The organism is Mitsuaria sp. BK037, from assembly GCF_014193045.1.
Taxonomy (GTDB): Bacteria; Pseudomonadota; Gammaproteobacteria; order Burkholderiales; family Burkholderiaceae_C; genus Roseateles.
On record NZ_JACHYS010000001.1, the window covers coordinates 57,672 to 113,416 of the forward strand.

Consider the following 55,745-nt stretch of genomic DNA (forward strand, 5'->3'; position numbering starts at 1 on the left):
GTCGAACATGAACGGGCTCCGTGTCTCGTCGGCGCCGGGCGTGTGCCGCTCTCTGGCGCGTGCCTCCACGATTCGCTCTCTCGGTCTTTTTTCCTGCTCCGGCACCCCTCAGGGCAGGGCGCGCGCCCGGCAGGAGAAACGCCCGGACGGTGCCGGGCGTTGCGCGCGATCAGGCCGTGGTCATCGCATCCATCAGGCCCATGTCCGCGCTGGACATCAGGCCCTCGATGTCGATCAGGATCAGCATGCGCTCGGCGACCGCGCCGATGCCCATGATGAAGCTGGTGTTGACGGCGCTGGAGCTCAGCTCGGGCGCCGGACGGATCACGTCGCGGTTCAGCTCCAGCACGTCGGACACCGAATCCACCACCGCGCCCACGACGCGGTTCTTGACGTTCAGCACGATCACGACGGTGAAGCTGTTGTATTCGGCCGTGGCGCAGCCCAGCTTCAGGCGCAGGTCCACGATCGGGACGATCACGCCGCGCAGGTTCACCACGCCCTTGATGAAGTCGGGCGCGTTGGCGATGCGGGTCGGCTGCTCGTAGGAGCGGATCTCCTGCACCTTCAGGATGTCGATGCCGTACTCCTCCTGACCCAGGCGGAAGGTCAGGTACTCGCCGCTGGCGGGCGCGGCGCTGGCGCCTTGCGGGACCAGTGCGCCGGAGTTCGCTTGCATCACTTGCGTGCCGGTTTGTTGAACGATTTCCATGTGTTGACCTCGTGCGGCGGATTAGAAGGTTTCCCAGTCGCCGTCGGCGGCGGTGGTGGCCGGCACAGCCGGCGGCGGAGTGAACGGGGCGGGCGCGGCCTTCGGGGCCGCGGGCTTGGGAGCAGCGGGCTTGAGCGCGGCCCGGGCCGGTTTGGAGGCTGTCTTTGCGGCCGTCTTTGCGACGCCATGGGCCGGCGACGCCAGCGGCTTCGCGGCAGCCACCGGCTTGGCGGCTGGCGCCGTGGCGGCGCTGAACGACGCGGCCGGCCTGGCGCTGAAGGTCGTCGACGCGGATGTGACGCCCGACGACAACGAAGACGAAGAAGACGGCGAGGACGAAGAAGACGACGACGACTTCGCGGTGAACGCGGTCGCCGACAGTGCGCCGGCGCTGCCCGACACGCGGAAGCGGTCGACCACGGCGCCCAGGCGCTCGGCCTGGTCCTTCAGGCTCTCGGCGGCGGCGGCGGACTGCTCCACCAGCGCGGCGTTCTGCTGCGTCATCTGGTCCAGGTTGCTCACGCCCTGGTTGACCTGGCTGATGCCGTCGCTCTGCTCGCTGGAGGCGGCGGTGATCTCGCCGATGATGTCCGTCACCCGCTGCACGCTGGAGACGATGTCGCTCATCGTCGAGCCCGCTTCCTGCACCAGGCGCGAGCCGGTCTCCACCCGCTCGACGCTGGCGCCGATCAGGGTCTTGATCTCGCGCGCGGCCTCGGCGCTGCGCTGGGCCAGCGAGCGGACCTCGCCGGCCACCACCGCGAAGCCGCGGCCCTGCTCGCCGGCGCGGGCGGCTTCCACCGCCGCGTTCAGCGCCAGGATGTTGGTCTGGAAGGCGATGCCGTCGATCGTGCCGATGATGTCGCTGATGCGCTTGGAGCTGGCGTTGATCTCGTCCATCGTCGAGACCACCTGGCTCACCACCTCGCCGCCCTTGGCCGCCGCGCCCGAGGCGGAGGAGGCCAGCTGGTTGGCGGTGCGCGCCGAATCGGCGGTCTGCTTGACCGTGCCGGTCAGCTGCACCAGCGAGGAGGCGGCCTCCTGCAGGTTGGACGCGGTCTGCTCGGTGCGGCTGGACAGGTCCTGGTTGCCGGTGGCGATCTCCACCGAGGCGGTGCGGATCGAATCGGCCGCGGTGCGCAGCTGGCCGACCATCGCCTGCAGCGCTTCCTGCATGTGGTGCAGCGAGCGCATCAGCTTGGAGGCCTCGTCCACGCCCTCGACCGGCTTCATCTCGCGGGACAGGTCGCCCCCGGCGATGGCTTCGGCGAGCGCCTCGGCCTCGGCCAGCGGCGCGCAGATGGTCTGCATGTTCAGCAGCGTCAGCGGCACCACGACGATCGCGGCGAACACCAGCACCAGGCCGAAGGTCCAGAGCACGCCGCCCTGCGTCTTCTCGATGCCGGCGCGCATGTCCTCGGCCTGGGCCTGCATGCGCTTCTCGACTTCGTCGAGCTGCTTCTCGGCCTGCGCGACCTGCTCCTTGGCGGGACCGAGCAGCCGGTCCGCCACGGCGGCGTGGTCATAGGCGCCGGCCTCCAGCTGCGACACCACGTTGGCCGCCTTCTGCGCGTAGGTCTCCAGCGAGGCCTTGATCTGCATCAGCACGGCCTTGTCGTCTTCCGGGCTGAGCGCGGCGACGGCCTCGAGGTGCTCGGCCGCGGCCTTGCGCGACTTGTCCCAGGCCGCGTGGGCCTGCTTCACGGCCTCGGGCTTCTCGTAGTTGATGATCATGTCCTTCTCGTAGCGACGGATCTCTCCCATCGCGCCGTGAAGGGCGCCCACGCGCTGGCCGCGGGTCGCGGATTTCTCCAGGAACTCCTGGGTCTGGCCCCGCATCGACTGCATGCCGAACAGGCCCACACTGCCGACCACCATCAGCAGCGCCAGCACGATGCCGATCGCGCCGATCATGCGGGTCCGGATGCTGAATTGACGCATCAACGCGCTGAAATTCATGTCTACCTCTTATGCGTTGCGCACCGGCCGCCCGGCCGATGCCCACGTGACTTCAATGGCGCTCAATGACGTTCAATGGCGCGAGCGGCGCACCAGGCTGCCCACGTCCAGGATCAGCGCGACGCGGCCGTCGCCCATGATGGTGGCGCCGGAGACGTCGGTGACCTTGCGGTAGTTCGCCTCCAGGTTCTTGACCACGACCTGCTGCTGGCCGAGCAACTCGTCCACCAGCAGCGCGACGCGGCCGCCCTCGGCCTCGACCACGACCATGATCGAGCTGACATGCTCGAAGTCGAAGCGCGGCACGTTGAAGACCTGCTCGAGCTCGACCACCGGCATGTACTCGTCGCGGACCTCGACCACGCGGCCGGAGCCGCCGACGGTCTTGATCGTGTCGGCCTGCACCTGGAAGGACTCGACCACCGACGACAGCGGCAGGATGTAGACCTCTTCGCCGACGCCCACGCTCATGCCGTCCATGATGGCCAGCGTCAGCGGCAGCCGCACCGAGACCTTCATGCCGTAGCCCTCGGCGGAGTCGATCTCCACCGTGCCGCCCAGCGAGGTGATGTTCTTCTTCACCACGTCCATGCCGACGCCGCGGCCGGAGACATCGGTGACCTGGTCCGCGGTCGAGAAGCCCGGCGCGAAGATCAGGCCCCAGACTTCCTGGTCGGTCATCGAGTCGGGCGCGTCGATGCCTTTCTCGCGGGCCTTGCGGATCAGCTTCTCGCGGTTCAGGCCGCGGCCGTCGTCGCGGACCTCGATGACGATGGAGCCGCCCTGGTGGGAGGCGACCAGCGTGATCGTGCCCTGCTCGGGCTTGCCCTTGGCCAGGCGATCGGCCGGCGATTCGATGCCGTGGTCGCAGCTGTTGCGCACCAGGTGGGTCAGCGGGTCGGTGATCTTCTCGACCAGGCCCTTGTCCAGTTCGGTGGCTTCGCCCTGCGTGACCAGCTCGACCTTCTTGCCCAGCTTGGCCGCCAGGTCGCGCAGCATGCGCGGGAAGCGGTTGAACACCACCGACATCGGGATCATGCGGATCGACATGACCGATTCCTGGAGGTCGCGCGTGTTGCGCTCCAGGTCGGCCAGGCCGGAAGCCAGCTGCTGGTACAGGCCCGGATCCAGGTTGCGGCTGTTCTGCGCCAGCATGGCCTGGGTGATGACGAGCTCGCCCACCAGGTTGATCAGCTGGTCGACCTTCTCGACCGACACGCGCAGCGTGGACTGGTCCGGGCTGGCGCCGCCGCCGGCGCGCGGGGCGACGTCGGTGCGGGCCGGGGCCGCCGGCTTGGCGGCCGGGACCGGCACGCTGGCCTTGGCGGCCTCGGCCGCCTTCGCCTCGGCGGCGGTGGCCTCGGGCACGCCCGGGGCGTCGTCGAAGAAGCCGTAGCCGGGGTCCTCGTCCTTCTTGGTCTCCAGCGGCGCGCCGGGCGCGCCTTCATGGAAGCCGAAGCCCTCGGTCAGCGGCATCAGCTTGACCTGCTCGCGCGAGACGTGGAAGGTGAACAGGTCCAGCAGGTCGTTGTCGGTGCTGCTGGTCAGGACCTTGAACCGGCGCATGCCGTCGGCCGGGATGCCGCCGTCCAGCGGCTCGATCGTGCCCAGGTCGGTGATTTCCTTGAACAGCTCGACCAGGTTGTCCGCCTGCGCCGTGTTGCTCAGCGGGCCGACCAGCAGCTCGAGCTGGCGCACGGTGGACTTCAGCGGCGCGGGGGCCGCGGCCGCGGGCGCCGGGGCGGGCGCGGCGACCGGGGCCGGCGCGGCCGCGGGGGCGCGGGTGCCGTCCAGCGTGCCGCCTTCCACCAGCGTGCGGATGCTGCTGAGCAGGGCCGAGGTGTCCACCGCGTCGGCGCCCGAGCCCTGGTGACGGGCCAGCTGCGCCTTGAGCGCGTCGCCCGACTGCAGCAGCACGTCCACCATCGGCGAGGTCGGGGCCAGTTCATGACGACGCAGCTTGTCCAGCAGCGTCTCCATCTGATGCGTCAGCTCGGCCACGTCGTTGAAGCCGAACGTCGCCGCGCCACCCTTGATCGAGTGGGCGCAGCGGAAGATGGCATTCATCTGCTCATCGTCCGGGTTCTCGATGTCCAGGTTGAGCAGCAGCTGCTCCATGTTGTCGAGGTTCTCGCCGGCCTCTTCGAAGAAGACCTGGTAGAACTGGCTCAGGTCGATGCCTGCGCCGAGATTTGCGCCTTCGGAGGTCATATCTCCCATGAATCTCTCCAGCTCGCCTTCAGCGGATCACCTTGCCGATCACCTCGATCAGCTTGGCCGGGTCGAAAGGCTTGACCAGCCAGCCCGTGGCGCCGGCGGCGCGGCCGGCCTGCTTCATCTGGTCGCTGGACTCGGTGGTCAGGATCAGGATCGGCGTGGTCTTGAACTTGGGGTTGTCGCGCAGCTTCTTGGTGAGGCTGATCCCGTCCATCCGGGGCATGTTCTGGTCGGTCAGCACCAGGTCGAAATCGCGTTGCGACGACTTCTCCCAGGCGTCCTGCCCGTCCACCGCCTCCACGACGTTGAAACCCGCATTCTTGAGGGTGAACGAGACCATCTGGCGCATGGAGGCCGAATCGTCTACGGCGAGGATCGAGGGCATTTTTGGTTCTCCGGATGACAAGCGGTTTTCGGGTGGACCTGAAGATTCTTGAGGGCCTTGACGGCGATCTGCCGACAGCGGCCGGTGTTTTCGTGACCTAACGGACGGAACGACGGAACATCGTCAGAACAACTCGATCGATCCCGCGTCCATCTCGTCCTGGGTGACGGGATTGGGACGCAGCGGGGCGGTCTCGACGACGGCCAGGCCGTCCTCGTCCTCCCCGAAGGTGTCGCGGGCCAACTGGTCCGAGCAATTGCGCAGCCGCTGGCTCGTGTGCGCGATCAGCTGCGTGGACATGTCCTGGAACTGCAGCGCCGTGATCGCACCGGCCAGATGCAGCATCAACTGCTGCAGCGCGTCCTGGTCACGGGCGTCGGGCAGGCGCTCGCGCATCTGGTCGACTAGGCCCGACGCGCCGAAGAAATGCGTCGACAGGGCTTCGCAGGCATCGTCCAGCAGACGCTGCAGGCGCTCCAGGTCGTTGTTGACCGTCATCAAGTGGTCCTGCAGCTCGGCAGCGGCCAGCAGCGGCATCAGTCCGCTGCCTTCCGGCTCGACCGACGTCTCATCGATATGCATCTTGGCTCCACATAGGGCGTCCTGGTGCGTCGTCATGTCTGCCCAACTCAAACATGCGCCCGGACTTGTCGGCTGGCAAGAATCTTCGGCTTTTGCCACGCATCTGTCGACGGGACTAACCGTGCAAAGTAGTCCCATTAGCTTGGATCGACTGGACGCTGACAAATCTCGATAAGGGTAAACCCAAGACTCTACGGTTTCCAGATCAATAAAACCCAGGGGTCTCCTGCGCAGATGAGGGATGCGCGACAAACTTGGCATACTCGCGCCCATGCCGACTCTCCCCCTGGCCGAGCGCTGTCTGCGCCTGCTGCATATCGAGGATTCCGACCTGGATCACCAACTGATCCTGGCCCAGCTGCAACGGGCCGGATTGCGTTTCGAAATCACGCGGCTGGACACGCTGCCCGATATCGAGGCCGCCCTCGACCGGACCTGGGATGCGGTGATTTCCGACTACAACCTGCCGGGGTTTTCGGGGCTCGTCGTGCTGGACATGATCAAGCAGCGGCAACTGGTGCTCCCGTTCGTGCTGGTGTCCGGCGAGATTGGCGAGGACACGGCCGTCGCGGCGATGCGCACCGGCGCCTCGGACTACCTGCTCAAGAACAACCTGGCGCGGCTGGCGCCGGCGCTGCTGCATGCGATCGAGTCCTGCGAGGCCCAGCTCGCCCGCCAGGAGGCCGACCGCGAACTGCTCAAGTCCAAGCAGCAGCTGCACGAACTGGCGGGGCACCTGCAGACCAGCGTCGAGATGGAGCGAGCGGCGATCGCGCGCGAAATCCACGACGACGTCGGGGGCTCGCTGACGGCGCTCAAGTTCGACCTGGCGTGGATCGCGCGCCACAGCAAGGACGAGGACGTGCAGCAGCGGGTGCAGTCGGCGCTGGAGACGGTCACCAGCGCCATTGAATCGAGCCAGCGCATCATGCACAACCTGCGTCCCGCGATCCTGGAACAAGGATTGCTGGCAGCGGTGCAGTGGCTGGCGGCGCGCTTCGAGCGCCGCACCGGCATCGCGACCTCGGTGCGGCACGTGGGTGACCAGTTCCAGCTACCGGCCGGCGTGCCGCTGGTGGCTTACCGCTGCGCGCAGGAGGCCTTGACCAACGTGTCCAAGCATGCCGGCGCGACCCGGGTCGAGGTGGAGTTGAGCATGGAGGGCGGCGTGCTGACGCTGGAGATCAAGGACAACGGCCACGGCATCGCGCCGGGCGATCTGAGCAAGGCCCGCAGCTTCGGCATCCGCGGCCTGCGCGAGCGCGCCGCGACGGTGGGCGGCTGGGTCGACCTGAGCAGCGGTCTGCATGGCACGGCGCTGATCCTGTCGGTGCCGCTGCGCGGCGTCATCGGCGACTTCGAGTTCGACGAGGACGGCGAGCCGCTCTCCGTCGGAGCCGGCCATGACCCCTCCTCGTGGGGCGCTCTATGATCAAAGTCATCCTCTGCGACGACCACGCGCTGATCCGCCGCGGCATCCGCGACACGCTCTCCGACGCGCCCGACATCGAGGTCGTCGGCGAGGCCGGGGACTACGGCGAGCTGCGCAGCCTGATGCGCAGCCTGCCGGTCGACAAGCAGTGCGACGTGCTGGTGCTGGACATCAACATGCCGGGCCGCAGCGGCCTGGACGTCCTGCATGTGCTCAAGGACGAGGGCACGACGACGCGGGTGCTGATCGTGTCGATGTATCCCGAGGACCAGTACGCGATCCGCGCGCTGCGCGCCGGGGCCTTCGGCTACGTGAACAAGGGCGGCGACCCGCAGCTGCTGGTGCAGGCGGTGCGCACGGTGGCGCAGGGCCGCAAGTACGTCACGCCGGAAATCGCGCAGATGCTGGTCGAGAGCCTGACGGCGCCGGCGCCGGAGCAGGCCCACCAGAAGCTGTCGGACCGCGAGCTGCAGACGCTGGTGATGATTGCCTCCGGCAAGCGCCTGTCCGACATCGCCGAGGAGCTGATGCTCAGCCCCAAGACCGTCAGCGTGTATCGCGCCCGTGTCCTGGAGAAGCTGGCGCTGTCCAACAATTCCGAGTTGACCGTCTACGCCATCCGCAACGGACTGGTCGAAAGCTGAGCAGCCCCCGCACTGCTCGCCGTTCCAAAGGGGGAAGTCAGCGAGCCCAAAGGGTGGGCAGGCAGCGAGTGAGAGTGGGGCCGGAATGGGGCTTGGGGGTCCAGGAGGGATCCCCCATGCCCCGTGGAGAGCCCGCGCTTGGCGACCCGAAGTCCAAACAAGCGCGCCCCGGTCGAAACCGCCCCCTCCCGTTCGTCGTCTTCAGGGGACATTCGCGCCTGCCAGCCGCCATTCATCGCAAGCGAGTCTTGACGAGGCGGGGGCGCCTCGGAGAATGCGCCCCGGATTGAACACAGGGGGCCGTCATCGATACCGCATTGTTGAAAGAGCTGCGCATCCAGGGCGATGAGCGCGAGGACCATGGCGGCGGGCCGCCGCGGTGGGTCTGGATCCTGGGGGTGGTGCTGATCGTGCTGGCGCTGCTGGGCGCGGGCGGCTGGTGGTGGTGGACGCAGTCCCAGGTGCCGGAGGTGCAGACCGCGAACGCGCAGGCGCGCGGCGGCGCGGGCGGCAACGCGGTGCTCCAGGCTACCGGCTATGTGACCGCGCGGCGCGCGGCCACGGTCTCGACGCAGATCACCGGCACCTTGACCGAGGTGCTGTTCGAGGAGGGGGACAAGGTCCAAAAGGGCCAGGTGCTGGCCCGGCTCGAGGACCATGCGCTGCGGGCGGCGCTGGACATGGCGCGGGCCAACGTCAAGAGCGCCCAGGCCAACATCGAGGCGACGAGGGCGCAACTGGCGCAGGCGCAGTCCGACCTCCGGCGCCAGGACGAGCTGGCCCTGAGCGGCATGACGACCCGGCAACTGGCCGAGCAGGCCCGCACGGCGGTGACCGCGACCGCGGCGCAGCTGGAGGCGCGGCGCCGCGAGGCCGACGCCGCCGCGGCGCAGGCGGCGCAGGCGCAGGTCAACTTCGACTACACGGTGGTCAAGGCGCCGTTCTCCGGCGTCATCACCGCCAAGGCGGCGCAGGTCGGCGAGATCGTCTCGCCGCTGTCCGCCGGCGGCGGCTTCACCCGCACCGGGGTCGGCACCATCGTCGACATGGACTCGCTGGAGGTGGACGTCGACGTCAACGAGGCCTACATCGGCCAGGTCAAGTCCGACATGCCGGCCGAGGCGGTGCTGGACGCCTATCCCGACTGGCGCATCCCCGCGCATGTGATCGCGGTGGTGCCGTCGGCCGACCGCGGCAAGGCGACCGTCAAGGTGCGGGTGGCGCTGGAGCAGAAGGACCAGCGCGTCGTGCCCGACATGGGCGTGCGGGTGTCCTTCCTCGCCGGCAAGGCGCAGGCGCAGGCCGCGCCGCCGCCGGGCGTGCTGGTGCCGCGGTCCGCGGTCGTCACGCGCGACGGCGCGGACGTGGTGTTCGTCGTCGTCGGCCAGAAGGCCGCGGCGCGCAAGGTCAAGCAGGGAACGCCGGTGGGCGACCAGGCGGTGGTGCTCGAGGGCCTGAAGGCCGGCGAGCCCCTGGTGCTGAATCCGCCGGAGCAGTTGCGGGATGGTGGCGCGATCAAGCTGACCGCCGCCAAGTGAACGAAGTGCATGAACCGTTGAAGCGAGGAGTCACCGTGAGCAACCTGATCGAGATCCGTGACCTGTCCAAGGTCTACACCCGCGGCAAGCAGAAGGTGGAGGTGCTGCACCACATCGACCTGGACGTCGCCCAGGGCGAGTTCCTGGCCTTGATGGGCCCGTCGGGCTCCGGCAAGACGACGCTGCTGAACCTGATCGGCGGGCTGGACCAGCCCAGCGGCGGCAGCATCGCCATCGGGGGCGAACGCATCGACCAGCTCAGTGCCGCGAAGCTGTCCAAGTGGCGCGCGGCCAAGGTCGGCTTCGTGTTCCAGTTCTACAACCTGATGCCGACGCTCTCGGCGCAGCGCAACGTCGAGCTGCCGCTGCTGCTGACCAAGCTGTCGGCCGCGGAGCGCAAGAAGCGCGCCGCGATCGCGCTGGCGCTGGTGGGCCTGTCGGACCGCGCCAGCCACAAGCCGACCGAGCTCTCGGGCGGCCAGCAGCAGCGCGTGTCGATCGCCCGGGCGATCGTGTCCGACCCGACGCTGCTGGTCTGCGACGAACCGACCGGTGACCTGGACCGCCAGTCCGCCGAGGACGTGCTGGCGCTGCTGCAGGCGCTCAACCGCGACCACGGCAAGACCATCGTGATGGTCACCCACGACCCGAAGGCCGCCGAGCGCGCGCGCCAGACGCTGCACCTGGACAAGGGCACGCTGGTCGAGCAGGTCGCCCACGCGGTGGCCTGAGGCCGCGGCGGCACGGCAACGACAAGGGGTCGTCATGAAATACCTTCATCTCATCTGGGCGGCGCTGTTCCGGCGCAAGCTGCGGACGGTGCTGACGCTGGTGTCCATCATCACCGCGTTCCTGCTGTTCGGGCTGCTGGACGCGGTCCGCACCTCGTTCGACCAGGCCGGCCAGTCGGCCAATGGCGCATCGCGGCTGCAGACCGGCTCGCGGCTGTCCTTCATCCAGACGCTGCCGATGGCGCTGACCCAGCGCATCCAGGCGGTGGACGGCGTCAAGATGGTGACCTACGCGAACTGGTTCGGCGGCGCCTACCAGGACCCGCACAACCAGGTCTTCAGTTTCGCGGTGGCGCCGAACTACCTGGACGCCTATCCGGAGATGGTCGTCACCGACCAGGCGAAGCAGGCCTTCGCCTCGACCCGCATCGGCGCGCTGGTCGGCGAGGGCCTGGCCAGGCGCTTCAACTGGAAGGTCGGGGACAAGATCCCGCTGCAGTCGACGATCTTCCCGGACCGCAGCGGCAGCAAGAACTGGCAGTTCGAGATCGTCGGCCTGATCCACGCGGCGGACAAGAAGTCCGGCGGCTGGTACGACCAGATGTTCCTGCTGAACTGGAAGTACTTCGACGACACGACGCCCTACAACCAGGGCGCCGTCGGCTGGTACGTGACGCGGGTGAACGACGCCAACCAGGCGGACCGCGTGGCCAAGGCGATCGATGCGATCTCGGCCAACTCGGACCATGAGACCCGCACGCAGACCGAGCAGGCGGCGATGGCCTCGTGGATGAAGCAGGTGGCGGACATCGGGCTGATCGTCAGCTCCATCATGGGCGCGGTGTTCTTCACGCTGCTGCTGCTGTCGGGCAACACGATGATGCAGGCGGTGCGCGAGCGCACCAGCGAGATCGCGGTGCTCAAGACGATCGGCTTCTCGGGGCACAGCGTGCTGGCGATGGTGCTGGCGGAGTCCATCCTGCTGCTGGTCATCGGCGGCGTGATCGGACTGGGCCTGGCCAGCGTGCTGGGTCCGATCATCAGCGCGGGCAGCGGCGGGTCCCTGAACCTGCCGGCGGCCGGCTTGAACAGCTGGGCCATGGGTGTGGGCTTCATGGTGCTGTTCGGGGTGATCGTCGGCGCGCTGCCGGCGCTCAACGCGATGCGGCTGAACATCACCGACGCGCTGGCGGGGAGGGCCTGAACATGAAATTCCTGAAGAACCTGGGACTGGTGCTGCTGCTGGCGCTGGTGCTGGCCGCGTGGGTGATGCTGCCGTGGTTCGGTGCCCTGGCGCTGGCCGTGCTGCTGGCGCTGTGGATGCTGCTGACGCGGCGGGGGGCGCAGGCGCGGTCGGTGACCAGCGTCGGCGTCAGCACGCTGCCGCAGCGGCTGGGCTCGTCGGCGGTGATCGTCGTGGGCATCGCCGGCGTCGTCGGCGTGCTGGTGGCGCTGCTGGCGATGGCCGAGGGGTATGCCGAGACCTTGCGCAAGTCCGGCAGCGAGGACACGGCGATCGTGCTGCGCGGCGCGTCGGCGGCCGAGGTGGCGTCGGTGATGTCGCGCGAGGACATCACGCAGATCGCGCAGGCGCCGGGCGTGGCCAAGAGCGCCAAGGGCGAGCCGCTGGTGTCGGCCGAGACGGTGGTCGCGGCCAACCTGCCGGTCAAGGGCACGACCACCGACGAGGAAGGCAGCGTGCAGATGCGCGGCGTGGGCGATGAAGCCTTCGCGGTGCGGCCGCAGGTCAAGATCATCAGCGGGCGCAAGTTCCAGCCCGGGCTCAAGGAGTTGATCGTCGGCCAGGGCGCGGCGCGGCAGTTCGAGGGCCTGGAGCCCGGCAAGCAACTGCGGCTGGGCAGCCAGATGTGGACGGTGACCGGCGTGTTCGCGTCGGGCGACTCGATGGAATCGGAGCTGTGGGCCGACGCGCCGGTGGTGGCCGAGACCTATCGCCGCGGCGCGAGCCGCAATTCGGTGACGGTGAAGCTGACCGATGCGGCGGCGTTCAAGGACTTCAAGGCCGCGCTGGAGGCCAATCCGCAGCTCAAGGTGGACGCCACGACGACGCTGGCCTTCTTCGCCAAGCAGTCGGAGCAGATGACCAAGATCCTGCGGATCATCGGCATCGTGGTGGGCAGCATCATGGCGGTGGGGGCGGTGTTCGGCGCGCTGAACACCATGTTCGCGGCGGTCGCCACACGCGCCCGGGAGATCGCCACGCTGCGCGCGATCGGCTTCCCCGGCCTGCCGGTGGTGGTGGCGGTGATGCTGGAGACCATGCTGCTGGCGGCGCTGGGCGGATTGATCGGCGGTGGCATCGCCTACCTGCTGTTCAACGGCCACGCGGCGTCGACGATGGCGGCCGGGTCGGTGGGCAAGCTGAGCTTCGAGCTCCGGGTGTCGGGGCAACTGCTGTGGGAAGGCCTGAAGTGGGCCCTGGCCATCGGATTCATCGGCGGTCTGTTCCCGGCGGTGCGGGCGGCCAGCGTGCCGGTGACGACGGCGCTGCGGGAGCTTTGATGATATGAAGAGCCGCGACCCTCAGGAGATGGTCGCGGCTCGTTTTGCTCAAGGGCGCGCAGCTGCACACGTCTGCGGAGCGGCGCGCTGTCGCCTCGCCGAGCCCTTCAAACGCAGCAGCTTGCGATGCAGGTCCCACGCAATGCTCAAGGCATCGGCGGCGCACTTCATGTCGACGCGCTGGTCAAGCACGTAGTCCGCCTTCTTGCGCAGACCGTGAAGCAGCGACAGCCTGAACGCCAGCTGCTTTCCGTGGGTCATGAGCCGCTCGCGGGTCAGGCGATGAGCCCGGCCGTCGCGAACCGTCACCTTCATCGCATCCCGCGCGACCAGGAAGACGCCGTAGTAGGCGCGCGAAATGGCCGAGCGCAGCCAGGCCTCTCGCTCGTCCTCGGCCAGTTCCTCGGCCAGGCAAAGGAACTCACTGGGATTGAATGCGGTCATCAGCCGGTCCTCCGAGGTTCCTGGCACCCTCGTCAAGGGGCCTGGCGGCATGGCGCCCCGTCCGGGGAAAGAGGGTGACCGGCCCCGCGACATGAGCCAGGTGCAGGGGAAATTGATCGTAGAAGGCGTCTTCCTCGGGGTGGTTCAACTGCTCGCGCTCGGAAAAGCCGTAGACGCTGAAGATGAGGATGCCTGCCGATTCGTCGTCGGGGCAGATTTGCGTGGTGATCTCGCGATCAGGGAAGCTGCTCACCAGATGGGCGCAGAAGGCATCGAGGTCTTCCTCGCTGATCTCGTCGTGACATCGCAGGAAATCCTTCCTCATCTGTTCATGCTGCTCGGAGCCGATCAGCGCTTCACCGTCGTCACCAACGCGTTGCGGAGGCGCGGTCGTCGAGCGATGGGTGGATGCCAGGGTGGCGTTGACCTGCTCGGTCTCGGCCTGGGTCATGGGTCGCATGGATGTTCTCCGTCGTCAGGTGAATCGGAATTCGCCGCAGCGCTGCGATGCATGTCGCGGCGATCGAGTTCCGTGATTGTTCAAACCTGACCCTCGTTCGGCCATGACCCAAACTGGTTGGCGAAGGGGGATAAAAAGACCAGGAAGAGAATCCCCGAAAGAGGGCTTCGGTGCGGCGGGGCGTCAGCGTCGAGCCAGGTCTCGATTCGCAGGCGTCAGTTGAACGCCGCCAGCATCCGCTCCAGCGCGACCATGAAGGGCTGATGCATCAGCGGCAGCGTCGCCACCAGCCCCACGAGCCCGATGCTGACCGTCAGCGGGAAGCCCACCGAGAACACGTTCAGTTGCGGCGCCACCCGCGAGATGATGCCCAGCACCAGGTTCACGAACATCAGCATCGTGATCAGCGGCAGCGCGATCCACAGGCCCATGCGGAAGATCTCCGCGCCCCACACCTGGGGCTGCGCCACGCGCAGGAAGCGGAAGGGTTCCTCGCCGACCGGGAAGGCCTGGAAGCTCTCCACCAGCGAGTTGATCAGCATCAGGTGTCCGTTGATCGCGACGAACAGGAAGGCGACCATCGAGCCCAGGAAGCGCGACGAGGACGTGCCCTGCGAGCCGGTCGACGGATCGAAGAAGCCGGCGAAGTTCAAGCCCATCTGCAGGCCGATCAGTTCGCCGGCGAATTCCAGCGCGGCGAACACCACCCGCACCGCGAAGCCCATCGCCAGGCCGATCAGCAACTGTTGCGCGACCGCCGTCAGCAGCTGCGGCAGGGAGTCCAGCGGGATCACCGGCATGGCCGGCAGCGACGGCTGCGCCGCCACCGCGATGAACAGCGCCAGGCCGATGCGCACCCGCGTCGGCACCTGGCGCTGGCTGAACACCGGCATGCCGGCGAACAGCGCCAGCGTGCGGATGAACGGCCACAGGATCGGATTGATCCAGGCCAGCAGCTGCGCTTCGCTGAAGGAGATCATCGGAGCGGCCGGAGGGACGGCGGGCAGGGCGGCGGGCTCAGCCCAGCGCCTGCGGAATGCTCTGCAGCGTGCGCTGGATGTATTCGACCAGCGTCGTGATCATCCAGGGCCCGGCGATGGCCAGCACCAGCACGGCGGCGACGATCTTGGGCACGAAGGACAGCGTCGATTCGTTGATCTGCGTCGCCGCCTGGAACACCGACACCAGCACGCCGACGGCCAGCACCGTCAGCAGGATGGGCGCCGCCACCATCAGCAGCACGTACAGGCCCTGCTGGCCGATCGTGAAGACCTGTTGAGCATCCATGGACTTCTCCTTGCGGACCGCGCCGCTACTGCGCGAACGAGGCCGCCAGCGACCCCAGCAGCAGGTTCCAGCCGTCCGCCAGCACGAACAGCATCAGCTTGAAGGGCAGCGACACCAGCACCGGCGACAGCATCATCATGCCCAGGCTCATCAGCACGCTGGAGACGATCATGTCGATCACCAGGAAGGGGATGAAGATCAGGAACGCGATCTGGAAGGCCGATTTCAGCTCGCTGGTCACGAAGGCCGGCACCAGCACGCGGAAGGGCACGTTCTCGGGCGCGACGTTGGGCTCGAGCTTGGCGAGCCGGGCGAACAGCGCGACGTCGGACTGGCGCGTCTGCTTCAGCATGAAGGACCGCATCGGCACCTGCGCGCGGTCCAGCGCCACGTCGAAGCCGATCTGGCCGCTCTGGTAAGGCTGCCAGGCCTCGGCGTAGACGCGGTCCAGCGTCGGGCTCATCACGAAGAAAGTGAGGAACAGCGACAGGCCCACGATCACCTGGTTGGGCGGCGCCGCCTGCGTGCCCAGCGCCTGGCGCAGCAGCGACAGCACGATCACGATCCGGGTGAAGCCGGTCATCATCAGCAGCACCGCCGGCAGGAAGCCCAGCGCGGTGAAGAACAGCAGCGTCTGGATCGGTACGGAGTAGCTGTTGCCGCCGGCGCCCTGGCCGATGATCAGCGGCACGCTGGCCGGCGCGCCGCCGCCCTGCTGGGCCCAGGCCGCGGCGCCCAGGCCGCCGAGCGCGGCGAGCACCGCCAGTGCGCGCAGTGGGCGACGCGGCGGGAAAGGGAGGTGGGGGACCGTCATGCGCCGTGCCCGATCAGGTCGAGGTGGGAGAGCCGGGGCCATCGGCGTGCCTGCCGCCGAGGTTGCGCTTGAGCAGCGAGGAGAACGAGGGCTGCGCGGACTGCAGCGCCGCGCCGGCATCGGCCTGCGGCGGCATCACGTGCAGGGTGCGGATCTGCTGGCCGGTGATGCCCAGCACCAGCCATTGGCGGTCTTCGTCCTGGCCCACCTCGACGATCACGATGCGCTGGCTCGGCGCGATCACGAGCTGCGCGACGGTGCGCAACTGCCCGCCCAGCGCCGCGCCGCCCAGCGGCGTGCGTTTCAGCAGCCACAGCACGACGGGGATCAAGGCCAAAATGGCCAGGAACCAAAGGAGTGGGACGAGGCTGTTGTTCATGGCCGGCGACTATAGCCGCCGAAGGGTCTCAGGCCTTGCTGAGGCGGCGCATGCGTTCGGAAGGGGTCACGATGTCGGTCAAGCGGATGCCGAACTTGTCGTTGACCACCACGACCTCGCCTTGCGCGATCAGGTAGCCGTTGACCAGCACGTCCATCGGCTCGCCGGCCAGCGCGTCCAGCTCGACCACCGAGCCCTGCGCCAGCTGCAGGATGTTCTTGATCGGGATGCGCGTGCGGCCCAGCTCCACCGTCAACTGGACCGGGATGTCCAGGATCATGTTGATGTCGCTGCCCGGCAGGTTGCCCGGCGTCGGCGCGAAGTTGGTGAAGGCCGCCGGCGCGACCTGCTCGGCCACCGGCTGCACCTCGGCCGCGACCTCGCTGCCGCCGCCTCCGCCAGCCTCCGCCAGCGCCGCCGCCCATTCGGCGGCCATCGCGTCCTGTTCGTCCATCGGGGTGTTGTCAGCCATTGCGGGCTCCCAGCCAGCCGGCATCCGGGCCGGTCAGCATCTTTTCAATCTTGATCGAATACTTGCCGTTCGAAGTGCCGTAATGGCAGTCGAACACCGGCACGCCGTCCACCTTGGCCTGGATGATCTGCTCCAGGTCCAGCTCGATGAAGTCGCCCGGCTTGAAGGCCAGCAGCTGTTCCACCGTCGCGGGCGCCTTGGCCAGCTCGGCCACCAGTTCCACCTCGGCCGACTGGATCTGGTGCTTGAGCAGGTTGACCCAGCGCCGGTCGGGTTCGCTCGAGTCGCCCTGCGTGGTGCTGTACAGCACGTCGCGGATCGGCTCCAGCGTCGAGTAGGGAATGCAGAAATACACCGTGCCGCTGGTCTCGCCGATCTCCAGCGTGAACGAGGTCGACACGACGATCTCGCTGGGCGTGGCGATGTTGGCGAACTGCGGCTGCATCTCCGAGCGCTGGTACTCGAGCTCCAGCGGATAGATGCCTTTCCAGGCCTTGAGGTACTCCTGGATGATCACTTCGACCAGGCGCAGGATGACCCGCTGCTCGGTGGCGGAGAAATCGCGGCCCTCGATGCGGGTGTGGAACTTGCCGATGCCGCCGAACAGCGAGTCGATCACCGCGAACACCAGCGTCGGGTCGCAGACGATCAGCCCGCTGCCGCGCAGCGGCTTGACCGACACGATGTTGAAGTTGGTCGGCACCACGATCTCGCGCAGGAAGGCGCTGTACTTCTGCACCTTGATGCCGCCGATGGCGACTTCCGGGCTCTTGCGGATGAAGTTGAACAGCCCGATGCGGATGTTGCGCGCGAAACGCTCGTTGATGATCTCCATCGTGGGCATGCGCCCACGGACGATCCGTTCCTGGCTGGCGAGGTTGTACTCGCGGATGCCGCCGGTCTGGACCTCCTCGGCCTCGAGCTTCTGGCTCTCGCCGGTGATGCCCTGGAGCAGGGCATCGACTTCGTCTTGCGACAGGATTTGCTGATTCATCGCCTGATCCCTTCGGGAGGTCCGCTCACTGCACGATGAAGGTGGAGAAGAGCACCTGCGTTACCGGGCTCTCGACCGGGCGCTTCTTTTTCTTCTTTTTCTTCGGCGCGGCGTCTTCGTCCTCTTCCTCGTCGTCGAGCTCGATGCCCATCGGACGCACCGACTCGCGGCGGATCTCGCGGGCCAGCTTCTCCTTGCCTTCGCCGCTGAGCAGCTCGGCCGAGGTCTTGTGCGACAGCACGATCAGCACGTTGTTGCGGATCGCCGGCATGTAGGCCTTGAGCTGGTCGGCGAACTTGGGATCGGCCACCTCCAGCGTGATGCCGATCTGCGCGAAGCGGTCGACTTCCTTGTCGGCCAGGTTCACGGTGAACGGATCCAGCGGAACGAAGGTCGGCGGCGTGCCGGGCTTGGCGTGGGCGGTGGCCGCGGGCTTTTCCTCGGCGGCGCCTTCCTCGTCCTCGGCATGGGACTTCTTCTTCATCATCAGCAACGCGGCGACGCCCACCAGCACCACCACCAGGACGATGGCGATGATGATGATCAGCTTCTTCTTGCCGCCACCCTTGACGGCGGCGTCGTTGCCTGCGGCGGCTGTGGCCATGGGCGCTCCGATGATGAAAAAATGGATCTGGCGGGGAACCGGACCTGACGATCCGGCAATGGCTCCCATTGTGGAGCGCCGCCCCCGCGCTCAACGCGCGAAAAGGCGGCGGATTCCGGTCAGACTCGCGGACCGTCAGGCGTACAGGTCGACCAGCCCGCGCGGCGCGGTGCGCCGTTCGCCGCGACCGGTGGCCGCGATGGCACCGTCGTCGTCACCGCGGCCGCCGCGGCGACCGTTGCCGTTCGACGCGCCGTCCGGGCGGCCGTCACCGCGATTCTGTCCGCCTTGGGAGGAGGTCTGGGCGAACACCCCGCCACCGCTCAGGGTCAGCCCCTGGGCCTGCAGGGCGGCCGCCAGGTCGGGCAGGGTGCGTTCCAGGACTTCCCGGGTGGCCGCCTGCTGCGCATGGAAATTCACCTGCGCCTGCTGGCCGTCCAGCTGGATGTTGATCGACACCGGGCCCATCTCGACCGGGTTCAGCTGGAGCTGGGCCTCATGGATGCCGTCCTGGATCAGCAGGCTGACGCTGGCCGAGAGCTCCGGCGCGAAGTCGGGGCTGTCCATCGGCTGGCTCAGCGGCACGCTGGGCGCCTGGGTCGGCGCGGCGCTGTCGGCACCGGTGGTGCCGGCGGCCGGGGCGGCCTGCTGCGCCGCGGCAAGCAGCGCCTCGAAGCTCGGCGTCGGGCCCTTGGCGGCGCCGTCGGCCATGGCGATCTCATGCGCGCCGCCGGCGGCAGCCTGCAGGGTGTCAGTCCGGGTCGACGCGTCCGCGCCGTCCACGGCGCCCGACTCGCCGGCCGCGGCCTGGCTCAGCTCGCGCTGGAGCTGCTGGCGTTCGCGCATCGCGTCACCGGTGGTGAGCAGCTTGCCGTGGGCGTGGGCGCCGCCAGGCAGGGCCTCGCTGCCGGCGTCGTCGGCGGAGGCGCCGCCGCGTGCCGGCTTCGGCTCGGCCGGGGCTTCGCCGCGCAGCATCGCCAGGATCTGCTCGGCGGAGGTGGCGCCACTGTCCTTGGCTTCCTTGGCGACCTTGCGGTCCTGGCCTTCGGCATCCTGGCCGTCAACGCGCTCGGAACCCGGGGCGTCGGCCGCGCCGGTCGCCGTGGCGTCCGGCGCATCGCTGGCATCGGCCGCATCGGCCTGATCCGCAGCGGCGGCCGTGTCGGCACGGTTCGCCGCGCTCGCGCGGGCCGGCGCCTTCGCGTCCTCGGCCTTGTTGGCGCTCTGGCGAGCCGCCGCATTGCGGGCGGCCAGCTTGTTCTCTTCCTTCGCGGCGGTGTTCTCCGACGACCGGGCGGACGGGGTGGCCGGCTTGGGCGCGGGCGCCGATTCCTGGCGCTGGGCCTGCTGGCGGGCGTCGAGCTGCTGGGCTTCCAACTGGCGGGCCTGCTGCTGCGACTGGGCCTGCTGGGTCGCCAGCTGTTGCGATTGCAACTGCGCCATCGTCGAGCGGGCCGACTGCGCCGACTGCTGCTGCAGCTGCTGGTTGCTCTGGTTCAGCAGGCGCGAGAAGTCGGCCGAGCCGCCGTCCTTGCGGCCGGCGGGGGCGGACGGCATCGCGCCGAGGCCGCCCGGCAACGCGGGGGTGTTCTGGATCTGCGTCATGACGGGAAAAAAAGGGTTCCGGCGACCGGATCGCGCTCAGGCGACCAGGCGCGACATCGGGTGGCCGCCGCGCGAAGCCGCGCGGGCGGCCTGCTCGTCGGTGGCGCGTTGTTCCTGGCGCATCTGGGTGCGCAGCGTCTCGGCGCGACGGCGCTCGATCAGCTTGCGGACCGAGGCGACGCGCAGTTCGCGCTCGCGCAGCAGGTCGCGGGCGGCGCTCAGGCGCTGGTCGGCGTAGTCGGCGATGCCGCTCTGCTGGCCGATCGCCTGGTCCAGCCGTTGGCCGAAGTTCTGGTAGCAGCCCAGCAGCTGGACCGTGGTCCGCTGCGCGAATTCCTGCGACCAGCGGCTGCGGTAGTCCGTGCGGTATTGCGCCAGTTGGTCATGCTGGTTGCGGGCGGCGTTGGCACGCGCCTGCGCATCCTGCAGATGACGCAACGCTTCATCGCGCTCGGCCTCGGCGCGTTCGAGGAGAACGGTCAGGGCCTGCAAGTTGGAACTACTCATGTCGATGACCTCGCTTCACGGATGTCGGCAGCTATCACGCAAAGTTGAGTGTGGCGGTCAACTGGTTGAGGCAATCGTTCAAAGAAGCGGGGGAATGCATGTCTTGTTGGAGCAATCGGTCCATGTCGCCATGCAGGCGCACCGCCAGGTCGAGTTCGGGATCGTGCCCCGGCTGGTAGGCGCCGAGCTGGATCAAGTCGCGCGCCTTGTTGTATTTCGCGAGCAATTGCCGGAATCGGCGCGCCAGTTCGACGTGCCGCTTGTCGGCGACGCTGGTCATGACGCGCGAGATCGAGCGCTCGACGTCGATCGCGGGGTAGTGCCCGCTCTCGGCCAGTTCGCGGCTCAGCACGATGTGGCCGTCCAGGATGCCTCGGGCGGCGTCGGCGATCGGGTCCTGCTGGTCGTCGCCCTCGGACAGCACGGTGTAGAACGCGGTGATCGATCCCTCGCCCGCCAGGCCGTTGCCGCTGCGTTCGACCAGTTGCGGCAATTTGGCGAAACAAGACGGCGGATAGCCCTTGGTTGCCGGCGGTTCGCCGATGGCGAGCGCGATTTCCCGCTGCGCCATCGCATAGCGGGTCAGCGAGTCCATCAGCAGCAGTACATGCTGGCCGCGGTCGCGGAAATGCTCGGCGACGGCGGTCGCGTAGGTCGCGCCCTGCATGCGCAGCAGCGGCGGCGCATCGGCCGGCGCGGCGACGACCACGCTGCGGCGCAGGCCTTCCTCGCCCAGGATGTCCTCGATGAATTCCTTCACTTCGCGGCCGCGCTCGCCGATCAGGCCGACGACGATGACGTCCGCCTGCGTGTAGCGGGCCATCATGCCCAGCAGCACCGACTTGCCGACGCCGGTGCCGGCGAACAGGCCCAGGCGCTGGCCGCGGCCCACGGTCAGCAGCGAGTTGATCGCGCGCACGCCGGTGTCCAGCGGGCGGCGGACCGGGTCGCGGTCCATCGCGTTGATGGGGCGGCGCACCATCGGTTCGTCGCGCACGTCCACCAGCGGACCGCCGCGGTCCAGCGGATGGCCCTGCGGGTCGACGACACGCCCCAGCAGGCCGTCGCCCATGGGCAGGTGCAGGCCGCGGTCCTCGTCGCGGCGCCAGGGATGGCGCTCCTCGCCGAGCACCGGCCCGTGCAGCGCGGCGGGCCGCGGCAGCACCATCGCGCCGCTGGCCAGGCCCTGGATCTCGTCGGTGGGCATCAGGTAGGCACGGTCGCCGGAGAAACCGACCACCTCGGCCGTGACCGGGCGCTGGCCGCGACGCGGCGCGGCGGCGGTGGAGGGCATGTGGATCTCGCACACCGAGCCCACCGGCACCTTCACGCCGGTGGCCTCCAGCACCAGGCCGGCGACGCGCACCAGCTTGCCCTGCGGCTCCAGCGCCGGCGCGTTGCCGGCGAAGGCCTGCAGGTCGTCGAAGTACTGGGCCCAGCGGTCGGTGCGGCTGCTCATGGCTCGCGGTCCCCGCTGTTCTGGTAGCCGTGCGGCAGGCCGCCGTACTGGCTGGGGGTCGGATCGTTGCGGAAGTCCAGGCGCGCTTCCTGGGCCACCTCGGCGGCGCTGCGGCGGTCCTCCCAGACGGAGGCCTGGCCCAGCGCGCCGACGGCGGACTGCCAGCGCGCCGGCAGCGAGGCGTCGACGCTGCAGATGTCGGCGTCGACCTTGACGCCGCCCCGGGCGATGGATGGGTCGGGAATGACCTGCGCCTCGCGGGCGCGCAGCTCCTGGCCGGCGCCGTCCAGCACCAGCGGCAGGTCGTCCGGATGCACGCGCACGCGGACGTGGCGGGCGTTGATCAGCAGCGCCTCGACGGCGTCGTGCGCCACCCTGGAGACCAGCTCCGGCGCGGTCGACAGCTCGTTGCGCACGACCTGGCGGGCGAGCTCGACGGCAGTGCGGGCCAGCGCCTCGGCCATGCCCTGCTCGATCGCGCTCAGGTCCTGGTCGAAGCTGGCGACCAGCTGCCCGACCTGCGCGCTGATCTGCTTGGCGAAGCTCTGCTTGAACGCGTCCAGCGCCGCCATGCCGTCGCGGTAGCCGTCCTGGTAGCCGGCCTGGCGGGCCTGCTGCATCAGTTCGTCGATGCTCGGACCGGGGGGCGGCGGCGGGGGCGGGGGCTCGACCGGCGCGGGCGCGCTGACGGAGGGCTTGCGCGGCGGCGCGGCGCCGTCCAGCGTGCCCGGGTTCCAGGCGGCGAAGCCGGACAGTTCCTCGCGCGGAATGATGCGGCTGTAGGTGTTGCCACGCGGCGCGTCGCCCTCGGGGCGGGGCGGCGGCGGGACCTGGCGGGGCGGGCGGGTGACCATCGGTTCGGGTGTCGGTCGCTATCGAGGGCGTCGAGGGGGCGTCGGGTTTACAGGAACTGGTCGTCGCCGCCGCCGGCCAGCACGATCTGGCCTTCGTCGACGAGGCGGCGCACCACCTTGAGGATTTCCTTCTGCTCGGCCTCGACCTCGGACAGGCGCACCGGGCCGCGCGATTCCAGGTCCTCGCGCAGCGTCTCGGCGGCGCGGGTGGACATGTTGCGGAAGATCTTCTCGCGCAGCTCCGGGCCGGCGCCCTTGAGCGCGACGATGAGCGACTCGGACTGCACTTCCTTGAGCACCGCCTGGATGCCGCGGTCGTCGATCTTCTCCACGTCCTCGAACGTGAACATGTTGTCCATGATCTTCTGGGCGAGGTCGGAGTCGGCTTCGCGGATGTAGTCCAGCACCGACGCCTCGACGCTGGTGCCCATCATGTTGATGATCTCGGCCGCGGTCTTGACGCCGCCCAGGTTGGACTTCTTCATGCGTTCGCCGCCGGCCAGGATCTGGCCCATGACCTCGTTGAGGTCCTTGAGCGCCATCGGCTGGATGCCGTCCAGCGTGGCGATGCGGATCAGCACCTCGTTGCGCTGGCGTTCGGTGAAGACGCGCAGCACCGAGCTGCTCTGGTCGAAATCCAGGTGCGACAGGATGGCCGCGACGATCTGCGGGTGCTCGTTGCGCAGCAGTTCGGCGACCGAGCCCGGGTCCATCCACTTCAGCGACTCGATCGAGGACACGTCCGAGCCCTGCAGGATGCGGTCCAGCAGCAGGTTGGCCTTGTCGTCGCCCAGCGCCTTGCGCAGCACGGAGCGCACGTACTCGTCGGTGTCGCTGACCAGGGTGCTCTGCGACTCGGCGACGAGGTCGAACTTGTCCAGCACCTTCTCGACACGGTCGCGCGGCACGACCTTCATCTTGGCGATGGTCTCGCCCAGCTTCTGCACTTCCTTCGGCGACAGGTGCTTGAAGACCTCGGAGGCCTCTTCCTCGCCGAGGGACATGAGCAGGATGGCCGCGTCTTCGACGCCTTTGTCGTCCATGGTGATGTCTCGCTATCGATCCTGAGGCGGGGTTCCCGGCAGCGCCGCTCAGCGGCGGCCGCCGGCCGGGGAGGTTTCCAGCTCTTCGCCGTTGACCCAGGCGCGCATGATGTTGGCCACCGCGACCGGGTTCTCCTTGGCCAGCAGGCGGGCCCGCTCCAGCTTGTCGTTGGAGATCGGCGCCTCCAGGGCCGGCAGGCCGCCGGGACCGCCCAGCGCCAGCTGCTCGTTCTCGACCACGCTCAGGCCGTTGTTCCCGGCAGTGTCGTCCTTCTGTTCGGCCGGCGGCGGGAAAGCCGCCTTGAGAGCAGGGCGAACCAGCCCGAACACGGCGATCAGCGCGATCAGTACCAGGGCGGCCGGCACGGTGGCATCGCGGGCGATGTCACGCAGCCAGGGCTGCTGCCACAGCGGCACGTCGGCGGGCTCGACCTTGTCCGACACGAACGGGGTGCTGATCACCTTGACCGAGTCCCCGCGCTCCTGCGAGAAGCCCAGGGCCTCCTTGACCAGCGAATCCAGCTTCTGGATCTCGGTCTCGGACAGCGGCTGGCTGGAGGTCTTGCCATTCTTGTCGGTGACCGTCTTCTGGTTGACGACGACGGCCGCGTTCAGCCGGCGGACCTGGCCGATCGCGTTGCGGGTGACGCGCACGGTGCGGTCCAGCTCGAACTGCGTGTCGTTGTTGCGGCGCATGTTCTGCGTGCCTCCGGATTGACCGGCCGGCTGCAGCGGCTGGGCCTGGCCGTTGATCGGCGCGGCGGCCTGCGGGGGCACCTGGTTGGTGGTGGCGCCCGGCACGCCGGTGGGCACGCCGGCGGTGCCGCCGGACTGCTCTTCCGAGGTCAGGCGGCGCACCGCGCTCTGGGTGTTGGGGCCCTGGTTGGGGCGGTATTCCTCGGCGGTGGACTCGACCTGGTTGAAGTCGACGTCGGCGGTGACCGTCGAGCGCAGGTTGTCGCGGCCGACCACCGGCTCCAGCAGCTCCGCGATCCGCTTGTTCAGGTTGGCTTCGACCTGCTGCTTGTACTGCAGCTGCTGGCTGTCCAGGCCGGTGGCGTTGCCGTCGGGGTTCTGGGAGAGCAGGGCGCCGGTGCTGTCGAGCACGCTGACGGCCTTGGGATTGAGTTCCGGCACCGACGAGGACACCAGGTGGACGATGCCGGCGATCTGGGCGCGGTCCAGCGTGCGGCCGCCGCGCAGTGTCAGCATCACCGAGGCGCTGGGCTTCTGCTGTTCGCGGAAGAAGCCGTTCTGCTGCGGCATGGCCAGGTGGACGCGCGCGTCGGCGACGTCGGCCATCGCGGTGATGGTGCGGGTGAGTTCGCCCTCGAGGGCGCGCTGGAAGTTCAGGCGTTCGTTGAACGCGGTCTGGCCGATGGACTGCTTGTCCATCAGCTCGAAGCCGACGATGCCGCCCTTGGGCAGGCCGGCCGAGGCCAGCTTCATGCGCAGGTCGTAGACCTGGTTGGCGGGGACCATGATGGTGCCGCCCGGCTCGTTGCGGTAGGGCACATTCATCTGCGCGAGCTGCGCGATGACGGCGCCGCCGTCCTTGTCGGAGAGGCCCGAGAACAGCGGGCGGAAATCCGGCTTGGCCGTCATCATCGACATCGCCACGATCACCGCGAGCAGCGCGGCGACGCCGCCGCCCAGCATCAGCTTGCTCTTGGTGGGCATCGCGGCCAGGCGCTGGGGCAGGCCCGCCGGTTTGGCGGTCTGCTGCACCTCGGGGAGTCCGGCGGCGGGGCTGCTCAGGGCGTTGTCCATGGGGGTGTACGGCTCGGGTCGAACGATCGGCGGGGTGCGCCCAGGCGGACGCCTCGGCACAGGTCAGGATTATTTCGATCGGGGCCCTCAAGAATGTTGGGAACAGGCCGAAGAAGCCCCCCCAGTTCGGAGCTATGGCCGGCGGCGGCATCCGTACGATGCATGCCGTGGACCTGAAACTCAAACCCTTCGACTTCGCCAGCGCGGTGGCCCGTGCCGGATTGACCCCCCAGGGTCAGCCGGTGGCCAAGGCCGCGCCCGGCGGCACCAGCTTCGCGGATGCGATGAGCTCGGCGCTGAAGTCGGTCAGCACGCAGCAGAACGAGGCGTCGCGGCTGCAGCGGGAAGTCCAGCTGGACAACCCGACGGTCAGCCTGGAGGAGACCATGGTCGCCATGCAGAAGGCCCAGATCGGTTTCCAGGCGACGCTGCAGGTGCGCAACCGGCTGGTGTCGGCCTACTCGGAAATCATGAACATGCAGGTCTGAGGTCGCCGCGACGACGCGCATCGGCGCCGATCGGATATGAAAAAGCCGCCCCAGGGCGGCTTTTGTCATTGGCGCGTCCGACGCGGCCGATCAGGTGGCGCGTGCTGGCGCCCGGTCGATCGACGCCTTCAGCTGCTACGGCGCATCAGCCGTTCCCGTTTCTGCGCCTGGTCGATGAAGACCTGCAGCGCGCGGGCGGCGGTCGGGGCCAGCGAGACGAAGGCGCAGCCGGCCTGGTGCGGGGCGCCTTGTTCGCCCTGCGTCAGATGCTGGACCCGCAGTAGCGTCGCGAAGCTGACCTCGCGCTCGAGTTCCAAGGTGCCGGTGATCTCCTGGCCCGCCTGCGGCACCGGCACCACGTGGGCCGGCCAGTGCAGCGCGACGCCGCCGGCGCTCACGTTGACCACTCGGATCCGGGGCAGGTCGGCGTCGGCCAGCTTCAGCGCCGGATACAGCTGCCCGGCCGAGGCGACCCGGTAGGCCTGGCGCCGCTGGAAGCGGTACAGCCGCAGCGGGACCGGCGCGCGCAGCACCTCGGCGCCATCGCCGCGGATCGCGACCAGCCCGGAGAGGTCGAACTGCAGCTTGATCCGGTCCAGGTAGGCGGTGGCCACCAGCTCGTCGCTCGCCAGCACCGGCGCCAGCGTGTCGCCGGCCTGCGGTGCTTCCATGGTCAGCATGCCGCGCGGCGTATCGAGGGCGCGCAGCACCGTGTGGATGGCCTCGCCCGCCGGAGTGGACAGCTGCAGGCGCGCCTGCGACTGCAGCAGCTCGCGCAGCCAGTTCATGATCTCGCCGGGCGCGTCCAGCCGGTAATCGGCGTCCGCGGCATCGGCGGGAGGGGCGGGGACTTTCAGGTCGCTCAAGGCCAGCATCCGGCTGCAATCGTTCGGAAAAATTCTCCCGCATCCCCCAAGGCAAACGCCGCGCCGCCCCCATCCGTTCGAGGGGCCGGTCGCGGCGCTGGCGGACGATCCGGGGCCGGTCGCGTGACCGAAGTCTCGAATCGCCGGGGCGGTCGATCGCGGGGAGGCCGTCGGACCGGTCGTCGCAGCGATCGTCGGGCCGGTCAGTGCACCGTCTTGGATTTGCCCTTCATCAGCTGGTCCAGGTCCTCCAGCCAGGGTTCGGCCAGGTGGCGGATCTCGGCGTCGTTGACCAGGATGCGCTGCATGATGCGGGTCTTGAGCTGCGCCTCGTCGGGGCCCAGCTGCTGGCTGCCGGCGGCGTGCTTGAGCTGCGAGATCAGCAGCACGCAGGCGCCTTCGAGCTTGACCACCTCGTCCCAGTTGCCCGAGCGAGCGGCGCTCAGCATGTCGGCGCTGGCTTGCTCGATGGCTTCGTAGTAGCTCAACAGTTGGGTGCTCATGAGGCGGTCCGGAGTGGTCGGGGCGGCGTGGGCGGCGGGGGCTTGGGGCTTGGCGGTGTACTTGGACATGGAACTTCTCAAGTCGTCAGGCTGGAGGGGAGCGGGGCCGGATCAGGCCGCGACGCGTTGTTCGGCAGCGGCCGGGGCGATGCTGGCCCAGGCTTCGCGGATCGGTTGCAGCAGCTTCACGCATTCCTCGACGGCGACGTCGTCGCTGCGCAGGTTGGCGTGGGTCAGCCGCATGCAGATGTAGGCATACAGGTCGCGCAGGTCCATGGCCAGCTCGCCCGACTCCAGGTTCAGGGCCGCCTTCAGGCCCTCGTCCAGGATGCGGACCGCGCGGCTCAGGCTGCGGTTCTTGGCGTCGACATTGCCGGTGCGGATCGCGCCGATGGCTTGCGTCATCGAATCGAAGGCGCCGTCCAGCAGCAGGGTCACCAGGCGGTGCGGCGAGGCCGTCATCACGTCCGTTTCCACGCCGACGCGGTTGTACATGCTGCTGGCGCGTTGACCGTGGGAAGCGAAGGGGGAGGAGTTGCCGTACATGATGTGCTGCTGGGGTGTGCTGTAGTGCTTGAATCAGTTTTCGGCCCCCGCTGGCCCAACTTGAGCCTCCCCCGTGTCGAATTTGTCTCGAAATTCTGCGCGCCTGGAGAAAAACAAAAGCCTCCGTGAGGAGGCTTGTCGGCGGTCTTTTCGAAGCGCCGGAGAAGGGCGGTGGCGACGGTCCAGTTCCGAGGGCGATCCCTACCTGGCACGCCGCGCCCGCGGCCTCAGCTGCTGCTGCCCAGCATGCTGGTGATCTTGTTGACGTAGCTCTGCATGTCGTTGAGCTTGGCCATCTGCGTGTCCAGCGCCGTGTACTGGGCGCGCACCCGCTTCTCGTAGGCGGCGGCGCGGTCGTTGAGCTCGTCCACGCGCTTGTTGTTGGCGGTCACCCGCGACTGCAGCCCGGTGGTGCGGGTGGTGATGGAGCCGTCGAAGCCGGTGACCTGGTCGGCGAAGGCGCGCCAGCGGGTGGCGATGCCGTTGTTGTTCGGGTTGGCGGTGTCCACGCCCATGAACAGGTTCTTCAGGTCGCTCATGCTGCCCAGCGCGCTGGTCAGCTTGGTGTCGTTGACCTTGATGGTGCCGTCGGCGCCGATGTCCAGGCCCAGGTCCGACAAGCGGCCGAACTTGCCGCCCAGCGTGCTGCCCGCGGCGGTGATGTTGCGCAGCTGGCTCTGCAGGCCCACCGCGGTGCTGTCGCCCTGCAGCGCGCCGGCGGTCTTGTTGGCGTCGTCGTACTTGGTGTCGTTGCGCATCAGCGTCATCAGGCTGTTGTACGACGTGACGAAGTCGTTGATCGCCTTCTTGACGCTGTCCTTGTCCTGGCCGACGGTGACGGTGGACTGCCCGGTCTTGAGCAGGTTGATCGTCAGGCCGTCGACGGCGCCCTCGATGTTGTTGGAGGCGGAGCTGATCGCCAGGCCGTTGATCGTCAGGTTGGCGTTCTTGGCCGCGGTGTTCTGCGTCATCGACGAGATCGAGGCGGTCGGGTCGTAGGCCAGCGCGGACAGGCCATTGGCGTCGGCGCCGTTGCCGTCGTCATCGGCGGTGGTGATGCGGAAGCCGTTGGCCTCGCCGGTGTCGCGCGAGCGGATCACCAGGCGCGAGCCGGTCGCGTCGGTGACCACCGAGGCCAGCACGCCGGCGCCCGAGGCATTGACCTTGTCGCGGATGTTGGCCAGCGTGTCGGTCGACGAGATGGAGATGCTGACCGGCGTCGCGCCGTCCTTGCTGGTGAAAGTGGAGTTGTTGGTGCCGCTCCACTGGCCCAGTTCGATGGTCATCGAGCCCGAGCCCACCGTCGCGTTGTTGGCGAAGCCCTTGCTCGAGAGCGACTGCGCCGAGGCGAGGTTGGCCACGTCCAGCGCGTAGGAACCGGCGCCCGAGCCGGCGCCGGCGATGACGGTGGCCATCGTCGTGTCGGAGGAGGTGGCGGTCAGCGCGGACCAGGTGGACGGGTTGGCCAGCTTGGCGGCCGCGTCACGCATTGCGCTGAAGGCGCTCTTGATCTTGCCGTACTCGGAGATCTGCGACTTGATGGTGTCGGTGCGCGACTGGAGGTCGGTGATCGGCTGCTTTTCCAGCGACACCAGCTTCGTGACGATGCTTTCGACGTCCAGACCGCTGCCCAGACCCGCGGAGGTGATGCTTGCCATCGTGCGAACTCCTTGTGACCGTGTTCCGGCTCCCTGGCCGGAAGCCCCATGCGCGACAGGGCCTCGCGTGATTGGCGTGAGGCCCTGTCCTGCATATCGGCGTCAGGCGATCCGACTTTAGGACGGAGGCCTGGCGCTTCGATTGCGTTTTTCTATCAACCCTTGAGCAGCGACAGCACTTGCTGCGGCAGCTGGTTGGCCTGCGCGACCATCGCGTTGCCGGCCTGCTGCAGGATCTGCGCCCGGCTCAGGTTGGAGGTCTCGACCGCGAAGTCGGCATCCATGATCCGGCTGCGGGCGGCGGTCTGGTTCTCGTAGGCCACCTGCAGGTTGGAGATCACCGCGTCGAAGCGGTTCTGCGTCGCGCCCAGCGTCGCGCGCTGGCTGTTGACGGTGTCCAGCGCCGTGTCGATGTTGGCCACCACGGTGGCGATCGCCGCCGCGTCCGCGGTGCGGTCGATCACCGCGCGGCCGGCGCCGCTGGTATCCGAGCCGGAGACCTGGGTGATCGTGGTGTCGGCCGACATGTTGGGCGTCGTGACGGTGATCTCGTCATTGGACGTGGTGTTCGGCCCGACCTGGAAGGTCTGCGGCAGCGACGCGTCCTGGCCCAGGATGTACTTGCCGTTGAAGGTGGTGCCGGCGGTGACCCGCTGGATTTCCTTGGCCAGTTCGCCGAATTCCTTGTCCAGCGAATCCTTGTCGCTGTCCGCGTTGGTCGCGTTGCGGGCCTGGATCGCCAGTTCGCGCATCCGCTGCAGCGAATCGGCCACCTTGCCCAGCGCGCCTTCGGCGGTCTGCGCCAGCGAGATGCCGTCGTTGGCATTGCGCATCGCGACCGACATGCCGCGGGCTTGCGCGTTCATCCGTTCGGCGATGGCCAGGCCGGCCGCGTCGTCCTTGGCGGAGTTCACCCGCAGGCCTGAGGACAGGCGCTGCATCGAGGTCGCCAGCGACGACTGCGACGAGTTCAGATTGCGTTGCGCGTTCAGCGAAGCAATGTTGGTGTTGATGGTCTGTGGCATTGATGCACTCCTGCGGAGATCCTGTCCTGGCTGCGATCCCGGTTAGGTGGGTCGGTTCCCGACCTCGCCTGCCGATCCTCGCTGCGCCATCGCAGTCATTGTTCGGATCTGCCGGTTGGACCGGTGGTCGAGCGGTACTTCATGCTCGATGGATGCCATTGTGCGAAAGCTGCCACCCCGTCGATGGGCCGATTAACGGGCGGAAAACCGTCCATTACGAAGCCAATGAAAGAAGGCCCCGCACCAGTCCCGGGGGACGGTGCGGAGCCTTTGGAAGGCCGGCCGCGAGGACCGGCGCTTGAGGAGTCAACCGGGGAGGGCGCCGGACGGCGCCCGCGTATGGGGATCAGCTGCGCAGCAGCGACAGCACCTGCTGCGGGAGCTGGTTGGCCTGCGCCACCATCGTGTTGCCGGCCTGCTGCAGGATCTGCGAGCGGCTCAGGTTGGCGGTTTCCGCGGCGAAGTCGGCATCCATGATGCGGCTGCGGGCGGCGGTCTGGTTCTCCACCGAGACCTGCAGGTTGGAGATGATCGCGTCGAAGCGGTTCTGCGAGGCGCCCAGGATCGCGCGCTGGCCGGAGACCGTGGTGATGGCCGCGTCGATGTTGTCGATCACCGTCTTGAGCGAGTCCGGCGTCGAGGCGTTGTCGATCACGCCGCCGGTGACGGCGGTGATCGTCGCGTCGTTGGTCATGTTGTTCGTGACCACGTCCACCGAGTCGTTCGCGCTGGTGTTGGCGCCGATCTGGAAGGTCTGCGTGCCGGCATCGGCGCCCAGGATGGCCTTGCCGTTGAAGGTCGTGCCACCGATGACGCGGCCGATTTCCTGGCCCAGCTGGGCGTATTCCTTGCCGATCGAGTCCAGGTCGGAGGTCGTGTTGGTCGCGTTGCGGGCCTGCACCGCCAGTTCACGCATGCGCTGCAGCGAATCGCCCACCTTGGACAGCGCGCCTTCGGCGGTCTGCGCCAGCGAGATGCCGTCGTTGGCATTGCGCACCGCGACGTTCATGCCGCGCACTTGGGCGTTCATGCGTTCGGCGATCGCCAGGCCGGCGGCGTCGTCCTTGGCGGAGTTGACCCGCAGGCCCGAGGACAGGCGTTGCATCGACACCGACAGCGAGGACTGCGAGGACGACAGGTTGCGCTGGGCGTTGAGCGATTGCAGGTTGGTGTTGATGATCTGAGCCATGATCCATTCCTTTTGAATTCAGAGACCTTCACGGTCTCGGTCGGACGTTTGAAAAACTGTCCGACTGAGCCGGACCACGTGGCCCTTGCTGTTGATTTGCGGACCCGTTGATGCAGTTATCGGGCCGGCAGGGAATGGACTTGAGGCCTTCTTGAAAAGAAAGCGTGTAACCGCCTGTCCCAGGCGTGAAGTCGTGCCATGGCGGGCGAGCGCTTCTCTTTCACCACCCGCGCGGGATGGGGAAAGAGAAGGGGGACCGAAGTCCCCCTCGCGGGCGTCTGGCTGACGAGGATCAGCGCAGCAGGGCCAGCACTTGCTGGGGCGCCTGGTTGGCCTGGGCGATCATCGCGTTGCCGGCCTGCTGCAGGATCTGCGCGCGGCTCAGGTTGGCGGTTTCCGAGGCGAAGTCGGCGTCCATGATCCGGCTGCGGGCCGCGGTCTGGTTCTCGACCGAGATCTGCAGGTTCGACACGATCGCGTCGAAGCGGTTCTGCGAGGCACCCAGCTTCGAACGCTCGCTCGACACCGTCTTGATCGCCGCATCGATGTTGTCGATCACGGTGGCCAGGTCGGTCGTCGTCGACGCGTTGGTGATCGCGCCGCCGGTCACGCCGGTGATGGTCGTGTCCGTGGTCATGTTGGTCGTCGTGACGTCGACCGAGTCGTTGGCCGTGGTGTTGGCGCCGATCTGGAAGGTCTGCGTGCCCGAATCGCCGGCCAGGATGGCGCGGCCGTTGAAGGTCGTGCCGCCCAGCACGCGCTGGATTTCAGAGCCCAGCTGCGCGTATTCCTGACCGATCGAGTCCAGGTCGGAGGTCGTGTTGGTCGCGTTGCGGGCCTGCACCGCCAGTTCACGCATGCGCTGCAGCGAATCGCCCACCTTGGACAGCGCGCCTTCGGCCGTCTGCGACAGCGAGATGCCGTCGTTGGCGTTGCGCTGGGCCACGTTCATGCCGCGGACTTGCGCGTTCATGCGGTCGGCGATCGCCAGGCCGGCGGCGTCGTCCTTGGCGGAGTTGACACGCAGGCCCGAGGACAGGCGCTGCATGGAGACGGCCAGCGAGCTGGCGCTCGTGCTGGTGTTGCGCTGGGCGTTGAGCGACAGCAGGTTGGTGTTGATGACTTGGGCCATGATTGCTCCTAACAGCTATACGTAAATACCGGCAAAAGCGCCGAACCACACATGAGCGCCTGAGTCCTCCGATCCTCCAGCCCGCCGTGAGGCGAACCGGCCGAGGATCTCGGATGCTCCTGCTGAACCTGCCGGGCCATTTCCCGGTTCGGTCCCAGTCCGACGCTAGTCAACCGTTGCCGTCCCACCCCCTCATCGGGTTGCCAAGAACGTCAGGCCTTCTAACCGGACCACGTGCCGCCTGCCTGCTGCGACTTGCCTTTGGACTCCTGGTCCTTGCTGGCTTGTCGCTGCGTTCAGCAGCCCCGTTGTTTTGGTTATCGGCGCCTGCGCCTTAGAACTTGAGGGCAATTTGTCAAGACTTTCGATCCGGAGATAAGCAGGTCTTGCAACGCGTTGTTTGTCGTTTGACTTCGACCCGGACCTGTGCCCGGGTGTCGGTCTGGCGACGGACATGAAGGGGTTAACGGCCGCTGCGCGGCGGGATTGAGGGGGAATGGCGGCGCTTTTCGTGCGCTCGATCACGGGGGGGCGCCCTAAAGTGCCTTCCGGCGCGGCCGACAAGGCGCGGCGCCGTATCCGCCCCCTTCGCCGGGACCGGTCTGGACAACGAGCCCGGACCCGATCGACGAGTTCCAACGACCATGGAGAGATCTATGCCCCTGCAATCGCAAACCGAGGCACGGTCCGCCGTGTCGATGATCGACGCGTCGATCGAGGAACAAGTTCACGGACGCATCCGTCCGGGCTCCAGCGAGGCCCGGCTGCTGCTGGCCCAGGCGCGCAATGCCGCTTATGCGCAGGCCGCGCAGGGCCGCATCGGCGACGGCGTCGCGCTGCTGTGCAACGCGCTGGAAATGGCGCCGATGAGCGTGGAGCTGCTCTCCGACGTCGGCGCGCTGCTGCTGGCCGCCGGCCAGTTGCGCGAAGCGGCGCTGTATGCGCATCGCGCCGTCGAGCTCTCGCCGCAGCACGCGCCGTCGCTCTACACGCTGGGCTTCGCGCTGTCCGGCCTGGGCGAGGTCAAGGCCGCCATCGAGGTGTTGTCCATCCTCAATGAAGGTCAGGCGCTGGAAATGCTGCGCCGCGATTCCCCGGAACTGATGGCGATCGTCGACTCCGAACTGCTGCGCCTGCAGGCCGCCTGAGGCGCCCGCGCTTTCCGCCAGCACTTTCCGTCCGCGGGGCAGCCTGACAGGCTGTCTCCGCCAGAAACCGCCGCCGAGCCCGTGTCCACGGGGCCTCGCGCGGCGGTTTTGCTTTGGGGGCCTGTCAGCGTGTAGGAATCTGTCTGACACGGCGGTCGGCGGGCTTCGTAGCTCATCTATGCCAGCAACCTGATGTCGCGAAAAAGGGGGTTTCTTCAGAATTCATTCCATCGCAGCAACGCAACCGCCCAGGAGCCCCCACATGAACAGCGACCAGATCCTTGCCGAGATCCGCGAAGCCAACCTGTCCTACCTGATGCTGGCCCAGAGCCTCATCCGCGCCGACCGCGAGCAGGCCCTGTACCGCCTGGGCATCTCCGAAGAGACCGCCACGCTGCTGAACACCCTCAGCCCGGCGCAGATGATGAAGATGGCCTCCGGCAACACGCTGCTGTGCCGCTTCCGCATGGACGACGACCTGGTGTGGGGCCTGCTGACCTCGCACGGCAAGCCGGCCGCCAACGACAGCGTCTCCCGCCTGCATGCCTCCATCCTGATGGCCGGCCGCCACCAGGAAGCCGCCTGATCCCAGGATCCAGGCAACGCGATTGCCGCCCGAGATTATCCGAGACCACCGGAGCCCCCCATGCGCACCAAGTCCATCCTGACCGAAGCCAAGCAGATCGAACGCGCGGTGACGCTGATCAAGCTGGGCGCGCGCCTGCAGGTGCTGGAATCGGAAACCGACCTGAGCTACGAGCGTTTGCTGCGCCTGTACAAGGAAGTCTCGGGCAAGTCACCCAGCAAGGGCCAGCTGCCGTTCTCCACCGACTGGTTCATGACCTGGCAGCCCAACATCCATGCCAGCCTGTTCCTCAACATCCACGAGTACCTGAACAAGGTCGCGGAGATGGACGAAATCGACGTCGTCATCAAGGCCTACCAGCTGTACCAGGAGCAGACCGCGGCGCAGAACCTGGAGCAGCTGTTGTCCGTCACCCGCGCCTGGCGCCTGGTGAAGTTCGTCGACAACGGCATGCTGACGATGACCAAGTGCAGCAAGTGCGGCGGTCATTTCGTTACCCACCCCCACGAGGTCGCCAAGCATTACGTCTGCGGCCTGTGCAACCCGCCGGCGCGCGCCGGCAAGGGCAAGGCGGCTGGCGGCATCCAGATGCACTGAGCGGCGCGGCATGGCCTCGCGCTGGCGCACCTGCCTGGTCGTCATTGCCCGCGACGAGGCGGCGACCATCGGCCGCCTCCTCGACAGCGTCCGTCCGTTCGTGGACGACGCGCTGGTGCTGGATACCGGCTCCACCGATGACACCGTCCGTCTGGCGCAGGCCGCTGGCGCGCGTGTCGCGCATTTCACCTGGATCGACGATTTCTCCGCTGCCCGCAACGCGGCGCTCGACGCCGCGGGCGCGGACTGGCATTTGGTGCTGGACGCCGATGAATGGCTGATCGGGGAGGGCAGTGGTGCGGCGCTCGAGGCGCTGCGCGCCACGCCGCCGGATTTCGTCGGCACGATCGCGTTGCAGGATCACTTCGACGGTGGCACCGCTCGCTCGCGCTTGAGCCGCGTTCTTCCGGGCGCGATCCGCTACACCGGCCGAATCCACGAGCAACCCGCGCATTCGCTGCCGATACGGCCGCTCGACCTTCACGTCGCCCACGACGGCTACCTCCCGGAACGGCTTCACGTGAAGCAGGGCCGCAACGAACAACTGCTGCGCGCCGCGATCGACGACGAGCCGAGCAACCCCTATCTGTGGTACCAGCTCGGCAAGGACTTGTCCGTGTACGAGCGCTTCGCCGATGCCGAAGTCGCCTTCGCCACTGCAGCCGCTCGCCTTGCGGACATGTCCCTGACACCGACGTGGTGGTCCGACCTGGCGACCCGTCGCTTGTTCGGCTTGAAATCGCTGAAGCGTCATGCTGACGGCATGGTTTTCGCCGAAGCGCAACTGCAAGTCTGTGCAGAGTCGCCCGACTTCTTCTTCGCGCTGGGTGACCTGTTGCTGGACTGGGCGGCAGACCAACCGGAGCAGGCGGAGGTGTTGGTGCCGATGATCCACGACGCCTGGACGCGTTGCCTGGAGATCGGTGAGCGTCCGGATCAACCGGGTGCCGTCGCGGGCCGGGGCAGTGACCTTGCGGCCTACAACCTCGAGCTGCTGCGTTCCACCTTCCCCCGAAATCCTCGGTAGCAAATCCTCCGCAGGACGGCAGTGGTTGGGGGCGGCAGGGCGCGGGGTCTTGGCGCTTGCCGCCAAGGCCCTGCGCCCTGGCGACCAACGCCCGGGTCTCCGCAGCACAGCGCCCCCGCCAACCCTCCCCACCGCAGCACAGCGCCCCCGCCAGTCCACCCCCACCGCAGCAGGGCATAAACCCCCGAAAACCACCCCCGCCATAGCGCTGATCTGGCTTCTTGTAGGAATTGATCTGACAAACGCGTCGGCGCGCTCCCTAACCTTTACATGGAAGCGACCTGATGTTGGTTGCGTGTCGGGATCTCTACAGTTCGTCTCACGCTGAAACGAAACGACCTCAGCCCCCAACACCCCAGGAGCCGAACGATGAACGCCGACCAAATCCTCGCCGAGATCCGCGAAGCCAACCTGTCGTACCTGATGCTGGCGCAGAGTTTGATCCGTGCGGACCGTGAGCAGGCGCTGTATCGTCTGGGCATCTCGGAGGAGACCGCGACGCTGCTGAACACGCTGAGCGCTGCGCAGATGCTGAAGATTGCCGCGGGCAACACCTTGCTGTGCCGCTTCCGCATGGATGATGAGCTGGTGTGGGGCCTGCTGACCTCGCACGGCAAGCCGGCCGCCAATGACAGCGTGTCCCGCCTGCATGCCTCCATCCTGCTGGCTGGCCGCCACCAGGAAGCTGCCTGAGTTCGATATCGACGCCTGACCGCAGAACTGAAGCCCGGAGACACCGCCATGCGCACCAAGTCCATCTTGACCGAAGCCAAGCAGATCGAGCGCGCCGTGACGCTGATCCACCTGGGCGCTCGCCTGCAGGTGCTGGAGTCTGAGACGGACCTGAGCTACGAGCGTCTGCTGCGTTTGTACAAGGAAGTTTCGGGCAAGAGCCCCAGCAAGGGCCAGCTGCCGTTCTCCACCGACTGGTTCATGACCTGGCAGCCCAACATCCATGCCAGCCTGTTCCTCAACATCCACGAGTACTTGAACAAGGTCGCGGAGATGGACGAGATCGACGTCGTCATCAAGGCCTACCAGCTGTACCAGGAACAGACCGCGGCACAGAACCTGGAGCAGCTGTTGTCCGTCACCCGCGCCTGGCGCCTGGTGAAGTTCGTCGACAACGGCATGCTGACGATGACCAAGTGCAGCAAGTGCGGCGGTCATTTCGTCACCCACCCGCATGAGGTCGCCAAGCACTACGTCTGCGGCCTGTGCAACCCGCCGGCGCGTGCCGGCAAGGGCAAGGCGGCCGGCGGCATCCAGATGCATTGAGGCCGCCACCATGGGCGCCCGACTTCCCCACGCCGCTTCCACCGACGCCCCGGGCGGCCTGCGCTGGCCGGCCCTGGCGCTGCTGAGCTGGGCGGCCTGCTTCGCCGTCTGGCGCCTGTTCGGCCCGGACTGGCCGGCGGCGATCGTCGCCTCGGGCCTGGGCCTGATCCTCGCCGGACTCCACCGCCAGGCCTGGCGCCGGCTGATCGTGGCGTCCGGTTTTCCGCTGGCGCTGCTGTTCACGGGTACCGACCTGCCGGCCTGGATCTGGCTGATCCCGCTGGCCGTGCTGGTGCTGGCCTATCCGCGCCGCGGCTGGAGCGACGCGCCGCTTTATCCGACCCCCCACGATGCGCTGCGCGCGCTGCCCGAGCGTGTGAAGCTGCACGACGGCGCCCGCGTCCTGGATGCTGGCTGCGGGCTCGGCGACGGATTGGTGGCTCTTCGCCGCGCTTATCCGGGCCTGCGCTTCGCGGGCATTGAATACAGTGGCGTCCTGTGGCTGCTGGCCCGCCTGCGCTGCCCCTGGGCCGAGATCGCCCGGGGCGACCTGTGGGCCCAGTCGTGGCGCGAGATGGACCTGGTCTACCTGTTCCAGCGACCCGAATCGATGCCGCGCGCGCTTGACAAGGCGCGCACCGAGATGCGGCCGGGTGCCTGGCTGGCGAGCCTGGATTTTCCGCTGCCGGGCCAGCCGGTCTTCGCACAGCTGGACACCGGCACCCGCCACCGGCTGTATGTCTACCGGGTGCGCGAACTCCAGGCCTGAGCGCCTTGGACGCCGCCCACATCGAACGCAATCAGTCAGCGACGCCCGATCGGCGTCCGCACGGCACACCGGTCGTCACAGGCCGGGGCTCAAGCGGGCGGGGAGCCGGTCGATAAGGGATGAGATGGCCCGGACCGCGAGGGGACGCGGCGGTTACTTCAGGACGGAACGAATTCCATGTTTGTCATCATCGGTTGGCTGCTGGCCCTGGCTTGCATCTTCGGCGTGTTCATCGCGCACGGGGGCAACATCGGCGTGGTGCTGCATGCGTTGCCCTTCGAGATGACGACCATCTTCGGCGCGGCGATCGGCGGCATGCTGGCCACCAATCCGCCCAAGGTCATGAAGGCCACGCTCAAGGGCCTGGGCGACTGTTTCAAGGGCAGCAAGTACACCAAGGCCCGCTACATGGAGCTGCTGGCGCTGCTCTACGACATTCTGCAGAAGGCCCGCAAGGAAGGCCTGATGTCGATTGAAAAGGATGTCGAGGATCCGCACAGCTCGCCGCTGTTCCAGAAATATCCCACCGTGGGCAACGACCACCATGTGGCCGAGTTCATCACCGACTATCTTCGGATGATGGTGTCCGGCAACCTGAACGCGCACGAGATCGAGTCCTTGATGGACGCCGAGATCGACACGCACCACCACGAGGCCTTCCTCGCCGTGATCGCGCTGCAGCGCCTGGCGGGCGGATTGCCGGCCTTCGGCATCGTCGCGGCGGTGCTGGGCGTGGTGAACACGATGGGCTCGGTCGGCCAGCCGCCGGCAGTGCTGGGCGGGATGATCGGCTCGGCGCTGGTGGGCACCTTCCTGGGCATTCTGCTGGCCTATGCCTTCGCCGAGCCGCTGGCCGGCGCGCTCGAGGCCAAGGTCGACGAGGCCGGCAAGGAACTGCAGTGCATCAAGACCACGTTGCTGGCCTCGATGCAGGGTTATGCGCCGCAGGTGGCGATCGAATTCGGCCGCAAGGTGCTTTACTCGACCGAGCGCCCGACCTTCGCCGAGCTCGAAGGCCACGTGAAGAAGAAGTGATCGGAGTCATTTGCCATGGCCGGTGACGCCAAGAAACTGCAGCCCATCATCATCAAGCGCGTCAAGAAGGGCGGCCATGCCGCCCATGGCGGCGCGTGGAAGATCGCCTACGCGGACTTCGTGACGGCGATGATGGCCTTCTTCCTGCTGATGTGGCTGCTGGGCTCCACGACCGAGGGCGACAAGAAGGGTATCGCGGATTATTTCGCCTCGCCGCTGAAGGTCGCGATGTTCGGCGGTTCGGGTTCGGGCGACGCCTCGCACATCATCAAGGGCGGCGGTCAGGACCTGACGCGCCAGACCGGCCAGGTCAAGGCCGGCGACGTCGAATCCCCTCGGAAAACCATCAACCTGAAGGCCCTCAAGGAAGAGCAGCGCCGCGCCGAGCGGGTGCGCCTGCAGCAATTGAAGGACAAGGTCGAGAAAATCATTGCCGACAACCCGCGAATTGCGGCATTAGGTGGGCAAATCCGACTCGACATGACCCGCGAGGGCTTGCGTATCCAAATCGTGGACGAGAATAATCGCCCGATGTTTGACAGCGGCAGCGCGGTGGTGAAGCCGTATATGCGCGAATTGCTGCAGGAACTCGGCAACGTGTTGTCCGAGGTGCCCAACCGGCTCACGCTGGAGGGTCATACGGATGCACAGCCGTTTTCTGCGGGCGAGCGTGGATACAGCAACTGGGAATTGTCGGCGGACCGGGCCAATGCCTCACGGCGCGAGCTGGTGGCGGGCGGTTTGCCGGATGCCCGGGTCCTTCGCGTGCAGGGGTTGGCGTCGAGCAAACTGCTGGACACGAAAGACCCCAATGCCCAGGTCAATCGCCGCATCAGCATCATCGTGATGAATCGCGATGCCGAGGATGCGGTGCTGAAGAACCTGCCCGACGAGGACGAGGACACTGCGAATCCTGCGGCGAGCGCGCCGCAGGCCTCAAGTTCCGCGCCCTCCGGCCGATAACACAGCCCTCCAGTCCCCTCAGAGGAACGCCATGAGCACTGACATGAAATTCTTGATCGTCGACGACTTCTCGACCATGCGCCGGATCGTGCGCGGTCTGCTGAAGGAGATCGGCTACAACAACGCCGAAGAGGCGGAAGATGGCGTCGAGGCCCTGAGCATGCTGAAACAGGCGAAATACGATTTCGTCGTCAGCGACATCAACATGCCCAACATGAATGGCTTCGAGCTGCTCAAGGCCATCAAGGAGGACGCGTCGCTGAAGCACCTGCCGGTGCTGATGGTGACGGCCGAGGCCCGCAAGGAAGACATCGTCCTGGCCGCCCAGAGCGGCGCGGCGGGTTACATCGTCAAGCCCTTCACCAAGGCCACGCTGGAAGAAAAAGTCCAGAAGATCATGCAGAAGCTGGCCGCTGCGGCCTGACGCTGGGGAGTCCACCATGCAGATGGAAGAACTGGCCAAACTGTCGCAGGGCAACGAACCGCTGATGGTCTCGCCCGAGGTGTTCCAGCAGATCGGCACGATCACTCGCGTGCTGCACGACACGATGCAGCAGCTGGGCGTGATGCCCAAGTTGCAGGTTGCCACCGACGGCCTGCCCGATGCGCGCAGCCGCCTGACCTACATCGCCAACAAGACCGCCGACGCCGCCAACAAGGTGCTGAACTCGGTCGACCAGGCCAAGGCCGAGCACGCCAAGATCACCGAGGCCGCCAATGCGATGGCCCAGGCGATCACCGCGGACCCGGTCCGCGCGGTGGCTTCGGGTGCGGTGCTCAACTTCGTCAAGGAGGTCGAGTCCTCGACCTCCAAGATCGATACCCACCTGACCGACATCATGCTGTCGCAGGACTTCCATGACCTGACCGGTCAGGTCGTCGCCAAGGTCGTGACCCTGGCCAACGACCTGGAAGATTCGCTGGTGAAGCTGCTGGTCTCGGTGGTGCCGCCGGAGCAGCGCGAGAAGGTCGATCCCAGCATCCTGCAGGGTCCGGTCGTCAGCCACGAAGGCCGTACCGACGTGGTGGCCAATCAGTCCGAAGTGGACGACCTGCTGGCCTCGCTGGGCTTCTGATCGCCCGGCCGGCCGCGAGCCGGCACCCTGCCGAAACCCGCGCCCAGGCGCGGGTTTCTGCTTTCTGGGCGACTGGAACGATGGGCTGAAGGCTGGCTGAGAAGACCGGCTGATTTCCGCCGCTTATCGGGCCAAGCCCGAACAGCGCGCGGCCGAACAATGGCGAGGCTGCGGCATGGGGCTGCGGCGTCCTCATTGCGCACATGGCCGATTCAGACGCACAAGACCGCAACTTACCCGCCTCGCAGAAAAAGATCGAACGATCGCGCAAGGAGGGCCAGTTGCCGCGTTCCCGGGACCTGCCGCATTTCGCGGTCATGGCCACCGGGGCGGCGTTGTTCGCCACCTCGACGCCGTACGCGGTCGACACGCTGCAGCACATGCTCGAAGGGGCGCTGCGTTTCGATGCCGAACAGCTGCGCGCCGCCGGCATGATGACCGAGCGGCTGTCCGCGCTGACCTGGCAGGGCATGGTGCTCGGCCTGCCGGCGATGCTCATCCTGGCGATGGCCGCGATCGCGGCGCACATCGCCTCGGGCGGCTGGAACTTCACGATGAAGCCGCTGAGCCCGAAGTTCACCCACCTGAACCCGGTCACCGGCTTCGGCCGCCTGTTCCAGTGGCAGAACCTGACCACGGCGCTGAAGGCCGTGCTGCTGTCGCTGGTGCTGGGCATCGTCGGCGCGATCGCGCTGAAGGACCGCATCGCAGGCTTCGTCGGGATCATGTCGGTGCCGCTGCCTTCCGCGCTCGCCTTCGCGGGCAAGCAACTGATGGGCGGCCTGATGATGCTTGGCCTGTGCCTGGCGCTGTTCGCCGTCATCGACGTGCCGCTGCAGCGCCACCTCTACCTGAAGCGGTTGAAAATGTCCCGCGAGGAGGCCAAGAACGAGCTCAAGGAAGCCGAAGGCAACCTCGAGATGAAGCACAAGATGCGCCACAAGGCCCGCGAGCTGGTGAAGCGCCGCATGCTGGCGGCGGTGCCCAAGGCGGACCTGGTCGTGATGAACCCGACCCACTATGCGGTCGCGATCGCCTACGACGAAACCCAGTTCGGCGCGCCGCGGGTGGTGGCCAAGGGCCTGGACCTGCTGGCCTTCAAGATCCGCGACATCGCCAAGGAGAGCAAGGTGCCGGTGCTGCAGGCGCCGGCCCTGGCCCGTGCCCTGTACGCCCACGCCGAGCTGGACCGGGAGATCCCCGGCGCGCTGTTCGGCGCGGTGGCGCAGGTGCTGGCGTACGTGTACCAGCTCAAGGCGGCGCTCAAGGGGCAGGGCATGGCGCCGAACGCGGCTCCGAACCCGGCCGTGCCGGACGAGCTCGACCCGCACAAGAAGCCGGGTTGGACGCCGCCGGAGGACGAGGCGGAGGACGCTTTCCCTGAAGGGCGTCCGGGCTGATCGCCCAGCGGAAGACCGAGCCGTCGAAAGACCGAGCCGTCGGGAGACCGAGCCAGCGGCGGGCAGGACGGTGCCCCCTTTCCGCTCAGACGCCTGCGCCCGCTCGGCATTCGCTTCAAGGGGGCACCGCCCCGCCCGCCGCTCCACCAATGGCGCGGTTCGGGGGGGAAAAGGCCCGCTTATCGGGCTAAAGGGCGGTCGGGCTCCGCCGAACAATGGCGGGGCTCGATGGTCTCGTCGAGTTCCCCGTTGAACCCAGGCAGAAGGTAAACCCGATGAACGAGCTCATGGCCCGTTTGCAGAACCTCCTCGGACCCCGCGCCGCCATCGTGCAGGCGCTCGGGGCACCGATCGCCATCATCATCATCCTGTCGATGATGGTGCTGCCGCTGCCCGCCTTCGCCCTGGACCTGTTCTTCACCTTCAACATCGCCATGTCCATCATGGTGATGCTGGTGGCCTCGCAGATGGTCAAGCCGCTGGACTTCGCGGCCTTCCCGACCGTGCTGCTGATCACCACGCTGCTGCGCCTGTCGCTGAACGTCGCCTCCACCCGCGTGGTGCTGCTGGAAGGCCACACCGGCGCCGGCGCCGCCGGCAAGGTGATCGAATCCTTCGGCCACTTCCTGATCGGCGGTAACTTCGCCGTCGGCCTGATCGTGTTCGCGATCCTGGTGGTCATCAACTTCATCGTGGTGACCAAGGGCGCCGAACGCATCGCCGAGGTCGGCGCCCGCTTCACCCTCGACGCGATGCCCGGCAAGCAGATGGCCATCGACGCCGACCTGTCCGCCGGCCTGATCGACGAGAAGGAAGCCAAGCGCCGCCGCGCCGAACTGGGCGACGAAGCCGACTTCTTCGGCTCCATGGACGGTGCCTCGAAGTTCGTCCGCGGCGACGCGATCGCCGGCATCCTGATCCTGTTCATCAACATCATCGGCGGCTTCGTGATCGGCGTGGCCCAGCACGGGCTGTCCGCCGGCCAGGCCGCCGACAGCTACATCCTGCTGGCCGTCGGCGACGCGCTGGTGGCCCAGATCCCGGCGCTGCTGATCTCGGTGTCCTCGGCGCTGGTGGTGTCGCGCGTGGGCAAGGACAAGGACGTGGGCCAGATGATCGGCTCGCAGGTGTTCGGCTCGACCAAGGCGGTGGCCATCACCGCCGGCGTGATCGGCCTGCTGGGCCTGATCCCGGGCATGCCGCACCTGGTCTTCCTGATGATCGCCGGCGCGATGGGGTATCTGGCGTACTGGCTGCGAACCAAGGAGCAGGCCAAGCAGGCCGCCGAGCTGAAGAAGCCGGCCGCCCCGGTGCCGGGCGCGCCGAACCCGGATGCCGAGGCCTCCTGGGACGACGTGCAAGCCGTGGACACCCTGGGCCTGGAAGTGGGTTACCGCCTGATCACGCTGGTGGACAAGTCGCGCGAAGGCGACCTGCTCAGCCGCATCAAGGGCGTGCGCCGCAAGTTCGCGCAGGACATCGGCTTCCTGCCGCCCTCGGTGCACATCCGGGACAACCTGGAGCTGCGCCCCAGCCAGTACCGCGTGACGCTGCGCGGCGCGGTGATCGGCGAGGCGGAGGCCTACCCGGGCATGTGGCTGGCGATCAACCCCGGTCACGCGACGCAGAAGCTGATCGGGACGCCGACGACGGATCCCGCCTTCGGACTCCCGGCGGTCTGGATCGAGGAGCGGCAACGGGATATGGCGCAAATGGCGGGATTTACCGTCGTTGATTGCGCGACCGTGGTGGCCACGCATCTCTCACACTTGCTGCAAGTTCACGCGGCCCGATTGTTGGGCCGGGTGGAAACCCAGCAGCTGGTGGATCACCTCACCAAGCAAGCGCCTCAGCTCATCGAAGACGTGATTCCAAAGATGGTCAATGTCGCCGCCCTGCAACGAGTCCTCCAGTTCCTGCTGGAAGAGGGCGTGCACATCCGCGACATGCGCTCCATCGTGGAAAGCCTGGCGGAGAACGCCACGCAGACCACCGATCCGGCCGAGCTGGCCCGTCGCATCCGCATCCACATCGCCCCGGCGATCGTGCAGCAGATCTACGGTCCGGCCAAGGAACTGGATGTCATCGCCCTCGATCCGGAGCTGGAGCGCCTGGTCACGCAGGCCCTGCACTCGCCTCACGGCGCGGCGCTGGATCCCGGTGTGGCCGACACGCTTGCGCGGAGTGCCGCCCAGACCGCCCAGTCCCAGGAGGACCGTGGTTTGCCCGCCTGCCTGCTGGTGCCTGACCTGATCCGCGCGCCCCTGGCCCGACTGCTCAAGCGCGCTGCGCCGCGGCTGAAGGTCCTGGGACACAGCGAGATTCCTGAAACGCACACGATCCGCATCGGCTCCATCATCGGAGGCACGGCATGAACGTCAAACGCTTTACCGCCCGCAATTCCCGCGAAGCCATGGCCCTGGTCCGCCAGGCCTTCGGCGACGACGCGGTCGTGCTCTCCAACAAGCCCTGCCCGGAAGGCGTGGAAGTGCTGGCGATGGCGCCGGAAGGCATGTCGCAGATCGAGCGCGTGGCCGCCCAGGCGCCCCGCGCCGCCGCCGCGCCGCGCCAGGCCGCCCAGCCGCAGCGCCAGGAAGCGCAACCGCGCCAGGCCCTCAAGCAGCGTCTGGCCGCGTCGCCGGCCCCGCAGCGCGCCGAGCCCGGCTTCGGTGGCTCGGTCGGCGAGGACGTCAACGCGATGGCCATGAGCACGCTGTCCTTCCAGGACTACGTGCGCGAGCGCATGCTCAAGCGCCGCTCGGCCGAGCTCAACGGCCTGCCCGATCCGATGATCGACGAGCCGGCGCCCCCCGCGTACGCGCAGGCGCAGATGAATGAATCGGTCGCCTCGATGGCCGCGCAGCGCGACCAGCGCGCCCGTGCCGCGATGCAGACCCTGGGCGCGCGCCGTGTCGACGAGCGCGCGTATGAACAGCCCGCTCCGGCGCCCGCGCCGCGCATCGTGCCGCCGGTGCTGCGCGACGAGATCCGCGTGCAGCAGCCGGTCGCCGACCTGGGCGGCGTCGGTGGCGGCTTCGGCGGCCATCCGCTGAACGACATGCCCGCGTCGTCGCGTCGCGAGCAGGAAATGATGTCCGAGCTGCGCGCCATGAAGGGCATGATCGAGGAGCGCTTCGGCGCCCTGGCCTTCATGGAGAAGCTGCAGCGCCAGCCCGCGCAGGCCCGCCTGACGCAGAAGCTGCTGGACGCCGGGTTCTCGCCCGCGCTGGTGCGCAAGCTGGTCGAGGGCCTGCCGGCCCAGATGACCGAGGAATCGGAATCGCAGGCCTGGGCCTCGAACGTGCTGGCCCGCAACGTCCACACCGCCGAGCAGATGCCGGCGCTGGAAGACCAGGGCGGCGTGTTCGCGATGATCGGCTCGACCGGCGTCGGCAAGACAACGACGACGGCCAAGATCGCCGCGGCCTTCGCCACCAAGTACGGCGCGAGCCAACTGGGCCTGATCACCTTGGACGCCTACCGGATCGGCGCTCACGAGCAACTGCGCGCCTATGGCCGCATCCTCGGCGTGCCGGTGCACACGGCGCATGACCGCGCCTCGCTGGAAGACCTGCTGGAGCTGCTGGCCGGCAAGAAGATGGTGCTGATCGACACGGCCGGCACGGCCCAGCGCGACAGCCGCACCGCCGAGCTGCTGGACATGCTGGCGCACAAGAGCATCAAGCGCATCCTGGTCGTCAACGCGGCGCAGCAGGGCGAGACGATCGAGGACGTGGTCGGCGCCTGGCGCGGCGCAGAAGCGCAGGGCGTGATCCTGTCCAAGCTGGACGAGGCGGTGAAGCTGGCCCCGGCGCTGGACACGGTGATCCGCCACAAGCTGCGGGTGCTGGGCGTCACCAACGGCCAGCGCGTGCCGGAAGACTGGCATCGCCTGTCGTCGCAGGCCCTGGTGCAGCGCGCGCTGCGCAGCCACGGCCAGTCGGCCTGGCGCATGGACGCCTCCGACGTCAACCTGATCTTCACCGCCGGCTCCGTCGGCGCGTCGGCCGGCGCAGCCTCGCCCATGGGCCTGAACTGACCGAACAACACCCCCTCCTGACTCCCTCGCCCGCTTGCTTGCGGGAGAGGGTGGGGGTGAGGGTGGTGGCCGTCCCCGAACGCCTCGAACCTGGGAAGAGCCATGCTCTTCCCTTCTGTCGTTGGGGCTTTGTTAACCCGACGTTGCAGCATGGTGGTCAACTTGTCCTGTGCGCGACCCAGGCCGGCAACGGCCTGAAGTCGCCGGGCCAGAGGCAAGCGAGGGCGAAAGCGGCAGAGAAAAGCGGGGTGTTTCCCCCTTTCAATTCCGCGTCGAAGGGTGGCCCCCGGGGCGAAACTTCCGGTAACGGCTCCAGCAATGGCGCTTCTCTGTCAGAGGGAAACGACCGCTGGAACCCAACACGTAAGACGACACAGAGCAGCCCAATGCGCGATTTCAGCAATGCTCCCAAGGACCAGGCCGACGGCCTGCGACGCCTCTTCGCCACCGCGCGGGTGCGGGTGGTGCCGGTGGTGAGCAATCCGCATGTCATGGGCAGCGGCGCGCTGCTCGAAGGCATGTGCGCCGCCTTCGCCGAGCTGGGTCTGCACACGCTGGTGGTGGACGCCGGCGAGCAGGCCTCGGCGCCGTCCGACCTCGCGGCGGTGGACCTGGCGGCCTGCGTGGAGGCGCTGTCGGCCAAGGTGTCCTTCCTGGCCGCGCGCGGACTGCCGCTGCGCTACATCAACGCCAACGGCTCGGCCGCCCAGTTCCTGGAAGCGGTGACCGACGCGGCCCCGTTCGCGGACGTGATCCTGCTGCACGCCAGCGCGGCCGAACTGAGCCGCGTGCTGGTCTCGCGCGAGGTGCGTCCGGTGCTGCTGGCCGACACCGACGTGCAGAGCGTGACCTACGCCTACGCCGGCATGAAGTGGTTGACGCAGCGGGCGGGCCTGATGGTCTACAGCCTGCTGCTGGCCTGCAATCCGCAGCTGCGCCTGGCCGAGCGGATCGCGCAGCAGCTTTCGAGCTGCGGCGATGGTTTCCTCGGCGCGGTGCTGCGCGAGTGGGCCTGCCTGGATCCCCGCCAGCCGGTGACGGCGCCGTTGACGCACGAGATGCGTCACATGGCGCGCGAGCTGCTGCTGGCGTCGGTGCCTGGCGCGGCGCTGGACAGCGCCGCCGATGCGATGCCGCTGCGTCCGCGGCCGATGTGGCAGCCCAAGGCCGGCCGCGCCCCGCAAGGCGTGACCCTGGCTGCGCATTGACCCGGATGGGAGACGAGACGATGTACACCGCCAAGGGTCAACTCGACAACAACTCGCTGATCCGCCAGTACAGCCCGCTGGTGCGCCGCCTAGCGCATCAGATGATCGCCAAGCTGCCGGCCAATGTGGAGCTGGACGACCTGATCCAGGTCGGCCTGATCGGCCTGACCGACGCGCTGTCGCGCTTCGACACGGCGCAGGGCGTGCAGTTCGAGACCTTCGCGACGCAGCGCATCCGCGGCGCGATGCTCGACGAGCTGCGCGGCAGCGACTGGATGAGCCGCGGCAACCGGCGCCAGCAGCGCTCGATCGAGAGCGCGGTGCACAAGCTCGAGCAGAAGCTGGGCCGTCCGCCGCAGGAATCAGAGATCGCCGCGGAAATGGGCATCTCGCTGGGCGAGTACCAGGAGATGCTGGGCAAGGTGCGCGGCACGCAGCTCGTCTATCTGGAGGACATCTCCGGGGATGACGACAGCGACGACTACCTCGACCGCCACGTCAGCGACGAGTCGGCCGATCCGATGTCGATGCTGCGCGACCACCGCATGCGCGAGGCGCTGGTGGAGGCCATCAAGAACCTGCCGGAGCGCGAGGGCTACGTCATGTCCATGTACTACGAACATGACATGAACCTGAAAGAGATCGCCGCCGTGCTGAAGGTGACCGAATCGCGGGTGTGCCAGCTGCACAGTCAAGCGATTGCCCGATTGCGCGTGAAGCTGCGCGACTGGTAAAACGGGCCGCACAGCGGCCGCAGTCCTTGTGGTCCAAACACCATGGGGGAGCGTCCGATGTGGGACTCATTGCGCAGGCGAGCCGGGAAGGCGTCGCCTGACGCGTCGGAGGGCGGCGCCGGGATCGGTCCGCGCGAGCCGACGATGCAAGGCAAGACCACCACCGTCGTCCGGGAGCTGTCGGGTGGCGTGTCCAAGCTGGGCCGCGACGCGGCCGAAGTCCGCGGGCTGCTGGAGGACACGCAGAAGGTCGTGACCTCGCAGGCGCAGGCGATGCAGGCGCTGGGCGCGGAGCTCGAGCAGGTCCGGCACGCGCAGGACGGCATCAACCAATCGACGAACCAGACCCGCGAGGCGGTGGAGCGCGCACGCACGGCGCTGTCCGGCGTGGGCGACGAGGTCGGCGAGATCGTCTCGACGCTGCGGCTGGTGAGCGACGCCGCGTCGGAGATCACGAAGATCGCGCTGCAGACGCGACTGGTCGCCTTCAACGCGTCGGTCGAGGCCAAGCGCGCCGGCGAGGCCGGACGCGGTTTCGGCGTCGTGGCGGACGCAGTGAAGGACCTGGCGGCGCAGGTCGAGGCGTCCTCGAAGGCGATCATGGGCACGGTAGGGACGCTGGACTCGCGGATCGAGAGCTTCAGCCGCGAGCTGCGGGCGGACGGCGCGGGAGGTGCCGCGCAGAGCAAGATCCACCAGGCCTTCGCGGATGTGGAGGTCGACGTGGACCTGATCGCCAAGTCCGCGCAGGAGAGCCAGGCGACGACGCAGCTGCTGGCGGCGCGCTCCGGCGAGCTGGGCGTCGAGATCCAGCAGGCGATGCGCAAGCTCGACTCGGCCTTTGCCTGCAGCGACCGCTTCCTGCGGCTGTCGGAGCAGATGATCGAGCAGATCGCGTCGAGCGGCGTGGAGGTCGAGGACTCGCCGTACATCCAGGCGGTGCAGGAGGCGGCCGCGGAGATCTCAGCGCTGCTCGAGCGCGCGGTGGCGGAACGCAAGATCGACGCCGCGGCGCTTTTCGACGAGCACTACCAGCCGATCGCCGGCACCGATCCCCAGCAGTTCACCACGCGCTTCACGCAGATCGCGGACCAGCTGTTCCCGCAGGTGCAGGAACGGGTGCTGACTTTCTCGGACAAGGTGGTGTTCTGCATCGCGGTCGACCGCAACGGGTATGTCGCGACCCACAACAAGCGGTATTGCCAGCCGCAACGGGCCGGGGATACGGCCTGGAACACGGCCAACAGCCGGTATCGGCGGATATTCAATGACCGCACCGGGTTGGCGTCGGCTCGGAATCAACGGCCATTCCTCCTGCAAACCTACCGCCGCGATATGGGCGGCGGGAATTTCGTGCTGCTCAAGGAGGCGTCGGCGCCAGTCACCGTTGCCGGGAGGCATTGGGGTGGGGTGAGGTTGGCGTTCGGGTTCTAGATTCGATGCGGCGAAGGCGGTTGCGGCGCTGATTCAGGCGTGAAACTCGGCTGCGGGAACTGGTTGTCTCGTGACTTGCCAGTGGGGCGGCGGTGACCAGTGGCGGTGATTGCGCGCCTGGCGCCGCGCGGACCAGAATGGATCCAGGTGCTCAAAACACCGTTGAATCAGTGGCCGCCGTCTGCGGTCATCTCGGAATGCCCGTTTACGGGCGAGATGGACCTTTCCGCGAGGAAGGTCGCACGTTGGTTTGACCGTGTTTTGACATCTCGCCCACCCGCTCATCTGGCTAGAAGGTGGACGTCCCTCAACGTTGTTTATTGAAGGACTCCGAATGATCCCCGCTGAAACCATCCGCGCTTTGGCCGAAACCGGATTTCGAATCTCTGAGCAAGTCGCCCTCGATCATGTCGATGTTGAATTCGATCGGAAGAAATTGCCCTTCAAGGCGAAGCGTCTGCGCACGCCGCTTTTGAGCCGTCAACCCTTGTGCGACGACACCGAATACACGCGCATGGTGCTGCGGGAGGCGTCTGTCATTCCGCCACGGCGCAAGCCGGCCGCGATGCGCGACAGCGATCCCGCTGAAGCGCTCCTCGATCCCTCGATCACCGTCGGCGCCGCGATGTTCAACGTGCGCGATCGGCTCACGCTTCTGGCCGCGCTGCTGCGCGATTCCATCGTCACGATGGAAGACCCGGACTGCCTGTGGGGTCGGATCCATGTCGCGAGCCGGGATCTCGTGCGGGAAGCGCTCAGCAATCTCGCCGTCGTCGAAATTGGCGCGCTGGAGGAGCACACTCGCCAATCTCATGGCGCGCTGCAAGCGGCGTGACACCCCTCCATCCCTCGCACTGGATCCCAGCCCGATGTTTTCACCGACCTCGCAAACCGCCGGCTTGCTTGACTCCGGCGCCGTCGAGCGCTCTGTTGCCGCTCAAGCCTGGGCCTACGGCTGGGCGATTTCCCGGGATACGCCACCGCCGATGCAGCGGGCCGGATATTGGGAAGTCCGCGTCGGAAAGCCGGAGCAAACCACGCGCTATGTCCTGCCGCATCTGGATCGCGAGGTCCTTAAGCAACTCGTCGCGAATGAATCTGCGGCCGGCACCTGGCTGAAGGTCTGCGCGCCGCTGGAGAGCGTGTCGCCGTTGCTCTCCAAGGACTGGAAGATCCACGCGCCGGAGTTCCTGATGAGCGTCGCGCTCGCACGCAGCGCCGAGTCGCTCGCAGCGGGTTACCGCGTCCATATCGAACGGGTCGGCGCGCTGCTGCGGGCGACCGTCCTCACCGAGGACGGCGACCTTGCGGCGAGCGGTCAAGCCGCTCTCGACGGCGCCTTCGCCACCTTCGATCAGATCGTGACCGATGAAGCGCATCGGAGAAGGGGGCTCGGACGGAGTGTCATGGCCGCGCTGACGAACGGCGCGCTCGATCATGGGGCCCGGCATGGCGTGCTGGTGGCGACCGAGGCGGGCGCCGCGCTGTATGCCGTCTTGGGCTGGCCCATGGTGTCGCCGGTCACGGCGGCTTCGATGCCGGTGGAGGTGGGCTGAGCGTTTCGTACTGACTCGATCACGCGACAACGGCACGCGGAATGAAGCCCTGGTCCGTCAGCGCCTTGATCACGCCGCGCAGCAGCGTGCTGTTGCTGAATCCGATGGTGTACTGACGCGCCTCCGGATGGGTGGGCTGGAGCATCCCGTTCGCGAGCAACTTGCGAATCTGATAGGTGCGCTGAGCCGGTGAACTCTTCGGCATGGCATCGGCGAGGTCTGCCGACTTCACGACCTTCCGGAGAACGGCAACATTCAGAACGCTTTCCTCTTGCTCAGTGATCCATTGCCGTTCGCGCGCGTGGGCGATCGCAGGAAGCAGGATCTCGGCCGTGAGGTTCCGGTAATCGGCCAAACGATCGACCTTGTTCAACTCGTCTCTCACACCGGTCAACACATAGGTGCACCACGTCTCGAGCGCGGCATCCGTCCCCTTGTCTGCCAACGAAAGCATCGCGTAGTACTTCTCCCGGTCAGCGCAGAACACCGCCGCTGGATTCAATAGACGTCCGTCCTCAGCGGTCATTCGGAACCCGTACTTGATGAGGAGCGCGTAGGTGAAGAGGCGCACAACGCGGCCGTTGCCGTTGCCGAACGGATGGATCCAGGCAAAGCGATGGTGCGCGAGGGCCACCTTCATCAAGTCGTACTTGCGCTGGTCGTCCCGATTGACGAAGTCGACCAACTCTCCCATGTAGGCCCCGATCCGGACGGCATCCGGGGGCGCATGCTCGGACATCGCGATGCCGACCGACCCGCTCCGGTAGGCCCCTGGCGTCTTGTCGCCTTCGCGCTCCAGTCCATCGACCGTCATCGCGTGAAGACCCCGGATGAAGTGTTGGCTCAGCGCGGAACCGGGCTCGAGCCCCGCGTCGATCTCGTCCATCGCATGCTCGATGTTGGCGATTTCCCGCAACGAGTCGATCTCTTGATCGGCACGTTGCAACGACGCAGGCCCCCCGAACTTGGTCTCCACGTAGTCCGCCAGCGTGGTGTGGTTGCCTTCGATGCGGGCGGAGGCTAGGCTCTCCAGCAGATGGAACACCTGCTTGAGTTGCATGAACACCATCGGCGGCGTCGTTCCGTTGAGCTGCAGTCGTCGCAGGTGTTCCAGGTCGGTGAGGACGTCCAGCAGCGGCGACGAGAAGCTGGGATTGAGGAGCCTCAGCGGATGGTCCAGAAAGGTCGCCATGTGTGGAGGAAGTGAAATGGGTGAATTCGATATGTTGAATTTGACGGGAATTCTTTAGTCGTGACAATAACTTGGCGATGTAGCCATCCCGCAGTAAGTTGAATCGCGTCGGAGCGGATGTTGAATCGATGGACCTGTGCCAGTCGGATTCCGCTCTGTTTGACGAGCACCCGGAGCGTGTCCGAAGCACCTTTTGCCCTGCGCTGGTGATACAAGGTCGCGTTCATCGCTCCGCCGGCAGGCTGCCCCAGGCATCAATCCTGCTGCCCCGTCGCCGATGCCCTTGATCGACTCCTCCGCGCCCCCCGACCCCCGCGCCGCCGACCTCCGCCGCATGAAGCTGGTCGCGCTGGGTTGCCTGCTGGCCTCGCTGGCCGGGTTGGCCGTCAGCCTCGTGATGGGGGCCCAGGGGCCCTGGGCCTGGCTCAAGGCCTTCTGCGAAGCCGCCGCCATCGGCGGGCTGGCCGACTGGTTCGCCGTCGTCGCGCTGTTCCGCCATCCATTGGGACTGCCGATCCCGCACACCGCGCTCATCCCGCAGGGCAAGCACCGCATCGCCGACAGCCTGGCCGAGTTCGTCCGGGACAACTTCCTGCATCCCGAGGTGCTGCTCCAGAAGCTCGAGATCCTCAACCCGGCCGAGCGCCTCGGCCAGTGGCTGCGCGAGCCGGACAACCTCGCGCAGGTCACCGGCTCCGTCCGCGCCATGGCCATCGAGGGCATCTCGCTGCTTCACGAGCAGGCGGTGCGCCGCGCCATCGGCGAGTTCCTCGTCGCACGCGCGCTGTCCTGGAACGCCACCGCCACCGCCGCCTCGGTGCTGGACGTGCTGACCAAGTCGGGCCGTCACCAGGACGTGCTCGACGGCGCCTTGTCCAAGCTGCGCGACTACCTGGCCACGCCCGAGGTGCGGATGCTGGTCGCCGCGCGGCTGGTGAAGTTCGCCCGCGCGCAGTGGCCGAAGGCGACCTCCCTCGTCGACACGATCGCCAACGTCGACAAGATGGCCGACAGCCTGTCCGACAAGCTCGCGCTGCAACTGGTCGAGGAAGTGCAGACGGCGCTGTCGCAGCCCGATCACTCGGTGCGGCGGCAGTTCGATGACTGGATCCACGAATTCATCGAGCGCCTGCGCCAGGACCCGGAGTTCGCGCGCGAGGTGAACGCGATGAAGGACCGCGTCGTCCAGAGCGACGACGTCCGCGCCTACCTCGACGGCGTCTGGACCGAAGTCCGCGCCACCATCGAGCGCGACCTGCAGCGCGAGGACTCGGTGCTCATGCGGCACCTGGACCATTCGCTCGCCGGACTCGGCGACCGGCTGAGCCGGGACCCGTCGCTGGTGGAGGCGATCAACGCGCATGTGCTGTCGGCCGCGGGCCGCATGGTCGGCGGCATGCGCGAGGGCGTCACGCGCCACATCGCGTCGACGGTGAAGTCCTGGGACGACCGCAGCCTGGTCCGCCAGATCGAGCTGAGCGTCGGCCGCGACCTGCAGTTCATCCGCCTCAACGGCACGCTGGTGGGCGGCGTGATCGGGCTGCTGCTCTACGCGGTGACGGTGGTGATGCAGCGGTGAGGCGCCAAGCGTTGCCGATCATGCAACGGGCGTTGCGCAATCGGCAACGCCCGAGGGTGCTCACAACGCCTTCAAGAACACCACCAGGTCCTTCTTCTCCTGCTCGGTGAGCTGGGTCTCCAGCACCAGGTTGAAGAACTCCACCGAGTCCTCCAGCGTCAGCAGCCGGCCATCGTGCAGGTAGGGCGGCGAGTCCTTGATGCCGCGCAGCGGGAAGGTCTTGATCGGGCCATCCATGTTGGCCATGCGCCCATTGATCATCCTCGGCTTGAAGAAGCGCTCCGTCCGCAGGTTGTGCATCAGGTTGTCCGTGTAGTACGGCGGCGCGTGGCAGCTCGCGCAGGTCGCCTTGCCGAAGAACAGCTGCTGTCCGCGCAGTTCCTGCTGCGACGCCTTCCTCGGATCAAGCTTCCCGTCGATGCCCAGCTTCGGCGCCGGCGGGAAGTCCAGCAGCGCCTGGAACTCCGCCATGAAGTGCACCTGGCTGCCGCGCTCCAGCACGTTCACGCCCTTCTTCGTCGCGATCACCGGATCGCCGTCGAAGTAGGCGGCGCGTTGCTCGAACTCGGTGAAGTCCTCCACCGTCTTCAAGGCCCGCTGCGAGCCGAACAGCCGCTGGATGTTGACCCCGCGCAGCGTCGGCGTGTCGATCCGGTGCCGGAAGGGCTGCGGCCGGATGTCGCCGACCAGGTGCGTCGACGCGTTCGTGTGGCCGTTGGCATGACAGTCCAGGCACGCCACGCCGCGGCTGGGCTTCAGCGTGCGCCGGTCGTCGGTCTGGTTGAACTGCTGCTGCGGGAACGGCGTCACCAGCAGCCGCACGCCTTCCAGCTGCTTCGGATTCAGCACGCCGTTGAACAGCCGGAAGTAGTTGTTGATCGTCACCAGCTCCCCCTTGGACACGTCGCCCAGGTCGGGCCGCGTCGTCAGGAAGATCGGCGCTGGGAACTCCGGCAGGAAGTGGTCGGGCAGGTCGTAGTCCAGGTCGAAGCGCGTCAGGTCGCGGTCGATCTCCTGGCGCCGGATCTCGTCGATGTGGAACTTCGGGAAGACCATCCCGCCCTCGGGATGGTTCGGATGCGGCAGCGGCAGGAAACCCTTGGGAAAGAGGTCCTTGGCCTTGATGTCGTCCGGACTCATCGCCGCCAGCTGCTCCCAGCTGACGCCGCGCGGCAGGCGGACCCGCACGCCGTCCTGGAGCGCCTTGCCCTTGGTCATCGTCGCGCCCGGGGAGGGCCGGTTGGCCAGGTCGTAGCGCTCGTTGAGCAGGTCCGCATGTTTCCGCGCCAGGCCGGGTTTCGC

57 protein-coding genes (2 of these 57 cut by a window edge) are annotated in these 55,745 nt (G+C 67.6%); 27 read left to right on the top strand and 30 right to left on the bottom strand.

What is annotated here, in order from left to right; all coding sequences use genetic code 11:
* The 6 genes from FHT37_RS25590 to FHT37_RS00250 form a co-directional block, all read right to left on the bottom strand.
* Positions 1–9: the 5' end (the start) of a methyl-accepting chemotaxis protein gene (locus FHT37_RS25590; protein WP_221210933.1), read on the bottom strand. It extends 2,121 nt beyond the left edge of the window; the window shows 9 of its 2,130 coding nt (coding positions 1–9); it begins with the start codon at positions 7–9; its stop codon lies beyond the left edge, outside the window.
* A 160-nt stretch (positions 10–169) separates the two neighbouring features.
* Complete coding sequence (locus FHT37_RS00230; protein WP_091722265.1) at positions 170–679, bottom strand: chemotaxis protein CheW; 510 nt, start codon at positions 677–679, stop codon at positions 170–172.
* Positions 680–733: 54 nt separating this feature from the next.
* Positions 734–2,671, bottom strand: a complete 1,938-nt coding sequence (locus FHT37_RS00235; RefSeq protein WP_183478465.1) for a methyl-accepting chemotaxis protein — start codon at positions 2,669–2,671, stop codon at positions 734–736.
* A 72-nt stretch (positions 2,672–2,743) separates the two neighbouring features.
* Positions 2,744–4,891: a chemotaxis protein CheA gene (locus tag FHT37_RS00240; RefSeq protein WP_091722273.1), complete on the bottom strand. Its 2,148-nt coding sequence runs from the start codon at positions 4,889–4,891 to the stop codon at positions 2,744–2,746.
* 19 nt (positions 4,892–4,910) lie between these two features.
* A complete protein-coding gene (locus tag FHT37_RS00245; protein WP_067068294.1) occupies positions 4,911–5,273 on the bottom strand; it encodes a response regulator in 363 nt (120 codons plus the stop codon).
* 123 nt (positions 5,274–5,396) lie between these two features.
* Entirely contained in the window at positions 5,397–5,855 is a 459-nt protein-coding gene (locus FHT37_RS00250) for a hypothetical protein (RefSeq protein WP_091722278.1), read from the bottom strand.
* A 271-nt stretch (positions 5,856–6,126) separates the two neighbouring features.
* Between FHT37_RS00250 and FHT37_RS00255 the strand changes: the two genes are divergently transcribed.
* The 6 genes from FHT37_RS00255 (at position 6,127) to FHT37_RS00280 (ending at position 12,723) form a co-directional block, all read left to right on the top strand.
* Entirely contained in the window at positions 6,127–7,287 is a 1,161-nt protein-coding gene (locus FHT37_RS00255; RefSeq protein WP_183478466.1) for a histidine kinase, read from the top strand.
* A complete protein-coding gene (locus FHT37_RS00260) occupies positions 7,284–7,931 on the top strand; it encodes a response regulator transcription factor (RefSeq protein ID WP_091722286.1) in 648 nt (215 codons plus the stop codon). The genes FHT37_RS00255 and FHT37_RS00260 overlap by 4 nt, the downstream gene beginning before the upstream one ends.
* Positions 7,932–8,248: 317 nt before the next feature.
* On the top strand, positions 8,249–9,469 hold the full coding sequence (locus FHT37_RS00265) for an efflux RND transporter periplasmic adaptor subunit (RefSeq protein ID WP_221210934.1): 1,221 nt from the start codon (positions 8,249–8,251) through the stop codon (positions 9,467–9,469).
* Positions 9,470–9,504: 35 nt separating this feature from the next.
* The gene (locus FHT37_RS00270; RefSeq protein WP_091722294.1) at positions 9,505–10,200 is read left to right on the top strand and encodes an ABC transporter ATP-binding protein; all 696 of its coding nucleotides are present in this window, start codon (positions 9,505–9,507) and stop codon (positions 10,198–10,200) included.
* A 34-nt stretch (positions 10,201–10,234) separates the two neighbouring features.
* On the top strand, positions 10,235–11,404 hold the full coding sequence (locus FHT37_RS00275) for an ABC transporter permease (RefSeq protein WP_091722299.1): 1,170 nt from the start codon (positions 10,235–10,237) through the stop codon (positions 11,402–11,404).
* A 2-nt stretch (positions 11,405–11,406) separates the two neighbouring features.
* Positions 11,407–12,723 carry an ABC transporter permease gene (locus tag FHT37_RS00280; RefSeq protein WP_183478467.1) on the top strand — a complete coding sequence of 439 codons (1,317 nt, stop codon included), beginning with the start codon at positions 11,407–11,409 and terminating at the stop codon, positions 12,721–12,723.
* 48 nt (positions 12,724–12,771) lie between these two features.
* On the opposite strand, the gene FHT37_RS00285 is transcribed toward FHT37_RS00280, so the two are convergent.
* The 15 genes from FHT37_RS00285 to fliF form a co-directional block, all read right to left on the bottom strand.
* Positions 12,772–13,167, bottom strand: coding sequence for a hypothetical protein (locus FHT37_RS00285; protein WP_091722308.1), 396 nt, complete (start codon positions 13,165–13,167; stop codon positions 12,772–12,774).
* Positions 13,145–13,627, bottom strand: a complete 483-nt coding sequence (locus tag FHT37_RS00290) for a hypothetical protein (protein ID WP_091722313.1) — start codon at positions 13,625–13,627, stop codon at positions 13,145–13,147. The genes FHT37_RS00285 and FHT37_RS00290 overlap by 23 nt, the downstream gene beginning before the upstream one ends.
* A 215-nt stretch (positions 13,628–13,842) precedes the next feature.
* A complete protein-coding gene (gene fliR / locus FHT37_RS00295) occupies positions 13,843–14,607 on the bottom strand; it encodes a flagellar biosynthetic protein FliR (RefSeq protein WP_091722317.1) in 765 nt (254 codons plus the stop codon).
* A gap of 37 nt (positions 14,608–14,644) precedes the next feature.
* On the bottom strand, positions 14,645–14,914 hold the full coding sequence (gene fliQ, locus FHT37_RS00300) for a flagellar biosynthesis protein FliQ (protein ID WP_091722320.1): 270 nt from the start codon (positions 14,912–14,914) through the stop codon (positions 14,645–14,647).
* Positions 14,915–14,939: 25 nt separating this feature from the next.
* On the bottom strand, positions 14,940–15,728 hold the full coding sequence (fliP, locus tag FHT37_RS00305; RefSeq protein ID WP_147240900.1) for a flagellar type III secretion system pore protein FliP: 789 nt from the start codon (positions 15,726–15,728) through the stop codon (positions 14,940–14,942).
* 13 nt (positions 15,729–15,741) lie between these two features.
* The gene (locus FHT37_RS00310) at positions 15,742–16,107 is read right to left on the bottom strand and encodes a flagellar biosynthetic protein FliO (RefSeq protein WP_091722327.1); all 366 of its coding nucleotides are present in this window, start codon (positions 16,105–16,107) and stop codon (positions 15,742–15,744) included.
* 28 nt (positions 16,108–16,135) lie between these two features.
* Positions 16,136–16,579 carry a flagellar motor switch protein FliN gene (fliN, locus tag FHT37_RS00315; protein WP_091722331.1) on the bottom strand — a complete coding sequence of 148 codons (444 nt, stop codon included), beginning with the start codon at positions 16,577–16,579 and terminating at the stop codon, positions 16,136–16,138.
* Positions 16,572–17,573 carry a flagellar motor switch protein FliM gene (fliM, locus tag FHT37_RS00320; protein ID WP_091722333.1) on the bottom strand — a complete coding sequence of 334 codons (1,002 nt, stop codon included), beginning with the start codon at positions 17,571–17,573 and terminating at the stop codon, positions 16,572–16,574. Before fliM ends, fliN begins: the two co-directional genes overlap by 8 nt.
* A 25-nt stretch (positions 17,574–17,598) precedes the next feature.
* Positions 17,599–18,177, bottom strand: coding sequence for a flagellar basal body-associated protein FliL (fliL, locus tag FHT37_RS00325; protein WP_091722336.1), 579 nt, complete (start codon positions 18,175–18,177; stop codon positions 17,599–17,601).
* Between the two features lie 135 nt (positions 18,178–18,312).
* Complete coding sequence (locus FHT37_RS00330; RefSeq protein WP_183478468.1) at positions 18,313–19,782, bottom strand: flagellar hook-length control protein FliK; 1,470 nt, start codon at positions 19,780–19,782, stop codon at positions 18,313–18,315.
* Positions 19,783–19,818: 36 nt separating this feature from the next.
* On the bottom strand, positions 19,819–20,289 hold the full coding sequence (fliJ, locus tag FHT37_RS00335) for a flagellar export protein FliJ (protein WP_183478469.1): 471 nt from the start codon (positions 20,287–20,289) through the stop codon (positions 19,819–19,821).
* 34 nt (positions 20,290–20,323) lie between these two features.
* The gene (gene fliI, locus FHT37_RS00340) at positions 20,324–21,748 is read right to left on the bottom strand and encodes a flagellar protein export ATPase FliI (protein WP_099861639.1); all 1,425 of its coding nucleotides are present in this window, start codon (positions 21,746–21,748) and stop codon (positions 20,324–20,326) included.
* Entirely contained in the window at positions 21,745–22,602 is an 858-nt protein-coding gene (locus FHT37_RS00345; protein ID WP_091722350.1) for a FliH/SctL family protein, read from the bottom strand. Before FHT37_RS00345 ends, fliI begins: the two co-directional genes overlap by 4 nt.
* A 47-nt stretch (positions 22,603–22,649) precedes the next feature.
* The gene (gene fliG / locus FHT37_RS00350) at positions 22,650–23,645 is read right to left on the bottom strand and encodes a flagellar motor switch protein FliG (protein WP_091722354.1); all 996 of its coding nucleotides are present in this window, start codon (positions 23,643–23,645) and stop codon (positions 22,650–22,652) included.
* 48 nt (positions 23,646–23,693) lie between these two features.
* The gene (gene fliF / locus FHT37_RS00355) at positions 23,694–25,415 is read right to left on the bottom strand and encodes a flagellar basal-body MS-ring/collar protein FliF (RefSeq protein ID WP_091722357.1); all 1,722 of its coding nucleotides are present in this window, start codon (positions 25,413–25,415) and stop codon (positions 23,694–23,696) included.
* Between the two features lie 167 nt (positions 25,416–25,582).
* On the opposite strand from fliF, the gene fliE reads away from it, so the two are divergent.
* Positions 25,583–25,903: a flagellar hook-basal body complex protein FliE gene (gene fliE / locus FHT37_RS00360; protein ID WP_254783195.1), complete on the top strand. Its 321-nt coding sequence runs from the start codon at positions 25,583–25,585 to the stop codon at positions 25,901–25,903.
* 128 nt (positions 25,904–26,031) lie between these two features.
* Here the strand turns inward: fliE and FHT37_RS00365 are convergent, their stop codons facing one another.
* The 7 genes from FHT37_RS00365 to FHT37_RS00395 form a co-directional block, all read right to left on the bottom strand.
* Positions 26,032–26,769 (bottom strand): flagellar brake protein, encoded by a 738-nt coding sequence (locus FHT37_RS00365; RefSeq protein ID WP_183478470.1) that lies wholly within the window; start codon positions 26,767–26,769, stop codon positions 26,032–26,034.
* A gap of 203 nt (positions 26,770–26,972) precedes the next feature.
* A complete protein-coding gene (locus FHT37_RS00370; protein ID WP_091725004.1) occupies positions 26,973–27,272 on the bottom strand; it encodes a flagellar protein FliT in 300 nt (99 codons plus the stop codon).
* 111 nt (positions 27,273–27,383) lie between these two features.
* The gene (fliS, locus tag FHT37_RS00375; RefSeq protein ID WP_091722364.1) at positions 27,384–27,818 is read right to left on the bottom strand and encodes a flagellar export chaperone FliS; all 435 of its coding nucleotides are present in this window, start codon (positions 27,816–27,818) and stop codon (positions 27,384–27,386) included.
* A gap of 227 nt (positions 27,819–28,045) precedes the next feature.
* Entirely contained in the window at positions 28,046–29,476 is a 1,431-nt protein-coding gene (gene fliD, locus FHT37_RS00380) for a flagellar filament capping protein FliD (protein WP_183478471.1), read from the bottom strand.
* Between the two features lie 155 nt (positions 29,477–29,631).
* Positions 29,632–30,501 (bottom strand): flagellin, encoded by an 870-nt coding sequence (locus tag FHT37_RS00385; protein WP_091722373.1) that lies wholly within the window; start codon positions 30,499–30,501, stop codon positions 29,632–29,634.
* Positions 30,502–30,847: 346 nt separating this feature from the next.
* On the bottom strand, positions 30,848–31,690 hold the full coding sequence (locus tag FHT37_RS00390; protein WP_091722378.1) for a flagellin: 843 nt from the start codon (positions 31,688–31,690) through the stop codon (positions 30,848–30,850).
* Positions 31,691–31,982: 292 nt separating this feature from the next.
* The gene (locus FHT37_RS00395) at positions 31,983–32,822 is read right to left on the bottom strand and encodes a flagellin (protein ID WP_091722381.1); all 840 of its coding nucleotides are present in this window, start codon (positions 32,820–32,822) and stop codon (positions 31,983–31,985) included.
* A 656-nt stretch (positions 32,823–33,478) separates the two neighbouring features.
* On the opposite strand from FHT37_RS00395, the gene FHT37_RS00400 reads away from it, so the two are divergent.
* From FHT37_RS00400 to FHT37_RS00490, 19 genes are all read left to right on the top strand, one after another.
* Entirely contained in the window at positions 33,479–33,970 is a 492-nt protein-coding gene (locus FHT37_RS00400) for a tetratricopeptide repeat protein (protein WP_183478472.1), read from the top strand.
* A gap of 262 nt (positions 33,971–34,232) precedes the next feature.
* Positions 34,233–34,556, top strand: coding sequence for a flagellar transcriptional regulator FlhD (gene flhD / locus FHT37_RS00405; protein ID WP_091722388.1), 324 nt, complete (start codon positions 34,233–34,235; stop codon positions 34,554–34,556).
* A gap of 60 nt (positions 34,557–34,616) precedes the next feature.
* On the top strand, positions 34,617–35,153 hold the full coding sequence (flhC, locus tag FHT37_RS00410; protein WP_091722393.1) for a flagellar transcriptional regulator FlhC: 537 nt from the start codon (positions 34,617–34,619) through the stop codon (positions 35,151–35,153).
* Between the two features lie 10 nt (positions 35,154–35,163).
* Positions 35,164–36,180, top strand: coding sequence for a glycosyltransferase (locus FHT37_RS00415; RefSeq protein WP_183478473.1), 1,017 nt, complete (start codon positions 35,164–35,166; stop codon positions 36,178–36,180).
* A gap of 369 nt (positions 36,181–36,549) precedes the next feature.
* Positions 36,550–36,873, top strand: a complete 324-nt coding sequence (gene flhD / locus FHT37_RS00420) for a flagellar transcriptional regulator FlhD (protein WP_091722402.1) — start codon at positions 36,550–36,552, stop codon at positions 36,871–36,873.
* A 48-nt stretch (positions 36,874–36,921) separates the two neighbouring features.
* Positions 36,922–37,458, top strand: coding sequence for a flagellar transcriptional regulator FlhC (gene flhC / locus FHT37_RS00425; RefSeq protein ID WP_091722407.1), 537 nt, complete (start codon positions 36,922–36,924; stop codon positions 37,456–37,458).
* A 10-nt stretch (positions 37,459–37,468) separates the two neighbouring features.
* Complete coding sequence (locus FHT37_RS00430) at positions 37,469–38,227, top strand: class I SAM-dependent methyltransferase (RefSeq protein ID WP_091722410.1); 759 nt, start codon at positions 37,469–37,471, stop codon at positions 38,225–38,227.
* A gap of 177 nt (positions 38,228–38,404) precedes the next feature.
* Positions 38,405–39,262, top strand: coding sequence for a flagellar motor stator protein MotA (gene motA, locus FHT37_RS00435; protein WP_091722416.1), 858 nt, complete (start codon positions 38,405–38,407; stop codon positions 39,260–39,262).
* 15 nt (positions 39,263–39,277) lie between these two features.
* Entirely contained in the window at positions 39,278–40,225 is a 948-nt protein-coding gene (motB, locus tag FHT37_RS00440) for a flagellar motor protein MotB (RefSeq protein ID WP_091722421.1), read from the top strand.
* Between the two features lie 31 nt (positions 40,226–40,256).
* Positions 40,257–40,649 (top strand): chemotaxis response regulator CheY, encoded by a 393-nt coding sequence (gene cheY, locus FHT37_RS00445; RefSeq protein WP_058934552.1) that lies wholly within the window; start codon positions 40,257–40,259, stop codon positions 40,647–40,649.
* Positions 40,650–40,665: 16 nt separating this feature from the next.
* Positions 40,666–41,301 (top strand): protein phosphatase CheZ, encoded by a 636-nt coding sequence (locus FHT37_RS00450; protein ID WP_175538181.1) that lies wholly within the window; start codon positions 40,666–40,668, stop codon positions 41,299–41,301.
* A gap of 203 nt (positions 41,302–41,504) precedes the next feature.
* Positions 41,505–42,701 (top strand): flagellar biosynthesis protein FlhB, encoded by a 1,197-nt coding sequence (locus tag FHT37_RS00455; protein WP_091722425.1) that lies wholly within the window; start codon positions 41,505–41,507, stop codon positions 42,699–42,701.
* A gap of 275 nt (positions 42,702–42,976) precedes the next feature.
* Positions 42,977–45,076 carry a flagellar biosynthesis protein FlhA gene (gene flhA / locus FHT37_RS00460; protein ID WP_183478474.1) on the top strand — a complete coding sequence of 700 codons (2,100 nt, stop codon included), beginning with the start codon at positions 42,977–42,979 and terminating at the stop codon, positions 45,074–45,076.
* Complete coding sequence (gene flhF, locus FHT37_RS00465; RefSeq protein WP_183478475.1) at positions 45,073–46,740, top strand: flagellar biosynthesis protein FlhF; 1,668 nt, start codon at positions 45,073–45,075, stop codon at positions 46,738–46,740. The genes flhA and flhF overlap by 4 nt, the downstream gene beginning before the upstream one ends.
* A 386-nt stretch (positions 46,741–47,126) precedes the next feature.
* The gene (locus FHT37_RS00470) at positions 47,127–47,948 is read left to right on the top strand and encodes a flagellar biosynthesis protein (RefSeq protein WP_183478476.1); all 822 of its coding nucleotides are present in this window, start codon (positions 47,127–47,129) and stop codon (positions 47,946–47,948) included.
* Positions 47,949–47,968: 20 nt separating this feature from the next.
* Positions 47,969–48,682: an RNA polymerase sigma factor FliA gene (locus FHT37_RS00475; RefSeq protein WP_091725006.1), complete on the top strand. Its 714-nt coding sequence runs from the start codon at positions 47,969–47,971 to the stop codon at positions 48,680–48,682.
* A 144-nt stretch (positions 48,683–48,826) separates the two neighbouring features.
* Entirely contained in the window at positions 48,827–50,116 is a 1,290-nt protein-coding gene (locus FHT37_RS00480; RefSeq protein WP_091722440.1) for a methyl-accepting chemotaxis protein, read from the top strand.
* A gap of 334 nt (positions 50,117–50,450) precedes the next feature.
* Complete coding sequence (locus FHT37_RS00485; protein WP_183478477.1) at positions 50,451–50,951, top strand: hypothetical protein; 501 nt, start codon at positions 50,451–50,453, stop codon at positions 50,949–50,951.
* A gap of 34 nt (positions 50,952–50,985) precedes the next feature.
* The gene (locus FHT37_RS00490) at positions 50,986–51,672 is read left to right on the top strand and encodes a GNAT family N-acetyltransferase (RefSeq protein ID WP_183478478.1); all 687 of its coding nucleotides are present in this window, start codon (positions 50,986–50,988) and stop codon (positions 51,670–51,672) included.
* A gap of 19 nt (positions 51,673–51,691) precedes the next feature.
* Here FHT37_RS00490 and FHT37_RS00495 read toward each other — a convergent pair whose 3' ends face one another.
* Positions 51,692–52,864 (bottom strand): Fic family protein, encoded by a 1,173-nt coding sequence (locus tag FHT37_RS00495; RefSeq protein ID WP_183478479.1) that lies wholly within the window; start codon positions 52,862–52,864, stop codon positions 51,692–51,694.
* 334 nt (positions 52,865–53,198) lie between these two features.
* On the opposite strand from FHT37_RS00495, the gene FHT37_RS00500 reads away from it, so the two are divergent.
* The gene (locus FHT37_RS00500; RefSeq protein ID WP_183478480.1) at positions 53,199–54,443 is read left to right on the top strand and encodes a DUF445 domain-containing protein; all 1,245 of its coding nucleotides are present in this window, start codon (positions 53,199–53,201) and stop codon (positions 54,441–54,443) included.
* 60 nt (positions 54,444–54,503) lie between these two features.
* Here the strand turns inward: FHT37_RS00500 and FHT37_RS00505 are convergent, their stop codons facing one another.
* On the bottom strand, positions 54,504–55,745 hold the 3' portion of the coding sequence (locus FHT37_RS00505) for a hypothetical protein (protein ID WP_221210937.1). The gene runs 186 nt beyond the window's last position; the window shows 1,242 of its 1,428 coding nt (coding positions 187–1,428); its start codon lies beyond the right edge, outside the window; it ends in the stop codon at positions 54,504–54,506.

Bases quoted from the DNA above. Each gene is read 5' to 3' on its own strand.
- FHT37_RS00330 (WP_183478468.1), bottom strand. From the start codon at position 19,782: ATGACGCAGATCCAGAACACCCCCGCGTTGCCGGGCGGCCTCGGCGCG.
- FHT37_RS00485 (WP_183478477.1), top strand. From the start codon at position 50,451: ATGATCCCCGCTGAAACCATCCGCGCTTTGGCCGAAACCGGATTTCGA.
- FHT37_RS00495 (WP_183478479.1), bottom strand. From the start codon at position 52,864: ATGGCGACCTTTCTGGACCATCCGCTGAGGCTCCTCAATCCCAGCTTC.
- FHT37_RS00450 (WP_175538181.1), top strand. From the start codon at position 40,666: ATGCAGATGGAAGAACTGGCCAAACTGTCGCAGGGCAACGAACCGCTG.
- FHT37_RS00390 (WP_091722378.1), bottom strand. From the start codon at position 31,690: ATGGCTCAGATCATCAACACCAACCTGCAATCGCTCAACGCCCAGCGC.
- fliG (WP_091722354.1), bottom strand. From the start codon at position 23,645: ATGGACGACAAAGGCGTCGAAGACGCGGCCATCCTGCTCATGTCCCTC.
- motA (WP_091722416.1), top strand. From the start codon at position 38,405: ATGTTTGTCATCATCGGTTGGCTGCTGGCCCTGGCTTGCATCTTCGGC.
- FHT37_RS00280 (WP_183478467.1), top strand. From the start codon at position 11,407: ATGAAATTCCTGAAGAACCTGGGACTGGTGCTGCTGCTGGCGCTGGTG.
- FHT37_RS00455 (WP_091722425.1), top strand. From the start codon at position 41,505: ATGGCCGATTCAGACGCACAAGACCGCAACTTACCCGCCTCGCAGAAA.
- flhD (WP_091722388.1), top strand. From the start codon at position 34,233: ATGAACAGCGACCAGATCCTTGCCGAGATCCGCGAAGCCAACCTGTCC.
- FHT37_RS00235 (WP_183478465.1), bottom strand. From the start codon at position 2,671: ATGAATTTCAGCGCGTTGATGCGTCAATTCAGCATCCGGACCCGCATG.
- motB (WP_091722421.1), top strand. From the start codon at position 39,278: ATGGCCGGTGACGCCAAGAAACTGCAGCCCATCATCATCAAGCGCGTC.
- fliQ (WP_091722320.1), bottom strand. From the start codon at position 14,914: ATGGATGCTCAACAGGTCTTCACGATCGGCCAGCAGGGCCTGTACGTG.
- fliL (WP_091722336.1), bottom strand. From the start codon at position 18,177: ATGGCCACAGCCGCCGCAGGCAACGACGCCGCCGTCAAGGGTGGCGGC.
- fliI (WP_099861639.1), bottom strand. From the start codon at position 21,748: ATGAGCAGCCGCACCGACCGCTGGGCCCAGTACTTCGACGACCTGCAG.
- FHT37_RS00400 (WP_183478472.1), top strand. From the start codon at position 33,479: ATGCCCCTGCAATCGCAAACCGAGGCACGGTCCGCCGTGTCGATGATC.
- FHT37_RS00245 (WP_067068294.1), bottom strand. From the start codon at position 5,273: ATGCCCTCGATCCTCGCCGTAGACGATTCGGCCTCCATGCGCCAGATG.
- flhC (WP_091722393.1), top strand. From the start codon at position 34,617: ATGCGCACCAAGTCCATCCTGACCGAAGCCAAGCAGATCGAACGCGCG.
- fliS (WP_091722364.1), bottom strand. From the start codon at position 27,818: ATGTACGGCAACTCCTCCCCCTTCGCTTCCCACGGTCAACGCGCCAGC.
- fliD (WP_183478471.1), bottom strand. From the start codon at position 29,476: ATGGCAAGCATCACCTCCGCGGGTCTGGGCAGCGGTCTGGACGTCGAA.
- flhF (WP_183478475.1), top strand. From the start codon at position 45,073: ATGAACGTCAAACGCTTTACCGCCCGCAATTCCCGCGAAGCCATGGCC.
- fliP (WP_147240900.1), bottom strand. From the start codon at position 15,728: ATGACGGTCCCCCACCTCCCTTTCCCGCCGCGTCGCCCACTGCGCGCA.
- flhC (WP_091722407.1), top strand. From the start codon at position 36,922: ATGCGCACCAAGTCCATCTTGACCGAAGCCAAGCAGATCGAGCGCGCC.
- FHT37_RS00415 (WP_183478473.1), top strand. From the start codon at position 35,164: ATGGCCTCGCGCTGGCGCACCTGCCTGGTCGTCATTGCCCGCGACGAG.
- FHT37_RS00430 (WP_091722410.1), top strand. From the start codon at position 37,469: ATGGGCGCCCGACTTCCCCACGCCGCTTCCACCGACGCCCCGGGCGGC.
- FHT37_RS00260 (WP_091722286.1), top strand. From the start codon at position 7,284: ATGATCAAAGTCATCCTCTGCGACGACCACGCGCTGATCCGCCGCGGC.
- FHT37_RS00385 (WP_091722373.1), bottom strand. From the start codon at position 30,501: ATGCCACAGACCATCAACACCAACATTGCTTCGCTGAACGCGCAACGC.
- FHT37_RS00240 (WP_091722273.1), bottom strand. From the start codon at position 4,891: ATGGGAGATATGACCTCCGAAGGCGCAAATCTCGGCGCAGGCATCGAC.
- flhD (WP_091722402.1), top strand. From the start codon at position 36,550: ATGAACGCCGACCAAATCCTCGCCGAGATCCGCGAAGCCAACCTGTCG.
- FHT37_RS00475 (WP_091725006.1), top strand. From the start codon at position 47,969: ATGTACACCGCCAAGGGTCAACTCGACAACAACTCGCTGATCCGCCAG.
- FHT37_RS00275 (WP_091722299.1), top strand. From the start codon at position 10,235: ATGAAATACCTTCATCTCATCTGGGCGGCGCTGTTCCGGCGCAAGCTG.
- fliF (WP_091722357.1), bottom strand. From the start codon at position 25,415: ATGGACAACGCCCTGAGCAGCCCCGCCGCCGGACTCCCCGAGGTGCAG.
- FHT37_RS00395 (WP_091722381.1), bottom strand. From the start codon at position 32,822: ATGGCCCAAGTCATCAACACCAACCTGCTGTCGCTCAACGCCCAGCGC.
- FHT37_RS00290 (WP_091722313.1), bottom strand. From the start codon at position 13,627: ATGCGACCCATGACCCAGGCCGAGACCGAGCAGGTCAACGCCACCCTG.
- FHT37_RS00250 (WP_091722278.1), bottom strand. From the start codon at position 5,855: ATGCATATCGATGAGACGTCGGTCGAGCCGGAAGGCAGCGGACTGATG.
- FHT37_RS00470 (WP_183478476.1), top strand. From the start codon at position 47,127: ATGCGCGATTTCAGCAATGCTCCCAAGGACCAGGCCGACGGCCTGCGA.
- fliM (WP_091722333.1), bottom strand. From the start codon at position 17,573: ATGAATCAGCAAATCCTGTCGCAAGACGAAGTCGATGCCCTGCTCCAG.
- cheY (WP_058934552.1), top strand. From the start codon at position 40,257: ATGAGCACTGACATGAAATTCTTGATCGTCGACGACTTCTCGACCATG.
- FHT37_RS00345 (WP_091722350.1), bottom strand. From the start codon at position 22,602: ATGGTCACCCGCCCGCCCCGCCAGGTCCCGCCGCCGCCCCGCCCCGAG.
- FHT37_RS00310 (WP_091722327.1), bottom strand. From the start codon at position 16,107: ATGAACAACAGCCTCGTCCCACTCCTTTGGTTCCTGGCCATTTTGGCC.
- FHT37_RS00255 (WP_183478466.1), top strand. From the start codon at position 6,127: ATGCCGACTCTCCCCCTGGCCGAGCGCTGTCTGCGCCTGCTGCATATC.
- FHT37_RS00230 (WP_091722265.1), bottom strand. From the start codon at position 679: ATGCAAGCGAACTCCGGCGCACTGGTCCCGCAAGGCGCCAGCGCCGCG.
- FHT37_RS00490 (WP_183478478.1), top strand. From the start codon at position 50,986: ATGTTTTCACCGACCTCGCAAACCGCCGGCTTGCTTGACTCCGGCGCC.
- flhA (WP_183478474.1), top strand. From the start codon at position 42,977: ATGAACGAGCTCATGGCCCGTTTGCAGAACCTCCTCGGACCCCGCGCC.
- FHT37_RS00370 (WP_091725004.1), bottom strand. From the start codon at position 27,272: ATGAGCACCCAACTGTTGAGCTACTACGAAGCCATCGAGCAAGCCAGC.
- fliN (WP_091722331.1), bottom strand. From the start codon at position 16,579: ATGGCTGACAACACCCCGATGGACGAACAGGACGCGATGGCCGCCGAA.
- FHT37_RS00500 (WP_183478480.1), top strand. From the start codon at position 53,199: ATGAAGCTGGTCGCGCTGGGTTGCCTGCTGGCCTCGCTGGCCGGGTTG.
- fliR (WP_091722317.1), bottom strand. From the start codon at position 14,607: ATGATCTCCTTCAGCGAAGCGCAGCTGCTGGCCTGGATCAATCCGATC.
- fliJ (WP_183478469.1), bottom strand. From the start codon at position 20,289: ATGAGTAGTTCCAACTTGCAGGCCCTGACCGTTCTCCTCGAACGCGCC.
- FHT37_RS00480 (WP_091722440.1), top strand. From the start codon at position 48,827: ATGCAAGGCAAGACCACCACCGTCGTCCGGGAGCTGTCGGGTGGCGTG.
- FHT37_RS00285 (WP_091722308.1), bottom strand. From the start codon at position 13,167: ATGACCGCATTCAATCCCAGTGAGTTCCTTTGCCTGGCCGAGGAACTG.